62 protein-coding genes are annotated in these 42,085 nt (G+C 30.2%); 52 read left to right on the forward strand and 10 right to left on the reverse strand.

Features of this window, described 5'->3' with window-relative positions; genetic code table 11:
- Window positions 1-282 precede the first annotated feature (282 nt).
- Together DY123_RS06985 and DY123_RS06990 are read left to right on the forward strand one after the other, a co-directional pair.
- Complete coding sequence (locus tag DY123_RS06985; RefSeq protein ID WP_181401249.1) at window positions 283-894, forward strand: hypothetical protein; 612 nt, start codon at window positions 283-285, stop codon at window positions 892-894.
- A 64-nt stretch (window positions 895-958) separates the two neighbouring features.
- Window positions 959-1,411 carry a hypothetical protein gene (locus tag DY123_RS06990; protein ID WP_181401250.1) on the forward strand — a complete coding sequence of 151 codons (453 nt, stop codon included), beginning with the start codon at window positions 959-961 and terminating at the stop codon, window positions 1,409-1,411.
- 26 nt (window positions 1,412-1,437) lie between these two features.
- Here DY123_RS06990 and DY123_RS07700 read toward each other — a convergent pair whose 3' ends face one another.
- The 5 genes from DY123_RS07700 to DY123_RS07010 form a co-directional block, all read right to left on the reverse strand.
- Window positions 1,438-1,560, reverse strand: coding sequence for a hypothetical protein (locus DY123_RS07700; RefSeq protein ID WP_263854191.1), 123 nt, complete (start codon window positions 1,558-1,560; stop codon window positions 1,438-1,440).
- Between the two features lie 64 nt (window positions 1,561-1,624).
- Window positions 1,625-2,113: an Ltp family lipoprotein gene (locus DY123_RS06995; protein ID WP_140936471.1), complete on the reverse strand. Its 489-nt coding sequence runs from the start codon at window positions 2,111-2,113 to the stop codon at window positions 1,625-1,627.
- Window positions 2,103-2,453: a transporter gene (locus DY123_RS07000; RefSeq protein WP_140936472.1), complete on the reverse strand. Its 351-nt coding sequence runs from the start codon at window positions 2,451-2,453 to the stop codon at window positions 2,103-2,105. The genes DY123_RS06995 and DY123_RS07000 overlap by 11 nt, the downstream gene beginning before the upstream one ends.
- Before the next feature lie 93 nt (window positions 2,454-2,546).
- Window positions 2,547-2,954 (reverse strand): M78 family metallopeptidase domain-containing protein, encoded by a 408-nt coding sequence (locus tag DY123_RS07005; RefSeq protein ID WP_140936473.1) that lies wholly within the window; start codon window positions 2,952-2,954, stop codon window positions 2,547-2,549.
- A 3-nt stretch (window positions 2,955-2,957) separates the two neighbouring features.
- The gene (locus tag DY123_RS07010; protein WP_140936474.1) at window positions 2,958-3,284 is read right to left on the reverse strand and encodes a helix-turn-helix domain-containing protein; all 327 of its coding nucleotides are present in this window, start codon (window positions 3,282-3,284) and stop codon (window positions 2,958-2,960) included.
- 158 nt (window positions 3,285-3,442) lie between these two features.
- Between DY123_RS07010 and DY123_RS07015 the strand changes: the two genes are divergently transcribed.
- The 22 genes from DY123_RS07015 (at window position 3,443) to DY123_RS07110 (ending at window position 18,917) form a co-directional block, all read left to right on the forward strand.
- Window positions 3,443-3,700, forward strand: a complete 258-nt coding sequence (locus DY123_RS07015) for an XRE family transcriptional regulator (protein ID WP_140936475.1) — start codon at window positions 3,443-3,445, stop codon at window positions 3,698-3,700.
- Window positions 3,687-3,848, forward strand: a complete 162-nt coding sequence (locus DY123_RS07640; RefSeq protein ID WP_181401251.1) for a hypothetical protein — start codon at window positions 3,687-3,689, stop codon at window positions 3,846-3,848. The genes DY123_RS07015 and DY123_RS07640 overlap by 14 nt, the downstream gene beginning before the upstream one ends.
- A gap of 130 nt (window positions 3,849-3,978) precedes the next feature.
- Window positions 3,979-4,134: a hypothetical protein gene (locus tag DY123_RS07645; protein WP_181401252.1), complete on the forward strand. Its 156-nt coding sequence runs from the start codon at window positions 3,979-3,981 to the stop codon at window positions 4,132-4,134.
- A gap of 12 nt (window positions 4,135-4,146) precedes the next feature.
- The gene (locus tag DY123_RS07020; RefSeq protein WP_140936476.1) at window positions 4,147-4,632 is read left to right on the forward strand and encodes a siphovirus Gp157 family protein; all 486 of its coding nucleotides are present in this window, start codon (window positions 4,147-4,149) and stop codon (window positions 4,630-4,632) included.
- Window positions 4,632-6,005, forward strand: coding sequence for a DEAD/DEAH box helicase (locus DY123_RS07025; RefSeq protein ID WP_140936477.1), 1,374 nt, complete (start codon window positions 4,632-4,634; stop codon window positions 6,003-6,005). The genes DY123_RS07020 and DY123_RS07025 overlap by 1 nt, the downstream gene beginning before the upstream one ends.
- Window positions 6,002-6,736 carry an AAA family ATPase gene (locus tag DY123_RS07030; RefSeq protein WP_140936478.1) on the forward strand — a complete coding sequence of 245 codons (735 nt, stop codon included), beginning with the start codon at window positions 6,002-6,004 and terminating at the stop codon, window positions 6,734-6,736. Before DY123_RS07025 ends, DY123_RS07030 begins: the two co-directional genes overlap by 4 nt.
- A 25-nt stretch (window positions 6,737-6,761) precedes the next feature.
- Entirely contained in the window at window positions 6,762-7,292 is a 531-nt protein-coding gene (locus DY123_RS07035) for a hypothetical protein (RefSeq protein ID WP_140936479.1), read from the forward strand.
- Window positions 7,293-7,308: 16 nt separating this feature from the next.
- Window positions 7,309-7,866, forward strand: coding sequence for an HNH endonuclease (locus DY123_RS07040; protein ID WP_140936480.1), 558 nt, complete (start codon window positions 7,309-7,311; stop codon window positions 7,864-7,866).
- A 114-nt stretch (window positions 7,867-7,980) separates the two neighbouring features.
- A complete protein-coding gene (locus DY123_RS07045; RefSeq protein ID WP_140936481.1) occupies window positions 7,981-8,772 on the forward strand; it encodes a bifunctional DNA primase/polymerase in 792 nt (263 codons plus the stop codon).
- 2 nt (window positions 8,773-8,774) lie between these two features.
- Entirely contained in the window at window positions 8,775-10,184 is a 1,410-nt protein-coding gene (locus DY123_RS07050) for a virulence-associated E family protein (RefSeq protein ID WP_140936482.1), read from the forward strand.
- A gap of 294 nt (window positions 10,185-10,478) precedes the next feature.
- Window positions 10,479-10,853: a hypothetical protein gene (locus DY123_RS07055; RefSeq protein ID WP_140936483.1), complete on the forward strand. Its 375-nt coding sequence runs from the start codon at window positions 10,479-10,481 to the stop codon at window positions 10,851-10,853.
- A gap of 24 nt (window positions 10,854-10,877) precedes the next feature.
- Window positions 10,878-11,204, forward strand: a complete 327-nt coding sequence (locus tag DY123_RS07060; RefSeq protein WP_140936484.1) for a VRR-NUC domain-containing protein — start codon at window positions 10,878-10,880, stop codon at window positions 11,202-11,204.
- A 1-nt stretch (window position 11,205) separates the two neighbouring features.
- Window positions 11,206-11,697, forward strand: coding sequence for a hypothetical protein (locus DY123_RS07065; protein WP_140936485.1), 492 nt, complete (start codon window positions 11,206-11,208; stop codon window positions 11,695-11,697).
- The gene (locus DY123_RS07070; RefSeq protein ID WP_140936486.1) at window positions 11,698-11,904 is read left to right on the forward strand and encodes a hypothetical protein; all 207 of its coding nucleotides are present in this window, start codon (window positions 11,698-11,700) and stop codon (window positions 11,902-11,904) included.
- The gene (locus DY123_RS07075) at window positions 11,894-12,454 is read left to right on the forward strand and encodes a hypothetical protein (protein ID WP_140936487.1); all 561 of its coding nucleotides are present in this window, start codon (window positions 11,894-11,896) and stop codon (window positions 12,452-12,454) included. The genes DY123_RS07070 and DY123_RS07075 overlap by 11 nt, the downstream gene beginning before the upstream one ends.
- A gap of 13 nt (window positions 12,455-12,467) precedes the next feature.
- A complete protein-coding gene (locus tag DY123_RS07080; protein WP_140936488.1) occupies window positions 12,468-12,902 on the forward strand; it encodes a DUF722 domain-containing protein in 435 nt (144 codons plus the stop codon).
- Between the two features lie 226 nt (window positions 12,903-13,128).
- Window positions 13,129-13,386, forward strand: coding sequence for a hypothetical protein (locus tag DY123_RS07085; protein ID WP_140936489.1), 258 nt, complete (start codon window positions 13,129-13,131; stop codon window positions 13,384-13,386).
- A 540-nt stretch (window positions 13,387-13,926) separates the two neighbouring features.
- The gene (locus DY123_RS07090; protein ID WP_140936490.1) at window positions 13,927-14,751 is read left to right on the forward strand and encodes a CAP domain-containing protein; all 825 of its coding nucleotides are present in this window, start codon (window positions 13,927-13,929) and stop codon (window positions 14,749-14,751) included.
- A gap of 94 nt (window positions 14,752-14,845) precedes the next feature.
- Window positions 14,846-15,256 (forward strand): terminase small subunit, encoded by a 411-nt coding sequence (locus DY123_RS07095; RefSeq protein ID WP_140936491.1) that lies wholly within the window; start codon window positions 14,846-14,848, stop codon window positions 15,254-15,256.
- The gene (locus DY123_RS07100; RefSeq protein WP_140936492.1) at window positions 15,249-16,493 is read left to right on the forward strand and encodes a PBSX family phage terminase large subunit; all 1,245 of its coding nucleotides are present in this window, start codon (window positions 15,249-15,251) and stop codon (window positions 16,491-16,493) included. The genes DY123_RS07095 and DY123_RS07100 overlap by 8 nt, the downstream gene beginning before the upstream one ends.
- On the forward strand, window positions 16,484-17,920 hold the full coding sequence (locus DY123_RS07105; RefSeq protein ID WP_140936493.1) for a phage portal protein: 1,437 nt from the start codon (window positions 16,484-16,486) through the stop codon (window positions 17,918-17,920). Before DY123_RS07100 ends, DY123_RS07105 begins: the two co-directional genes overlap by 10 nt.
- Window positions 17,913-18,917: a minor capsid protein gene (locus DY123_RS07110; RefSeq protein ID WP_140936494.1), complete on the forward strand. Its 1,005-nt coding sequence runs from the start codon at window positions 17,913-17,915 to the stop codon at window positions 18,915-18,917. The genes DY123_RS07105 and DY123_RS07110 overlap by 8 nt, the downstream gene beginning before the upstream one ends.
- Before the next feature lie 27 nt (window positions 18,918-18,944).
- Here the strand turns inward: DY123_RS07110 and DY123_RS07115 are convergent, their stop codons facing one another.
- Together DY123_RS07115 and DY123_RS07120 are read right to left on the reverse strand one after the other, a co-directional pair.
- On the reverse strand, window positions 18,945-19,253 hold the full coding sequence (locus tag DY123_RS07115; RefSeq protein ID WP_140936495.1) for a helix-turn-helix domain-containing protein: 309 nt from the start codon (window positions 19,251-19,253) through the stop codon (window positions 18,945-18,947).
- A 42-nt stretch (window positions 19,254-19,295) separates the two neighbouring features.
- Window positions 19,296-19,640 carry a type II toxin-antitoxin system RelE/ParE family toxin gene (locus DY123_RS07120; protein ID WP_140936496.1) on the reverse strand — a complete coding sequence of 115 codons (345 nt, stop codon included), beginning with the start codon at window positions 19,638-19,640 and terminating at the stop codon, window positions 19,296-19,298.
- A gap of 136 nt (window positions 19,641-19,776) precedes the next feature.
- Between DY123_RS07120 and DY123_RS07125 the strand changes: the two genes are divergently transcribed.
- From DY123_RS07125 to DY123_RS07240, 24 genes are all read left to right on the forward strand, one after another.
- The gene (locus DY123_RS07125) at window positions 19,777-20,319 is read left to right on the forward strand and encodes a phage scaffolding protein (protein WP_140936497.1); all 543 of its coding nucleotides are present in this window, start codon (window positions 19,777-19,779) and stop codon (window positions 20,317-20,319) included.
- Between the two features lie 18 nt (window positions 20,320-20,337).
- The gene (locus DY123_RS07130; protein ID WP_140936498.1) at window positions 20,338-21,252 is read left to right on the forward strand and encodes a capsid protein; all 915 of its coding nucleotides are present in this window, start codon (window positions 20,338-20,340) and stop codon (window positions 21,250-21,252) included.
- An 8-nt stretch (window positions 21,253-21,260) separates the two neighbouring features.
- Window positions 21,261-21,656 (forward strand): hypothetical protein, encoded by a 396-nt coding sequence (locus tag DY123_RS07135; RefSeq protein ID WP_140936499.1) that lies wholly within the window; start codon window positions 21,261-21,263, stop codon window positions 21,654-21,656.
- Window positions 21,649-22,005, forward strand: coding sequence for a hypothetical protein (locus DY123_RS07140; protein WP_225427241.1), 357 nt, complete (start codon window positions 21,649-21,651; stop codon window positions 22,003-22,005). The genes DY123_RS07135 and DY123_RS07140 overlap by 8 nt, the downstream gene beginning before the upstream one ends.
- Before the next feature lie 2 nt (window positions 22,006-22,007).
- The gene (locus tag DY123_RS07145; RefSeq protein ID WP_140936501.1) at window positions 22,008-22,421 is read left to right on the forward strand and encodes an HK97 gp10 family phage protein; all 414 of its coding nucleotides are present in this window, start codon (window positions 22,008-22,010) and stop codon (window positions 22,419-22,421) included.
- 2 nt (window positions 22,422-22,423) lie between these two features.
- A complete protein-coding gene (locus DY123_RS07150) occupies window positions 22,424-22,813 on the forward strand; it encodes a phage tail terminator family protein (RefSeq protein WP_140936502.1) in 390 nt (129 codons plus the stop codon).
- A 2-nt stretch (window positions 22,814-22,815) separates the two neighbouring features.
- Entirely contained in the window at window positions 22,816-23,025 is a 210-nt protein-coding gene (locus DY123_RS07155; RefSeq protein ID WP_140936503.1) for a hypothetical protein, read from the forward strand.
- Entirely contained in the window at window positions 23,025-24,386 is a 1,362-nt protein-coding gene (locus DY123_RS07160) for a phage tail sheath C-terminal domain-containing protein (RefSeq protein ID WP_140936504.1), read from the forward strand. Before DY123_RS07155 ends, DY123_RS07160 begins: the two co-directional genes overlap by 1 nt.
- Window positions 24,387-24,398: 12 nt before the next feature.
- Window positions 24,399-24,881, forward strand: coding sequence for a phage tail tube protein (locus tag DY123_RS07165; RefSeq protein WP_140936505.1), 483 nt, complete (start codon window positions 24,399-24,401; stop codon window positions 24,879-24,881).
- Between the two features lie 22 nt (window positions 24,882-24,903).
- Complete coding sequence (locus DY123_RS07170; protein ID WP_140936506.1) at window positions 24,904-25,374, forward strand: phage tail assembly chaperone; 471 nt, start codon at window positions 24,904-24,906, stop codon at window positions 25,372-25,374.
- 237 nt (window positions 25,375-25,611) lie between these two features.
- Complete coding sequence (locus DY123_RS07175; protein ID WP_140936507.1) at window positions 25,612-28,389, forward strand: tape measure protein; 2,778 nt, start codon at window positions 25,612-25,614, stop codon at window positions 28,387-28,389.
- Window positions 28,389-29,081 (forward strand): hypothetical protein, encoded by a 693-nt coding sequence (locus tag DY123_RS07180; RefSeq protein ID WP_140936508.1) that lies wholly within the window; start codon window positions 28,389-28,391, stop codon window positions 29,079-29,081. The genes DY123_RS07175 and DY123_RS07180 overlap by 1 nt, the downstream gene beginning before the upstream one ends.
- Window positions 29,078-30,046 carry an XkdQ/YqbQ family protein gene (locus DY123_RS07185; RefSeq protein ID WP_140936509.1) on the forward strand — a complete coding sequence of 323 codons (969 nt, stop codon included), beginning with the start codon at window positions 29,078-29,080 and terminating at the stop codon, window positions 30,044-30,046. Before DY123_RS07180 ends, DY123_RS07185 begins: the two co-directional genes overlap by 4 nt.
- Window positions 30,047-30,433: a DUF2577 domain-containing protein gene (locus DY123_RS07190; protein ID WP_140936510.1), complete on the forward strand. Its 387-nt coding sequence runs from the start codon at window positions 30,047-30,049 to the stop codon at window positions 30,431-30,433.
- Between the two features lie 11 nt (window positions 30,434-30,444).
- The gene (locus DY123_RS07195; protein WP_225427243.1) at window positions 30,445-30,861 is read left to right on the forward strand and encodes a DUF2634 domain-containing protein; all 417 of its coding nucleotides are present in this window, start codon (window positions 30,445-30,447) and stop codon (window positions 30,859-30,861) included.
- Complete coding sequence (locus DY123_RS07200; RefSeq protein WP_225427245.1) at window positions 30,833-31,996, forward strand: baseplate J/gp47 family protein; 1,164 nt, start codon at window positions 30,833-30,835, stop codon at window positions 31,994-31,996. Before DY123_RS07195 ends, DY123_RS07200 begins: the two co-directional genes overlap by 29 nt.
- On the forward strand, window positions 31,989-32,525 hold the full coding sequence (locus tag DY123_RS07205) for a putative phage tail protein (RefSeq protein WP_225427246.1): 537 nt from the start codon (window positions 31,989-31,991) through the stop codon (window positions 32,523-32,525). Before DY123_RS07200 ends, DY123_RS07205 begins: the two co-directional genes overlap by 8 nt.
- Window positions 32,526-33,686, forward strand: coding sequence for a fibronectin type III domain-containing protein (locus DY123_RS07210; protein WP_140936512.1), 1,161 nt, complete (start codon window positions 32,526-32,528; stop codon window positions 33,684-33,686). It begins immediately after the preceding gene.
- Window positions 33,664-34,338, forward strand: coding sequence for a hypothetical protein (locus DY123_RS07215; RefSeq protein ID WP_140936513.1), 675 nt, complete (start codon window positions 33,664-33,666; stop codon window positions 34,336-34,338). The genes DY123_RS07210 and DY123_RS07215 overlap by 23 nt, the downstream gene beginning before the upstream one ends.
- A gap of 12 nt (window positions 34,339-34,350) precedes the next feature.
- Window positions 34,351-34,770, forward strand: coding sequence for a hypothetical protein (locus DY123_RS07220; protein ID WP_140936514.1), 420 nt, complete (start codon window positions 34,351-34,353; stop codon window positions 34,768-34,770).
- Window positions 34,763-34,942, forward strand: a complete 180-nt coding sequence (locus tag DY123_RS07225; protein ID WP_140936515.1) for a hypothetical protein — start codon at window positions 34,763-34,765, stop codon at window positions 34,940-34,942. Before DY123_RS07220 ends, DY123_RS07225 begins: the two co-directional genes overlap by 8 nt.
- A gap of 37 nt (window positions 34,943-34,979) precedes the next feature.
- Complete coding sequence (locus DY123_RS07230; RefSeq protein WP_181401253.1) at window positions 34,980-35,354, forward strand: phage holin family protein; 375 nt, start codon at window positions 34,980-34,982, stop codon at window positions 35,352-35,354.
- A gap of 20 nt (window positions 35,355-35,374) precedes the next feature.
- Window positions 35,375-35,872 (forward strand): phage holin, LLH family, encoded by a 498-nt coding sequence (locus tag DY123_RS07235; RefSeq protein ID WP_140936517.1) that lies wholly within the window; start codon window positions 35,375-35,377, stop codon window positions 35,870-35,872.
- Window positions 35,872-36,651: a GH25 family lysozyme gene (locus DY123_RS07240; protein WP_140936518.1), complete on the forward strand. Its 780-nt coding sequence runs from the start codon at window positions 35,872-35,874 to the stop codon at window positions 36,649-36,651. The genes DY123_RS07235 and DY123_RS07240 overlap by 1 nt, the downstream gene beginning before the upstream one ends.
- 28 nt (window positions 36,652-36,679) lie before the next feature.
- Here DY123_RS07240 and DY123_RS07245 read toward each other — a convergent pair whose 3' ends face one another.
- Window positions 36,680-37,276: a hypothetical protein gene (locus tag DY123_RS07245; RefSeq protein ID WP_140936519.1), complete on the reverse strand. Its 597-nt coding sequence runs from the start codon at window positions 37,274-37,276 to the stop codon at window positions 36,680-36,682.
- 94 nt (window positions 37,277-37,370) lie between these two features.
- Between DY123_RS07245 and DY123_RS07250 the strand changes: the two genes are divergently transcribed.
- Window positions 37,371-37,907: a hypothetical protein gene (locus tag DY123_RS07250; protein ID WP_140936520.1), complete on the forward strand. Its 537-nt coding sequence runs from the start codon at window positions 37,371-37,373 to the stop codon at window positions 37,905-37,907.
- A 37-nt stretch (window positions 37,908-37,944) separates the two neighbouring features.
- On the opposite strand, the gene DY123_RS07255 is transcribed toward DY123_RS07250, so the two are convergent.
- Both DY123_RS07255 and DY123_RS07260 read right to left on the reverse strand, forming a co-directional pair.
- A complete protein-coding gene (locus DY123_RS07255) occupies window positions 37,945-39,201 on the reverse strand; it encodes an AbiH family protein (protein WP_140936521.1) in 1,257 nt (418 codons plus the stop codon).
- A 32-nt stretch (window positions 39,202-39,233) separates the two neighbouring features.
- Window positions 39,234-40,142, reverse strand: coding sequence for a MarR family transcriptional regulator (locus DY123_RS07260; protein ID WP_140936522.1), 909 nt, complete (start codon window positions 40,140-40,142; stop codon window positions 39,234-39,236).
- Window positions 40,143-40,476: 334 nt separating this feature from the next.
- Here DY123_RS07260 and DY123_RS07265 point away from each other — a divergent pair, with 334 nt between their 5' ends.
- The 3 genes from DY123_RS07265 to DY123_RS07275 are packed head-to-tail and all read left to right on the forward strand — an operon-like array spanning window position 40,477 to window position 41,911.
- Entirely contained in the window at window positions 40,477-41,295 is an 819-nt protein-coding gene (locus tag DY123_RS07265) for a ParA family protein (protein ID WP_140936523.1), read from the forward strand.
- 2 nt (window positions 41,296-41,297) lie between these two features.
- Window positions 41,298-41,657, forward strand: a complete 360-nt coding sequence (locus tag DY123_RS07270; RefSeq protein ID WP_140936524.1) for a hypothetical protein — start codon at window positions 41,298-41,300, stop codon at window positions 41,655-41,657.
- A 56-nt stretch (window positions 41,658-41,713) separates the two neighbouring features.
- Entirely contained in the window at window positions 41,714-41,911 is a 198-nt protein-coding gene (locus DY123_RS07275) for a hypothetical protein (protein ID WP_140936525.1), read from the forward strand.
- The last annotated feature ends 174 nt before the right edge of the window (window positions 41,912-42,085 follow it).

The following is a 42,085-nucleotide window of genomic DNA, read 5'->3' on the forward strand; positions in this document are numbered from 1 at the left end:
ATGATGATGATGCTATGAGAATTATGGCTAATTCATATTTGGAAAGACAAAATTTAAAATCTAAGAAAGATTTTAATAGAGTAGAAAAAATAGCTATGCTTTCTTTAAAGTCTAAAAATAAATAATATGTATACAATACACAGTATACTGTATACGAAAAAAGGAGCCATTAGGCTCCTTTTTATATTGCCATAAATTATTTCCAGTATTATTATTAAATATGTATAAAATTATAGGAGGAGATTTATTATTTTACATAAGAAGTCATTGTTAGGATTAACATTGTCATTTATATTTGCATTGACCCTATTTGTTGGATTAAATAATAGTTCAGCACATGCTAAGTATATGGGTCATTATCAAATGCCAACAGAATTAAGAGGTACTTGGTACTTTAAGGAAGGTGGAATGTTTTGGCAAAAAGCAAAGATTACCAAAAATAGATATTACCAACATAAAGGTACTACTGGTCCTGATGTAGAAAATATTGTTGGTAAAACTAAAGAACCTGGAAATAATGGCGAGCCAATATATGTACAAAAATTTAATACTCATGGTGACAAGTTTATAGATGGACCTGCTTATACTTTAACTAAAGGTGATAGTAAAAGATTTTCTTTTTACTGGCTTTCCAGAAAAAGAACCCATGGTAAAAGAATTTTAAGAAGTGCTATGATTTCATTTAATGGTGGTGAGCAATCTGATTTTCCAGTTAATCCAAATAACGTATATGCCAAAGTTAATCCTAAACGTTTTTTCGAGACAATTAATGAACAAGGATTTGCTTTAACAAGGAATAAGGTTTTGCCTAAAAATTTAAAACCACATAAAACACATAATTATAATTATGTATACAAACATCCAAATAAATATAAAGACATAGAAATATCTTAAAAATTAAGAAGGTGTATTAATTATCTTAAATAAGAAATATAGTTTGTTGTTTTTACTATCATTAATGTTCACATTAATATTGTTTGTAGGATTAAATAATAATTCAGTACATGCTCAATATAAGGGACATCATGAAACACCTACTGAGTTAAGAGGAAATTGGTATCAATGGGATTCATATAATCATAAATTTGATAAACTGACATTTAATAAATATTCAGTATATGAAAATGGTAAATTAATATACGGTAATCATAATCACAAAGCAAATAACCATTTATATATGTATATAGATAAATTAAAAAAAGGTTACGGCGGAGTTAACTATGGCTTTAATGACAAAGTAACCATGGGAGATCCTACAGGTTACTGGTTATCTCATAAAAAAGTTAATGGCAAGCGTGTTTTAGAATCATACACCAATACTGGTGGATTTATGGTATATACTAGACAAAAAGTTCACCACAACTATTCATTTACAGATAATAATAATACTTATCAAAAAATAGGACGTTAATAAAAAGGAGCCACCAGGCTCCTTTTTTATTCATCGATATATTTAGATATAATTTTAGCACCATCATCAGCTAATTTATTCATTTTATCGTATATCTTTTTAATCTTAGATAAATCAGTTTCACTTAGTCCTAGCTCTTCTAATTCCATAAAAACAACCACCTTTTCTGCGTATGAGATTAATTACGTAAAAGGGTGGTTATTATTTTTATTATTAATTTAAATGATCAACAGCATATTGAGCTTGAGAGTCCGTGAATTTTTCACCATAACTAGAAGTTAATTGCTGTTTGATAGAATCTTTAGACATTTTCATATCATTTTGATAAGTCTTTGCCTTTTCTAAAGCATTTTTATTCCAGTTGGCTTTTAAATTTTTCATAGCATAAGCAGCAGGCTTTGCTCCAAATTTTTCACCATAACTAGATGTAAGTTGATCATAAATTTTATCTTTAGACATAGACATTGTATTAGCATATGTTTCAGCTTTATCTAAAGCATTTTTATATTCAGTAGGGACATTATCTTGTTTTGAATCAGAACTACTTTGTTCAACTTTTTGTGAATTTGATTTACTACTTACGGAAGATGAATCTTTTCCTTGGTTAAATCCAAGTAATCCGAAGATTAAGAAAACAACAAACACAATAATAATCCAGATCCACCATACTTTGTACCATGGTTTTACATTCTTATTTTGCATCGTTTGCTCCTTTAGCTGGTTTTTGTAGAAATTCAAATACAACTGCAATAATTAATAAAACAATTGATGGGAAAGCAAAAATCATCGATAATCCTGATAATAAGCTTCCGATAATTCCTAAAACAGCACCAACAACAGAAATATTTAATTGTTTTGCATAATAGAATGATAAAATATTCAATACTACACCAATCCATGTAAAAATATAGAAGAATGTAGCACTGCTTGAATCACCATTACTACTTACAGCTTGTGCAATCACAACAAACCAAGAAATAAATAACATCACACAATTAATAATATTAAAAATAGCAGTCCAAGTGTTCATTTTAGACTTCATAAAAAATAAAACCTCCAAAAAATATGTATTTAACAACCCTAATATTTTACCATAGCTTTTATTAATTATGAAATTAGTTTTTGTTAATTGAAATTATACATATTTTATAGCAATATTTTTAGTTTCCTTTTGCAATGAATTAGGAATGGATAATTGTTTCATTAAAGGTGATATATTATTAATTGAGTAATTACAATGTTTGAAGTATATAGGTAGAAGAATATTTAAAGCCATAACATTAGCATTTTTTTCAAATGATAGAGTGTAATTGCAACTATCAGATCTATATAAATTTAAATCGTCATTATTTATAATATGTGAAATTTCATGAGCTATCTGAAAAGGTAGCTCATTTTTATTATGCCAATTTAAATTTAATATTATTAATCTTTTTTTATTAAACACTAAGCAAGGAGTATTAATGGATGCATGAACAGTTTCAACACCAATACCATTATCAAATGCATAGTTTAATAAATCCTTTAAAATATCATCAAACATAAATTACTTCCTTAATAATCTTTTTAAAAGTTCCTTATCTTCATCAGTTAGTTCTTTGCCTTGGAAGGTCATGTAATCACCATCATCAATCATTTGTGCGATGTCTTTTTGTGATTCGTGTTCCTCTTTACCATCTGTAATATATCCAATACTTACATGGAATAAATCAGATAATTGTTGTAAGGCTCCCATTCTTGGAGTCTTTACACCGTTTTCCCAGTTTGAAATAGTTTGTCTTGAAACATCAAGCTTTTCTCCTAATTGTGGTTGAGACCAACCCATCTTTTTTCTTAGTGTGTTTATTTGATGTCCAATTATGTTTTCAGTCATTATGATTTCTTCTTCCTTAATATGTATATTGTTTATGTATTAAAGTATATCATTAAGTTTACATTTTTCAACAAAAAGTTGAAAAAGTTTACTAAAAGTTGTTGACGTAAACCTAAAGTTGTCATATACTTAATTGTGTTGAAAGGAGGAAAAAAAGAATGAATAAAAAAATCAGGATTTCACTTAAAGCGGCTAGAGTTAATGCAAACATGACTCAATTACAAGCTGCTGCTTCACTATCTGATTATACTGGTGTTTATATAACAAAGGATAGAATAAGGTATTTTGAACAATCTCCCAATGAGGTACCAGATATTTTTGGAAAAGCCTTATCTAAAATTTATGGTATTCCAGTTGATAATATTTTTTTTGGCTCCTTGTCAACTAAAAGTTGTCGCAAAAATGTTAGACTATAAAATTTTTAAGGAGGTGATTCATATCTTATTATCTGATTTTATATCAATGATTATGATTTTAACCATGTTTACTTTGGTATTGCATGAATTGAAACATAAGACTTTAAAAGATTTTTGTAAATCATTGTACGATGATTTATTCAATTAGGAGCTTAAATATGAAACTTATACAAATATTGTTTAACCATTTTCATAAAGGCAATGCAAATTTAATTGCTAACAATATTTACCATTTCAATTGTGAGAATGGTCATTTAATTCAAAAGGAGAAATAAACGATGGATGAAAATTTAGGACAAGTTAAATTGCCAATGGATATTGATATTGATTCTGATTTTTTCGAAGAGTTACGAAATCATCCAGAAATTATCAATGATAAAGAATACTTAAAAGGCCTTTTAAAGAAAAGCTTAAGTTTCGATATAACTATGTAGGAGGAATTTTAAATGACTAAATTATACGAATTAGAAGATCAATACCAACAAATCGCATCAATGATTGATGGTGATGATCCACAACTATTAAAAGATACCTTGGACAGTATCGATTTTGAACAAGATTTTAATAAAAAAATTGGTAACTACGGGAAGGTAGTTACCAATGTAAAATCTGATATTAATCAGATTGACGATGAAATTAAGCGTTTAAATAACCACAAAAAAACGCTTAAGAATAATCTCAATTACTTACAGGATAGCATGTTTAATGCTATGAAGCTAGTTGATATTAAAAAAGTTAAGACTGCTACTAACACTATTTCACTAAGAAATTCTAAAAGATTAGAAGTAAAGGATGACTCTTTAATTGACCAAGAATTTAAGGATAGTGTTCCAGATAAAGTGAATAAAACTAGAATTCGTGAAGCCATTAAAAATGGCCAAACAGTTCCAGGAGCTGAGTTGGTTGCACATCAAACTTTGAGTGTTCGCTAATGTTTGAACTACGTGATTATCAGAATGAAACTATTCAGAATATCCAAAAGTCATTAGTCAAGGGTAATAGGTCAATTATGGTACAGCAACCACCTAGAACGGGTAAAACTGTAATTATGGCCGAGATTGCTCGAAGAGCTACTGCAAAGGGTAGACGGGTTTTATTCATTGTTCATCGAGCTGAAATTGTTCAACAAGTGAAAGCGACTTTTGAGCAACAAGCAGTAAACATGAATTTATGTAAGGTCGGTATGGTGCAAACCATTACCAGAAGATTAGATCAACTAAAATATCCTGATTTGATATTGATTGATGAAGCTCATCATGTGTTAGCTAAGTCATATTTAAATGTTATCAATCATTTTCCTAAAGCTATTAAATTAATGTTTACTGCTACACCATACCGATTAAGTGGTAAAGGATTTACCGAAGTAGCAGATGCTTTAATTCCTGGTAAACAGGTTAAATGGTTAATTGAGCATAAAAGGCTCAGTCCAGTTGATTATTATGCACCAAAATTTATTAATTTAGATACTTTAAAGACTGCTAAAGGTGAATATACAAATAGGTCTATTGATGATGCCATGAAGCCAAAAATATATGGTGATGCCGTTAAAAATTATCAAAAATTAGCAAATGGTACTAATGCGATTGCCTATTGTCATAATGTTCAAGCTGCTAAAAATTTATCAAATGAATTTAATAGAACAGGTATTAAAGCAGTAGAAGTAGACGGATCAACAGATAAATTAGAACGTAATAAAATCATTAAGCAATTTAAAAATGGTGAAATTAGTGTTCTAACCAATGTTGAATTATTTACAGAAGGTCTTGATTTACCAGGTGTTGATACTGTAATTCAATTAAGACCAACACAGTCTTTAAGTTTATTTCTACAATTTTCAATGCGTTCTATGAATTACAGACCAGATAAACGTGCCATCATTATTGATCATGTTGGTAATATTGAAAAATTTGGTTTACCTACGCAAGACCGTGATTGGTCATTAAAAGGCAAAAGCCATAATAAAAAGAAAATAGCTTCCATTACAGTTTGTCAGGTTTGCTTTGGAGCATTTTATAACAAAAATAATATTTGCCCTTATTGTAATTCAATTATAGAAACTGAAACTAAAGATAAGCCAGAATTGGAAGTTGTAGATTCAGAACTTAAAAAAATTACTGAACGTAAAAAGAAACGTGTAACACGAATTCAAAAAATTATGAAAAATAACCTCTATAAAGAGGTGGCTGGTAAGACTATTGCTGAATTGTATAGCATGAAACAGTTAAAAGCATTTGCTGAGTTACATGGTTATAAAAAAGGCTGGTCTTATATTCAAGCCAAAAAGAAAGGATTAATTAAAAAATGAGCATTTTACCAAAGAATGAACGTAAACCTACTGTTGATACTCCACATAATTTCTTTATATACGGGGCAACAATGAGTGGTAAAAGTTATTTAGCTGAACGTTTTCCTAATCCATTATTCATTAATACAGATGGAAACAGTTTAGCTAATCCTGCTCCGTCTATTCAATTACGTAATGTTAAAGATGAAAATGGTAATTTAAAACAATCGGTTTTAGAAGATTTAGATGAAGTTATGTTTGAATTACAAACCCAAAACAAAAATAAACAATTTGGTTATGAAACTATTGTTTTAGATGTGATTGATGATATTTGTCAGTTAATTGAACAAGCAATATGTACAGAAGCAGGTGTTAAATCACTTTCTGACATTGGCTATGGAAAAGGTTATGCAACATTTAATACAGTTCTTCAAGATTTAGTCATGAACCTTAAATCATTACCATTAAATATTGTTTATATTTCAAGAGTTAATTATGAAACCCATGAAGGTGTAGATACTACTAAAGAAGTTCCTTCATTAAAAACCAAGTATTACAACGTGGTTAATGGTAACTGCGACTTAGTTATTCATACACAAAAAGTGGGAACTAACTATATTCGTACCATTAAAGACAAACGTAAAAAATACTATGAAGATAAAATTAATGATCCAAAGATTTTAAGAATTTTAAAAGCAATACCAGGTGCAATCAGCAAACGTCCAATTGAGAAGAAAACAGATTCTAAATAATTTAATTTAAAAGGAGAAATGAATTATGAGTTTAGCAGATTTAGTAAATAACAATTTAAAAGGTTTTGATCCAAAAAAAGATAATATTAACGGCGGTGGGAATGGTTTACCAGCTGGTGATTACAAAGTAACTATTAGTGAAGCAGGACATCATGTGTATGATAGTGGTTTTGATTGTCTGAGATTTAAATTCGAAGTCGTTGAAGGTGAACATACCGGTGAAAGTGAATTAATGAATGTTAGTTTTGCTGAAACTAGTTCGAAGGGTAATCCCATTCCAGACTTTGTTCTAGAAAGAAATATGAAAACTGTATTGACTCTAGGTAGTTTAATGAAAGCTGATTTAACCCCTGACATGTTCCTACTAGGTAATGAAACTGATATTCATCGAGCAATTGATGAAAAAATTCATGGTCATATTGGGGTACTAGTTAATATGAATATTACGGAACGTCCTAATAAGAAAGATCCTAGCAATCCATATAAGCAATACGAATTTTCAGAAACTGAACAACCAGAACAAATTGATGTGGACGATGATAGTCTACCATTTTAATTAAAGGAGAAAATTAATGATAATTATTAGACCTATTATCGGTTATGAAAATATATATGAAGCTCATTCAGATGGAACAATTTGGTCTTGTGAAGGAAAGGTTACTTATAGGAATTTAAATGGTAAAAAAATTAAAAGAGTTTGGAAACAAAGAAAGCTTAAAGTAAAAGTTGGAAAAAGGCAAAGAAGTTCAAATAAAGATCTTAGGGTAGAACTTTGGAAAAATGGTAATCATTCTACAAAATTGGTTTCTAGGTTGATAGCAGAATCATTTATATCTAACCCAATTGATTTACCATGTGTTAACCACATTGATGGAAATAGTTTAAACAATGTTCCAGATAATCTTGAGTGGTGTACTTATAAATATAATCAAAATCATGCTTATAATAATGGCCTTAATAATGAACCAATTTCAGTTAGTTTGATAAATGACAGAAATGAGGAATTCAATTTTATAAGTCTTGCCAAAGCCAGTTTGTTTTTAAATCACAATGAAAATTATTTAAGTAATTTTATAATTAAGCATCCTAATAAGAATAAAGTGGGTAATTATAAAATCATAAAACACTAATTAAAACAGGACAGTAGCCATTTAACTACTCAAATGGGGTGAGAAGCCCATAAAATCATATAACAAATATGTTATGTGTTATATGATATATGTTTTTAAAAGAGATGATAATAAATGAAAAACTTAGTTAAGTATGCAGTCGCTTATGCTAAAGCAGGCTTTTCAGTCCTTCCTATGATGAATAAACAACCTTTAATTAAGTTTGCTGATCAACCACCATTAAATCATGAACAAATTGAACAATTATGGAAAACATATCCATTCGCCAGTATCGCATTAAGAACAACTAACTTTTTTGTAGTTGACATTGATGAACATGAAGGTGGCGATGATGGTTTTAAATCTATTCAAGAATTTAAGGATAAGCATCCAGATTTATTAAAGCACACTTTAGCACAAAAAACGGCAGGTGGAGGACAACAACTTTTCTATTTAAAACGAGATGACACCACAATTCATCAGAATATTGGCTGGCTCCCAGGAGTAGATATTAAAGCTCATAAAAATAATTATGTAGTGGTTGCTCCAAGCGAACGTAATGGAAAAAGCTATGAGTGGTTAAATCATGATCCAATCGTTACCGCCCCTAAACAATTAGTTCAATTAATTAATCAAAATAATAACCATTCGAATGACAACATTAATTTTAATCAGTTTAGTGGTTTAAAAACTAAGACTACATTATTGTTTGAAACCATTTCTAATGGTTTAGGTGATAATGGTGGACGTAATGACCAGCTTACTAGATTAGTAGGTGGATTATTATTTAGAAATGTTGAACCAGAAGATGCTTATAACTTAGCTTGTATAGCTAACAGCAACACAAATGATCCATTACCAGATAAAGAATTGAACACAACCTTCTCAAGCGTGCAAAAGAAGGAAATAAGACGAAGAGGGGGCTGATTATGACTAAAAAAAAGATGCCAGATGATTTAAAAGAAGAATCTGAAAGTTTAAAAATAGTTTCTATTAATAATAAATCTGATGGTATTAATTTTGAAACTAATGAAGATGGCAATGTCAAAGCTAACTCAACTAAAAATGTTAAATTAATTCTTTTACATGATGAAAAGCTAAAAGGCACTTTTGCATGGAATGATTTCACACAAACTGTAACCATTGCTAAAGATATTGATGATTTGTTAATTAAAAAAGGTAAGTTCAAGGATTTATATAAAGACATGGTTAGCGGATATATCGAAGATAAGTATCATGTTCTTTTTAAAAGAGATATTTTCATGAGCGGATTAAAACAAGCAGCCGTTAAAAAAATATTTAATCCAGTAATTGATCGCATTAATGAAGTTAAATGGGATGGAACTAAACGAGTTGATAATTTTTTTATTGATTATTTAGGAGCTGCTGATAATCATTATGTCAAAGAAGTGACCAAAAAATGGTTAGTTGGTGCAGTTGCCCGTGCTTTAAATCCAGGAATTAAGTTTGAATTAATGCCAGTGTTAATTGGTAAACAAGGCTTAGGTAAATCTACGCTTTGCAGTGCTTTATGTCCAGAGTACTTTTTAGATAACTTACCTTCATTAAGTGGAACTAATAAAGATAATTTAATGTTGATTAAGGACAACTGGATCGTAGAAGTAGCTGAATTAAGTGCTATGAGTAAAACTGCTATTGAAGGGACTAAAGCATTTATTTCAACTAGAACTGATAAATATAAAGCCCCCTATGGTACATCAATCGAAGATCATGATCGCCGATGTGTATTTATTGGAACGACTAATGAATCTGAGTTTTTAAAAGATAAAACTGGTAATCGTAGGTTTCTACCCATTCAATGTGGAATTAATAAACCTGCTAAAGATGTTTTTAATATTAATAAGGATTATATTTTACAGATTTTAGCAGAATCTCGAGAACTTTATAAAAATGGCGAAACTATTTATTTAGATAATCAAACAATGTCTGAATTAGAAGATGTACAAAAAGAAAATGTGGTTGAAGATCCATTAGAGCAAGCAATGACTGAATATATTGAAATGCCTGTTCCTAAAGATTGGGATAAATATACTATTTTTCAAAAACATAATTATTACGGTAGATACAAAGATAATGATGAGTTGAAAGATAGACAAACTAATACTTTAAATGAAGATGATTTAACAAGTATCAATAAAATCACGACTAAAGAAATTCTACAAGTGGTTTTAGATGTACATGGTCATGAAGTGATGAGTGCAAGTCGTGGAAGTTATGGTAAGAAGATTAGTTTGATTATGAATAGTTTGAGTAATTTTAAAAAATCAGAAAATATGAGTGTAAATGGTAAAAGAACACGTGGATATCATAGAATTTAGCAACACAACAACACAGAAATAACACATGAATTTATATATACATGTGTGGCCTTGAAATATTGAAATATCAACACTAGGACCTATATACAACACAACAACACATGTTAAATAAATAATATAACTATATATTTATTTATGTGTAATATATAACCCTTATATAAAAGTGTGCTTAAAACACATGTGTTGTTGTGTTAATTGCTTAAAATGTTGTTAAAACAATAATTGTAAACAACACGTGAAAACAAACAACACATGACATACATGTGTAAATTAATTAGAAATGGAGAAATAATTATGGGATTACAAGCAATGATTAATGTTGATGAACCAAATGAAAAGATTTTAGACGGCAGCTTTGGATATGCAGGTTTTAAATGGTTAAGAGATGATTTGGCTTTAAATGTTGGATATGAATATAAGCTAGATGATCCAAATGATCCATGGGGCAAAATAAAATTGTGCTGGCCTGATGAAGCATATGATCCAGTGCTTAATAAATTCTTTTTGGCACCAGATACAGATTTTTCATTAAGTCCAAATGAGTGTAAAACATTATACGGAAAATTTAGCAATGCTGATATTAAAAATAATAATCAAAAGCGGTATGAAATATTCATGAATTGGTTAAAACAGTCAATTGATAATAGTTCAACATTGGATGTGGGATAAATAAAACTAATTTAGGAGGTATTTATGACTAATCCAGTAACTCCTGAACATCAAATTCAAAATGAAATTCGAGTAGCAGTATCTAAACATGGATGTACTTGTTTTAGAGCTAATGTTGGTAAAGTATTTATCAATGGTCGCTATTTTGATACAGGTTTACCTAAGGGGTATCCAGACTTATTTGGATTTAGACATTCAGATGGAAAAATATTTTTTATTGAAGTTAAAAATGAAATTGGTCGATTAAGACCGGAACAAAAAACTTTTAGAAAATTCGCTAAAAATTATCCAGTGCTTTATGGAGTTGCCAGAAGTGCGGATGATGCAGTGAAGATTGTGAGTGGTGATTAATATGATGTTAAGTGAATTAAACGATAGATTGAGAAAATTGGAAACTTTTGATAATGGATTTTTTAAAGTGCAATTTGATGATTCAGCTGATTCATATATGCTATTGGATAATGAAGATGAATTAATTGCCATTATTACGGATCATACAATTAGTTTTAAAGGACATAATAATACTTTATCAACAAAACAAATGAATTTAATTAATGGATTTATGCAAACAAAGCCAGAAAATAGATTGCCATCTAAACAATATATTGTGCCAATTGCTTCTCAAACTGGTTTGACAGTTTGTTATACAAAAAATAAAAATGAATACACTTTAATTAATATAAATATTAAATATGATAAGCCAGAAATGTATTTATTTAAGGAACATGAATTGAATGGATTATATGAATGGCTTTATGAAAATAAGGGTTATCACTACGCTAAGATAGCTGATCAGGCAACTATGAAATTTGCAGATTTTCTTAAAGAGAATGGTGATAATTAAATGCTAACTGAACAAGCAATTAACTATATTGAAATTGAAAAATTAAAATTTATTATCACCAAATTATGTGATAAACGTTTGGTATTACAGACTTTAACTGGTCATACCAATAATTCATTATTAAATGATATTTTGAGATTAAATGAAATCATAGGTGAGATTAATGAAGAAATTAACTACAGACAGGAGAAATTTAATGCAATCTAAAATATTGAACTTGGTTAGGTCTTTAGAGCATGATTATGAATCATTAACTAAGGTTCCGGAAGAAGAACCACGTTTACAAGAAATTAGAAAAACGCTTGATTATGCTGAAATTATGGAATTAGATGCTAAAGACTACCAATATAATCCATTGCTTTTAGTCCATGTATGTAAATTATTAAAGTGTAATAAATCATATGTAACTATTGGCAAAGAGTTAAATGTTTCAGATACAGTAATTGGTAGATTGATTAAAAAATATGGGTTAATTGAGAACTATTTTGAAGCCTATTATGCTGGTCATATTTTAAAAGCTGATAATTTAAAACAGTTACATGCTGATTTATATAAAAGTCCATATTTTCCAGACATTAAGGCTTATCCATATGTAGCAGATGCTTATAGAAATCAGTTTAAAATTAAAGGGGTCAGCTTTGCCAATATTCGACATGTTAAGAATTTAAATCTACGTATAGCTGAACAACTTACCAATGCAGCTAAAAGAAATAAAATTATTAAACATAATAAAAGATATAAACAACTATTCGCTTAAAGGTGGTTAATTAATGCAAAGACACGTTAAAAATTTAGTTGAAAAAATGTTATTTGATTATCCTAAGATTGATGGTTATATTAACAAAAGGCGTAATGAAATTAAGAACCCATTTGTTGAAGATCGTGATGAAAACGTTGGTGGTGGTAAATCTAATAAAATTACCAAAGCCATTGAAAATTATGTAATTACAGTTGATGAAGATAAGACTTTGCAATCATTAAAACAACAAAAGGAATCCATTAATGAAGCCTTAACTGTACTTAATCCGGATATTTCGATGGTATTTAAACGGTATTATTTCAACAATGAAGCTAGATATAAGACCCTACAAGGATTAGCAACCGAATATCATGTAAGCAAATCTCTACTATATAAAGAACGAGATATGTTCTTCAAAGATATTCTTAAAAGCATGGATCTATATTATTTATGTAAAAGAATTTAAATCGTGGAAAAAACGTGGAAACACGACCCTACTTTATGGGTTATTATAGTATCATTGAGTTAAACAAATAATTCAATACGGTAAAAACTAAATATCCTCCAAAAGAAACGCTACCTATTATATAGGGGCGTTTTTGTTTACATTAAATTAGTTTATCGTTACTTTAACTTAATAAATTTAGAAACAAAAAGAAACAACTCAATATCTTTAGTTTAGGGGGCTTTGTATGGAAGATGCAATAAATTTAATTGGTAATAAGATTGATCTTGATAAGTTTGCCTATCTATTTGAAAAGATAACTAGTAGTGGTTTAGAAGCTGCAGGAAGTGGTTATCGTGATAAGGCAATAAGAAAAATTAATTTACTAATTAAAATGGAAAATATGTTTAGTCATAATTACAATGCAGAAGCATATGAAGCTTATATGGGATTTAGAATTAATGCTTTGAATAGCTGGATAGAAGATATATCATATATGTTATAATTAAGAAAAAAACATTGAGGTATATGAATGAATATTTTTTCGTTATATGAAATTGCAACCACATTGGCTACAATATTTTTAATTTGTATTTTGACTTATAATGTTCTGATGCATAAAATTAGTTTCAAACAAGCAGTATTTATTTTTATTATTTTATTAATTTCAGAAGTTTTAATTAAACTTGTGTTAAAAATGTTCTTTAATTAACTTTGTGAAACTACTTCACAAGCCTGCAATTCACAAAGATGTTTGTGAAAGTCGGATTTGACAAATGAGAATGAGCTTTGCGTGTTGATTTAATAAGGTTTTGTAAGGCAGCTTCGGATAATCTACATTATGTTAAGTAGACGGAGAAAACATGCTATAAACGTTATTATGTCAATTCTTACAGCAACTATCAAGCATAAAAATAAGCCTTGTGATTAACTTAAATCGCAGGGCTTTTATAAATTGTAATCAAAATGTAATATTTTCTATTATATAACAATTAAAGTATAATAATTATATAATATATTTATAAAATAATTAGGAGTGTTTATATTGTTTAAAAGAAAATATTTTTTTATTACTTTTTTTAGTGTTTTATTATTAATTACTACTTTTAGTATAAATTCCTCAGCTAATACTAAGGAATACATTGGTAAAAAAAATAACACCAAAGTTTATCATTTTAGCAAGAATCGTAAAAAATTGCTTAATATAAGTTATATGAAAAATGCAAAAAATATTAAGTTAAATAAACATTTAAAATTTCATCATAATATATATGCTTATAGTAAAAGACATAAAGCATTTTTTAAATTATCTGACTTAAAAGTTTATAAATCACATAAAAAAATTGAAAAAAAGCCAGATATAATTAAAGACGGATTTAATTATACAAGTGGTAAAATAGTGGATTGGAATACATACCATGATATTGTTATAAAAAAAGCATTTGCTATGCTTAATAATTTACGTATACAAAAAGGTCTTAATCCATTAAAATATAATAATATTTTGGATAAAATAGCCAATATACGTGCTATACAAGAAGCAAAAAGATTGGGTAAGACAGATGATATTACTCACTATAACAAAAACGGAGTAGCATATTCAGATATTTTAGCTAAAAAGTATTTGCCGGATTCATATGGATTAGGAGAGAATTTAGCAACTAGTGATTATCCAGTTGGTGCAACAGAAGATGCTGAAGACTTAACTAATGAATTTATCGGCGAAGGTCCTGAAAATAATAATGGTAAGGAACATGGCCATTATGAAAATATGGTGGATAAAGATTATTCGTCTGTTGGAATTGGATTCTCAGTGTATACTAAGAAAAGTGGATTTAAATGTGAAGTATTATCTCAAGATTTTCAATAGAGATATGAAAGAAATTATTTTGTATAGAACTAAAGAGCACTCTATAGAGTGCTTTTTTTAATACATAAAATTAATTAAGAAAGGAAGTGATAATTTGAAAAGAAATATTCGTGAAGAACGATTCATTTTAGAATATATTAAAAATCATAATGGCGAACAAGCAGCTATTAATGCTGGTTATTCTGCTAAATCTGCACGTAGTCAAGCATCTAAATTATTATCTAAACAACATATTAAAGAAGCCATTGAGGAACGTATGCAAGAAATTAAAGATGCATCTATTGTTTCTGAACAAGAAGTTATGAGTTACTTATCTTCTATTCTGCGTGGTAAGGAAAAGGAAACTTTATTATCAACCAAAGGTGAAAAAGTAACTGTTCCAGTATCGGCTAAGGATCGTTTAAAATCTGCTGAATTAATTGGTAAATATTACGCAATGTGGACTGACAAAAAAGATATTCAAGCTACTATTGAGCCTCAAATTGTAGATGATGTAGATGGTTAAAATATCTAGTTTAATTGCTCCTAATTTTAAGAAACTGCATTTAGATATTAAACAACATAATCATAGTAATTATTGGTTAAAAGGAGGACGAGGAAGCACTAAGTCCTCCTTTATTAGTATCGAAATAATATTAGGAATTATGAAAGATAAAGAAGCTAATGCGGTTGTATTGCGTAAGGTTGCTAACACATTGCGTGAGTCGGTTTTTGACCAATACCTTTGGGCAATTGATCAGTTAGGTGTTAATGATTTTTGGCAAGATAGTGTTAGCCCACTAACCCTTACTTATTTACCAACTGGTCAACAAATTCGTTTCAAGGGTGCTGATAAACCTGAAAAAGTAAAATCACAGAAATTTAGACGTGGTTACACTAAGTTTAAGCACTATGAAGAAGTTGCTGAATTTAAAGGACATGAAGAAATACGTTCTATTAACCAGTCGCTTAATCGTGGTGGTGATGATATTGTTACTTTTTATTCATATAATCCGCCGGCTAGTGTTAATAACTGGGTTAATCAAGTTTCACAACGTGAAGCGTTACGTGATGACACTTTAGTGGATTCATCTACTTATCTAACTGTTCCAAAGCAATGGTTAGGTAAAGAATTTTTAGCTGATGCTGAACAATTGAAGAAAGATAATCCTAAAGCATATGATCATGAATATTTAGGTGAAGTTACTGGTACAGGAGCAGAAGTCTTTACTAATGTTACTTTACGAGAAATTACTGATGAAGAAATTTCACACTTTGATACTATTTATCGTGGTCTTGATTTTGGGTTTGCTCATGATCCATTAGCATATGTAGAACTTTACTATAATTCAAAATATCGAACTTTATACTTATATAAAGAAATTTATCAAGTGGGATTATCTAATAAAGATGCAGTCGATTTAATTAAGGAAGCTAACCCTTATAATGATTTAATTACTTGTGATAGAGAGCCACGTACAGTGAATGAATTTGAAGATTTAGGGCTTAACTTAGCACCAGCTATTAAGGGTGCTGATAGTCGTAATCAAGGATTTAAATGGTTACAAGATTTACGCTCAATTGTGATTGACCCCGAACGTTGTCCGAACGGAGCAAGAGAATTTAGTAGTTATGAATTAGAAAAAGACTCCACTGGTAACTTTAAAGCCATTTATCCAGATGGAAATGATCATGATATTGATTCAACTCGTTATGCTGTTGAGTCAATTAGTAGGAAAGGAGGCATAATCGCATGGGAATAAACTTAGATGTTATGAAAAATATTTATGAAAATAGTAGAAGTACAATATTAGATAATGCTCAAGAATATGAAAAATCAGTTAGTTATTATAAAAATAAAAATGATATTACTAGTAAAAATGATAATAATGTTTTTACTGCTATGAAAAAAGACGATGATAATACCGGTAAAGATGTGCTTAGACGTGCTGATAATCGTGTATCTTCTAATTTTCATCAGTTATTAGTTGACCAGGAAGCAGGTTATTTAGCTACCACTGATCCAGAAATTGATGTGGGTGATGATAGCTTAAATAAAGTCGTTAAATTAACATTAGGTGATGATTTTTCATTAACCTTAAATCAACTAATTGTGGATGCTAGTAATGCTGGTGAAGGTTGGTTACACTTTTGGAACGATGGTAATAATGATTTTAAGTTTGCCGTTGTGCCACCTAGTGAAATACATCCAATCTATGCAGATACTTTAGCTAAAGAATTAGTAGCCGTTGAGCGAACTTATCGTAAGTTAAATACTGATACAGGAAATTATGATACTATTATTGAGTATTGGGACGATACTACTTGTACGAGCTTTAAGAAAACTAGCGATAGTTTTAATTACTATAATGCTTTTGATGATATTGATGTATCAACTGGTAATGTAGTAGGTAATACTCCCGTTTTTGATCATGGTTGTGGCATTGTTCCATTTATTAAATTTAGTAAGAATATTATGGAAACTCCAGAACTTAACAAATATAAAGGTAGTATTGATATCTACGATAAAGTTTATAATGGCTTTGCTAATGATTTAGAAGATATCCAACAAACAATCTTAATTTTAAAAGGTTATGGTGGGACTTCATTAAATGAGTTTATTGATAATCTGAAAAAATACAAAGCTATTAAGGTTAAAGATGATGGTAATGGTCATAATGGTGTTGATCAATTACAGATTGAAATACCTACTGAAGCACGTAATATCATGTTAGAAACGACTCGAGATAAAATATTCATGGATGGACAAGGTATTGATCCTAATAAATTTATGGATAATGCCGCTCTTAGCGGTAAAGCAATTAAAGGTTTATATAGCCATTTAGAATTGAAAGCTTCAACTACTGAAAAATACTTTCGACCAGCTTTAGCAATGTTGATTCGTATGATTCTAAAAGTTAATAATGTTTCGGATTACATGACCAGAAATATTTCGCAAAAGTGGTCAAGAACTAAGGTCGAAAATGACTTAGAAACAGCTCAAGAAATTAATTACTTAAAGGATAATACTTCTAAGCGTAATATTGCTAAAAATAATCCATTAGTTGATGATGTTGATCAAGAATTAGAATACCAAAAAGACGATATTATTAATTCAGATGGTTATGGTAATCAGCAAAATATTAATAATGCTACTAATCCGCCTAAAAAGGAAGATATAGATGAATAGTCGTGAATATTGGCAACGAAGATTTATTCAAGACAAAGCATTAGGCATTAAATCTTCTCAAGAATATGAATTAGAATTAAATAAACGCCTAGACCAGCTTCTTAATGTCTATGATAAGGATATTAAACAATGGTATAGGCGTTTTTCTAATGATTTGGATATTCCACTAGATAAAACTATTAAAATATTAGATGGTATTGAGCTTAAGCACTTTGATATGACTTTAAAAGAATTTAAGCGTAAAGCCATTGAAGGTGGTTATGAAAAGCAATTAAATTCTGAATATTTTAAGTCTCAAATTGCTCAATTAAAACAATTAGAAAGCCAGTTAAAAGCTCGTGCTACTGATTTATTTAGTGTTGAGCAATTAGCAATGCAAGGCGAGTTAATAAATCAATACGATAATACTTATTTACATGAAACTTACAATATTCAAGATTTTCGTGGTCAATTTATTGCTAATTTTAGTAAGTTAAGTCATGAAGAAATAAAACAAGTAATTGCTAAACCATGGGCAAAAGATGGTAAAGATTTTTCTGATCGCATTTGGGGTAATTATGTTGAAGAGCTTCCTAGTCAACTTATGGACTCGATGCTTAGAAGCACACTTACAGGATTATCTTATTCAAAAGTTGAACATGAGTTCAGAGAGCGTTTCTCAGATGTAAAAAGTAAACATATTCATAAATTAGTAGTTTCTGAAATGGGACATATTCAAGAAACTGCTAGTGCTGATGTTTATAAAGACCAAGATGTTGAAAAGTATGAATATGTTGCTACTTTTGAAAGGTCTACGTGTGATGATTGCGCAAAATTAGATCATCAAGTTTTTTATGTAAAGGATAGACAGCCAGGCACTAACTACCCACTTATCCATCCGTATTGCAGATGTACGACTATTCCATATTTATATAGTAGTAATGATATGCGTTGGTCTAGCAATGGCGTCATTAAAGATATGACGTTTGATAAATGGAAAAATATTACAAAAAAATAAAGACACACTACACAAAATAGTATGTCTTTATTTTTTGGGAACAAATTGAATTTCTAGTTTTTGATTAGTAGACTCAGCAATTTGATTTAATAACTCTGTAGATGTATTCATAGAACCATTTTCAATACGAGCTATTGTAGATTGTGGTTTACCGACTTTATCGGCTAACTTTCTTTGACTCATTCCAAGATTCGTTCTTAAATTTCTAACAAGAACTGCTATGTCAAATTGCTCATTATAGTTTCTCAATTCACTAGCAAACTTTTTATCTTTTTTACTTCTTTCTTCAATATAATTATTCAACAGATTCCTTTTAGCAAAGTTTTCAGCATTCATCCAGAGAACATCCTTTTCTTATTTCACAAATTATTTAATATTTTATCTATATTTTTTTATATAAAAACTCCTCCTATTTTTTGCTTTAGTAATTTCTTTACGAGGGGTTTTCTGCGATTTTTTAGTAAAGCCATGAGTAATAATACATGTATTCCCCTCAATTTTAAAATAAATAGATCTTTGAATATTGGAAGAACGTTTCGAGCGAATTTCATATAAATTTTTCTCTAGTTTCTTTATCCATTCTTGTCTTTTAGCTATTTCCACCCCATATTTCTCAACATTTTGAATGGTAGATACTAGTTTAGCTGCATCTTTACTAGGGAGATTGTCTAAAAAGCTCTTAAATTCGCTCCAATTATAAAAATTAAAAATAATATCTTCCATATGAATTATGATAGCTTATTTGCTATCATAATTCAAACAATAAACTCGACCTGAGCAAGTCGTTAAAAGGTTCTTTTTTTATACCCTAATTCGAGTTCGCAACTCGTAAAAGCAGCGAGAAAGGTTTGTGCAAGCTATGAAAAGAGAAGATTTAAAAGAACTAGGTCTAGATTCTGAAAAGATTGATTCAATCATGAAATTACATGGTCAATCAATTAATGATATTAAAGATAAGTATTCTAATTATGATGAGTTAAAAGCTCAAAATGATGATTTGACTAAACAAGTTGCTAAAAATGATAAAGATTTAAAAACTTTACGTAGTCAAGCAAAGGATAATGAAGAATTATCTGACAAAATTAAATCTTTAGAAGCTGATAATAAAACTTTTAAAGAAAATTCCGAAAAACAAATTAATCAAATGAAATTAGATAATGCAGTCGACGGTGTTTTATCTAATAACAATGTTCGTAATAGTAAAGCCGTTAAAGGATTACTAGATATGGACAGCGTGAAATTTGATGATGATGGTAAGCTAACCGGTTTAGATGACCAAATTGCAGGGCTTAAAAAGTCCGACTCATATTTATTTGATATGGGTAAAAAACAAAATTACACCCCAGATGATGGAAAACATGAACCATCAGGAGCAGAAATTTTAAAAGATGCTTGGGGTTAAAAAAGGATGGAAAAATAAATGTTAAACTATGCAGAAGATTACAAAACCGCTTATGATGAAAAATTCAGACCGTTATTAACAAGTGCAGACTTATGGGCATCACCTTCAAATAGTATTTTTCGATTTGATGGTACTTCTCACATTAAAGTTCCTGAAATTAGTGTTGATAGTGGTCGTACTGATCGTAAACGTAATGATTTATCAATGGGAAAATTAGCTGATTACTCCAATGATTGGACAGACTATAAATTACGTTTTGATCGTGAATGGAAAGCATCAGTTGACCCTAGAGATGTTGATGATACTAAGCAATTAACTACTATTGGTAATATTACTGGTGAATATAACCGTTCACAAAAAGTACCTGAACAAGATTGCTATATGTACAGTGAATTATTTAAACAAAAGGCAGCCGCTGATGCTGATGGTGTTCATGCTGAAACTTTAGATGAAAACAATGTATTAGCAGCATTTGACGGTATGATGGAACGTATGGATAACTTTTCTGTTACTGGCGAACGCCAATTATATGTAACTCCTAAAATCAATAAGATTTTAGAACGTGCTAATGTACAAAACCGTTTAGCATCAGTTAGTGGTAATGGTAATATTGACCGTTCAGTATATTCTTTAGATGATGTAACAATTAAGGTTGTTCCACCTTCAAGAATGAAAACTGATTTTGACTTTAGCGTTGGAGTTAAACAAAAAGACGGTGCTAAACAAATTCAAATGTTCTTAATTGTAAATGGTGTACAAATTGCTCCTGATAAGTACCAATATGCAGGTTTACAAGCACCATCCGCTTTAACAAATGGTAACTATCTATACTATGAATCAGAATTTGCTGATGTATTTTTACTTAAGAACAAAATGCCTGGTTATGAAGTATATATTGAAGGAGACAATACATCAAAACCAGCTGGTAAGTAGGTGTTTAAATGCTAGAGTTTAATCGTAAATCAATAATTAAAAATAATATTTTATTATTTATGAGTGATGAAGATAGAAACGATTCTAACGCTTTAAAAATCATTGATTTTACTATTAATAAAGTAGCTCAAGATGTGGCAAGTTTTTGTAATCTTAAAATCAATGAGATTCCTGAAGAATTAGATGGCACTCTTACCAGTTTAACTAATCAATATCTTGATACTCATAAATCACTACCTTCTCAGCAATCAGATTATGATGAATTGCAATCTTTAACCGAAGGAGACGTCAGCTGGACATTTAAAAGCCCAGGTCAAGCTTATCAAGAGCTACAATCAGTTAATACAATTACTGATGATTATGTTGATATTTTGGTTAATTTTAGGAAGTTAAATTTTGACTAATCGTAAAAATATTATTGCTTTAATATGGAAAGACAGAGCCACAATTCATGGTTCAGAAAAAACTAAGGATAATCGTGGTTTTGTTGTAAATAAAGATAAAATCATTTTAGATAATGAACCATGCAAAGTAGTTAAAAAATCATTAGCTAGTGGTAATCAGACTTTCTATGATGAAGTTAAATATAATGCTTTATTACTCATTAGAAATAATTTAGACATTCCTAAAGGGGTAGAAATTGTTATTACTGATATAAATGGTAATAAAACAACATATCAACGTGCTAGTGGTGGTTATACCAATTATTCTACACATCAAGAAATAGCAATGATTTATGATGAGAAGGCATAAACATGAGTGAATTTGGTGATATTGATGATAAGCAATTCAAAGAATTTGTTAAACGAGTAGGTAGTGAAGTTAAAACTAAGGGAATGTTAAAAAAGGCTAGTAATCGGATGAATATTGTTGCTAATTTTGCTTATCGTAATACTGTTAAACTTACTCCAGTTAAAACAGGTACGCTAAGGAGAGCATGGTCTAGATCAGATGTTCAATATACTGGTAATAGCATTGTAGTTAAAATTAGTAATAATGCTAAATATGCTAGTTTTGTTGAAAATGGTCATCGTAAACGTAATGGCAAAGGCTGGGTTGAAGGTCAATTCATGTCAAAACAAGCTCTACAATTAACTGAAGAACAAAAAATGAACAAGACTATGCAAAAAGAATTAGACGGATATCTTAGTAAATTGCTAGGTGGTTAATAATGTTTATAAAACTAATTTTAGATGAGTTATATCGAGTCTTTGGTGCAAATATAACTATATATCGAGAAAACGTGAAAGAAGGTTTTGAAGAACCTTCTTTTTTTGTGCCATCACCCACCTTAATGAGTAAATCAGAGTTAGGAAATAAATATAAAACTAACTATAGTTATCAAATTATTTATTTTCCACATGCTGATCATATTAATGATGATATTGAAGATGCTAGTATGCTTTTTAATTATGGCTTTTTAAATTTAGGTAATTATACTGTTCATAATAAAAATATGACTCAATCGGATAATGCTTTAGTTTTCACTTTTGATTTATATGGTTTGGTAATTCCTAAAGAAGATGATATCAAGATGGAAAGCTTACAAGATAGGAGTTAATTATGGAAGAAGAAAATAATGAAACACCATATGCTGCAAGCTCAGATAATTCTGCAAATGTAGCAAGATATGGCAAAGACTACTTAATCGAAAGTGGTCTTTTTAATTTTGTACAAAGAAATATTTTAAAAATTGTTTTAGATGATTCAACTAAATATTCAATTGATGAAGCTAAACGATTGATTGAAAAATTTGAAAGGGATGAAAAATAATGGCCGGTGGAATTTTTACTTTGCATAATAAGGTAAGACCTGGTGCCTATATTAACACCAAATCAGCTAAACCTATTGCTAAAGATGATAGTCGAGGTATTGTTCTTTTAATGAATGGTGTTCAATATGGCTGGGGCAATAATGGAGTAGTGGAATTAACTTCTGATGCTGATTTTCAATCATTATTAGGAGTTAAAAATAATGATCCATCACTTTTAACTGTTACCGAAGCATTAAAAGGTGCCACTCAAGTATTATTAGTAAATGCTAACGATGGTAATCATGCAAAATATAGTGATGACTCTTTACCATGGACAATCACTGCAAATTATGCAGGAACTAAGGGTAATGATATTACCATTGATTTAATTCAAGACGCCATCGATAATACTAAAATCATTGTTAAAACATTGTTTGGTTTTGATGTTGTTGATACTCAAACCATTAGCATGAATGAACCTAATTATATTCAAAATAATGACTATGTAAGTTTTGAATTAGATAATTCAAAAGCTGATAAATTAAGAGGCTTTGTTGGTCAAAACACTGTTAAATTAACAGGTGGAACTACTAATCCAGTAACTGATTTATCCAAACAAATGAATTTACTAAGTGATGCTATGCAAAAACATCATTTTACAGTAGCAACTACTGCTGGCTTTGATGAAAATAGCAATATTCACGCTTTACTTGTTGAAATGGTCAAAGATTTACGTGATAAACAAGGCTTAAAAGTTACCGCAGTAGTTCCATATAATACTACTAAATATGATTATGAAGCCGTTTCTGTAGTTGAAAATGGTGTTATTTTACAAGACGGCACTATTATTACTCCTACAGTAGCAGCTGCTTACTTTGCTGGTAAATCTAGTAATGTACCTTTGAACGAATCATTAACTTATGCTGATTATGATAATGCTAAACAATCTTATCCAGCTTTAGGTAATGAAGAAATTATTCGTTCACTTAAAAATGGTCATATTGTATTTACTGATCGTCAACAAGGTGGCGTGGTTATTGAACAAGATATTAATTCATTGGTTAACTTTACTGATGAAAAATCTTATCAATTCCACAAAAATCGTGAATTAAGAGCATTAGACGAAATCGCAAATAATACAAAAATGGTATTTGAACGTGATTATATTGGCAAGTCTACTAATAATGCAAGTGGTAGAAATGTATTTAAAGGTGATCGTGTAGAATATTTTAAACAATTAATTGGTAACAATATTATTGGTGATTATGGTGATTTAGAAATTGAAAAAGGTGAAGAAGATGACCAAGTGGTCATTAATTATTCAATTACACCTGTTGATTCTATGGAAAAACTATATAACACCATTACTGTTACTAGATAGGAGGATTAATAAATGGCTGATAATGATTTAATGTCAAGATTTTTAAGCGGAGATAGTGCTATTTCTTCCAAAAATACCAAAGTTGTAATGCGAAGAAATGGACAAATCAGACCATTAATTGCTTGTACAAAGTTCAAGGCAAAGTCTGAAAAGAAAAAAGAAGATGTTAAGACTTTAGGGAACTTTGTTACTCGTAAAAAATATGTAGGTTGGTCTGGAAGCGGAACAATCGGTGGGTATGTAATTGATTCTGAATTGATTAAAAATGAAATTGATTCATTGCATACTGGTAAAGAAACCAGATTTTCAATTATTTCAACAATTTATGGTAATGATGCTCAGGGCGAACAAGTAATCCAACTATCAGAAGTTTCATTGGATGATGTTCCCTTTGCTGATTTAGAGTCTGATGATGGACTAGTTGAATATGAAACTGATTACAGCTTTGAAGATGTAGAGTTACTACAATCAATGACTGGTAATCAAGCACAATAAAAATTTTAGGAGATTTTAAATTATGGATATGAATGACGTAAAAAATGAACAACAGGAACAAAATAAACCTACTGCTGCTACTAATGAAACAACAATTAATGATTTCTTAGCTCAAAATGTTGCAAAGAAAGATAATGTTAAAGTAAAAATGGATCGTTTTAAATCACCATTTGTAGTTAAACCATTAACTGCCACTGAAATGACTGATTTACAAAAACAATGTTCCACTAAAAAGCGTGATAGAAAAACAGGACAAATCATTACTACTATGGATCAAGATTTATTCCAAGATAAAATGATTATTAAAAGTATTGTAACTCCTGATTTAAACAATGAAGAGTTACAACGTTCATATGGAACTATTGCAGATGCAGCAGGTACTTTACACGCTATGCTATATGGTGGTGAATATACTACTTTAGTACAAAAGGTAAATGAAGAATCTGGTTTTGATGCATCTATGGATGATGAAGTTGAAGATGTAAAAAACTAATTGAGGGCGATAATAATAATGATTTTAAATATTACTACTATGCTTTAAACAATTATTATTACACGCCTCAACAATGGGCAGATTTAACTTTTTATGAAAAAGTTATCATAATCGCTTGTATAGATAAGCGAAGCAAAGACGAAGAAAAAGAACGCAAAAAAGCGGAAAGACAAGCTAAAAAATAACTTAGCTTGTCTTTTTTATACATAAAATAATTAATTCATTAATTGAAAGGGGGTGAGAAAAATAGCAACTTTAGAAAGTTTTATAAAAATTGGTGATGGATTTTCAAACCCTTTAAATAAGTTTAATGAAGCACTGGGTAAAGGCATGAGTTCATTAGGAAGAATGAAAAGTTCACTACATTTTAATGGTGATATGAAACCACCAACTGAACAATTTAATGGTTTTAATAGTTCACTAGAAAAATCAAATTCATTATTAAAATCAATGGTTGGAGCTAATTTAATCAGTGGCGGTATAACTAGAGGAATCGGCATGATTACCAATGAAGCTGGATCTATGATTAACGAACTGAATGAAAGTAGTAAAGCCTGGCAAACGTTTGACGGTAATATGAAAATGTTTGGTGCTAGTCAATCTGAGATAGCTTCCGCTAAAAAGGATATGCAACAATACGCACAAGCCACAATTTATAGTTCTAGTGATATGGCTTCCACTTACTCTCAACTAAGAGCTACCGGAGTTAAGAATACCGGCCAATTAGTTAAAGGTTTCGGTGGACTAGCAGCTTCTGCTCAAGACCCTGTTCAAGCAATGAAAACATTATCGCAACAAGGAACGCAGATGGCAGCCAAGCCAACTATTCAATGGCAAGATTTAAAGCTAATGATGGAACAAGCTCCCGCTGGTATATCAGCGGTTGCTAAAACTATGCATATGTCTGCTACTCAAATGCTTCAAGATGTACAAAAGGGGAAAATCAAAACACAAGACTTCTTTAATGCTGTAGCTAAAACTGGTACAGATAAGCAATTTACACATATGGCAACTAACTATAAAACAGTTGGTCAAGCCATGGATGGATTACGTGAAACTTTAGCTAACCAACTACAGCCTGCTTTTGACAAAGTTGGAAAAGTTGGAATTAAGGCAATTAGTAGTCTGATTGATAAGGTTGGAGATTTAAACTTTAATAAAGCTGCAGACAATATTGTACCTGTACTGCAAGGGACTATTAATACGATTGTTGATGGCTTTAATTATGCAAAAGGAGCAGTTAGTGATTTCTTTGAAGGATTTCAAAATACTGGAGCAGTTAAAACTATTAGTAGCACTATTAATACAGTTAAAAATGATTTATCTAGTTTAAATAAATCAATGAGTAGTAATAAATCAGATCCATTTGCTGCCTTTAAATCACTGGGAAAAATATCTGGTGGTGCTATCGGCGGATTAGCTAAAACCGTGGGAGCCTTAGCTGATGATATTAGTAAATTAAATCCTGGCATTATTAAATCCCTAGCATTGGCTTTCATTGCTTTAAAGTTTGGTATGAAAGGACTAGTTTTTACTGCCATTATTGGATTCTTAAATGTAATGAATAGAACTAATCCACAAACAGCAAGAATTATAGCTGGTGGAATATTAGTTTTAGCAGGAGCTTTAGCAGCTTTAAAAACTGCATTAGAAGTTAAACAAGCCTGGAGTTCTTTTAAAGGAATGTTAACAGGCTTTAAAACTCCCAAAGTTCCAAAGACACCAACTCCACCACAAACACCAACTCCGCCAGCTGGAGGTGCAGGACAATGGATTAAATTTGGTTTAGCCATGATTTTAGTTGGAGTGGCAGTGATTGCGGTTGCCACTGGTTTCTACATTATGGCTCAAGCCTCAATTCAATTAGCTAACGCTGGTTGGGGAGCAATTGCTGTAATGGTTGGAATGATTGCAACTGTAGCAATACTAGGTGTAATTGTGGCTACTGTTGGTACTGCTATGATTGCCGGAGCAGTAGGATTTGTAATTTTAGGAGTTGCTTTGCTATTAATAGCTGGTACCGTATGGATCGTATCAGCTGGAATGACCATGTTAGCAGGTGCTTTACCAACTATTGCTCAATATGGACTAATGGCTAGTGTAGGAATTTTAGCATTAGGTGCAGCTATATTAGTGTTTAGTGCTTTAGCTGCTGCTTCAATAATTGGTTTAACAATTTTTAGTGCTGGATTAATTATTTTAGCTGTTGGAATGACCATCGCTGGAGCAGCTGCAGTTATTTTAGCAGCTGGGATTGCATTAGTAGCTGGTGCTTTAATGTTACTAGGTATGGCACTAACAATGGTTGGATCTGGGTTATCTGCAGTTGCAGGAGGTGCTAGAAACTTAGCATCAACTTTTACTTCCATTGTTGGTGGAATGATTACCAGTATCGGTTCAAAAGTAAGAAGTATACCTGGAATTATTAGTAATGGAATTAGTTCAGCAGTTAGTGCTGCAAAAGGCTTTGTTGGTGGATTTATATCAGTTGGTGCTGATTTAATGTCTGGATTAGCTCATGGGATTGCTAGTGGGATTGGTGCCGCTGTTAATGCCGCCAAAAATGCTGCTGGTTCTGTTGTTGGTAAAGTTAAAGGACTATTTCATATCGGATCGCCTTCAAAATTATTCTATAAATATGGTGGTTGGTTGAATGCTGGTTTAGCAAACGGTATTAATGCTAACGCTAGGAAACCAATAGTCGCATCTGGACAAATGAGTAACAACGTAATAGATGCAACTCAATCCATTCAAAATGGAATAGATTTACAACCTGATTCACCATCTAAAAGTACTGATCTAAATAATTCTATTGGTGTTGGGACTGATAATAGTTCAAGCGTTAATAATCGTACTCAAAGCAGTAGTAATAATAAATACGACCATTCTATTAATATTGCCCCTGGTGCTATTCAAGTAAATAGTACTGGCAATGCTAAATACGATGCTGAATCATTGGTTAGTAAAATAGAAGGTTATTTAAAAACAAAAAGTAGAGGAGCATTGAACAATTAATGATCGTAAATGTTTACATCACAAACCACCGTAATAATACGGTGGCTCTTCCTGTTGCACCTAGTGAAGTTAAAGTAACTTTTGAAAACGATAGTTCTACATCCAAGGTTATTGGATTAGGAGAAATTAATCGTTTAGGAGATAGAAAGTTAAAATCTATTAAAATATCTTCATTTTTGCCAATAGATAGTTCAAAGGTTTCATATACAACGGTTAGGAAAAAACATAAATGGAAAAAAGCTAGTAGTTACATCACATTTTTAAAGAATATTCAAGCCAGTAAAAAGCCATGTCGCTTAGTAATTACTGGCTTTAAATTTTCTATGAAAGCAACACTTAATTTCACCTATGGAATGGAAAATGGAATTAACAATGAATACACTTATGAACTAGATTTTACTGAATATCGCAAAATTAAAGCTGATAAAGTTGGAAAAAAACATGGTAAGCAAAGTAATAAAATTGCTAAGCATGGCAAAAAAAGAAATAAACCACAAAATAAAATCAATCGTGGATCAAAAGTTTTAGTTAATGGAATGGCATATTTAACTAACAATGCTACTCATGGAGTAATGATTAGAAAAAGAGAATGCAAAATCACATTAGTATCTAACAAATCTAAACATCCTTACTATGTAGTTACTACTGGCGGCGTAGCTATGGGTTGGGTATCTAAAGGAGCTTTCTTATGATAACTAAATTCATAGTTAAACCACGTTCTGGTGGTAAAGCATATAACTTAAAAAAGTTAGTTACTTCAGTTAAATATACAAACGATATGAATTATTCAGCTGGAGAATTAACCTTTGATATTTTAGAAGTAGCAGATGGATTCGCTATTCATAATGGTGATGTAGTGATGTTTGAATGGAGTAACCATAAAATTTTCAAAGGGTATGTATTCAAATATGATTTTAAAAAAGATAATAGTTATTCAGTTACTGCGTATGATGGATTAAGATACTTTAAATCTAGTGATAGTATGGTTTTTCCTAACAATACATTAGGGCAACGATTTAATACAATTTGTGGATATTTGGGATTATCACATAAAGTGGTATCAATGCCTGGACATAAATTAAAAGCTGAACTTGATGACAATAAAAGTTACTTCAATATGCTTAAAAGTGGTATTGATGCTACTAGAAAAGCAGGAGCTGGTCATTACTTCTTACGAGATAATTACGGAACGGTGGAACTAAGAAAATATCCATATTATCAGCTAAAAATGATGATTGGTGATAAGTCTTTAGTTACTGATTACACTTTATCCCGCAGCATTGATCAAGCTGCTAATGTAGTTAAGGTAGTTAAATCTGCTACTAAAAAGGGGCAAAAGAAAGTAACTACTGAAACAGCAAGTGGCAATACCGTCAAAAAGTGGGGTAAGTTAATTAAAGTTGAACAAAATTCGTCTAAAATGAATGCTGCTCAAATGAAACAACATGCTAAAGATATTTTAAAGTCAGTTAATAAACAAACCAATAGTTTGAAATTAACAGCTATCGGCAATGTTTATTTACAAGCTGGAAATTCCGTTATAGTTAAAATTAAAGATTTAAGTAAAGCTGGAATTGGTACTAAAAAATATTTAATTAGTAAATCAACTCATAATTTTGGTGATGATTATACCGTAGATTTGGAGATGAAAGTTTAAATGGCTGGCGAATGGTTAATTAATCAAATGAATAAACGTGGTGGTCATATAAATGATTATGCTGATATAACATACGGTACAGTCATTAGTCCGAAGCCTTTAAAAGTACAATTATCCGAAAAAATAATTTTAACTGAACCGTTTTTAATTTTAGGTCGCAATGTAGTAGATCATAAAGAAAAAGTAAAAATTAAGAATATAGATTCAACCATGATTATTGATGGTGTTAGTAAAAAAGTAACCATTAAAAATTTAGAAGATAAAATCACGATTGAACAAGCATTGAAAGCTGATGATAAGGTGGCCATGTTCCGCCTTGATGGTGGCCAACAATTTTATATTTTTGAGAAGTTAAGTGATGAGGCTTTGCAAGATGAAAATAGTTAGGTGGTGTAGTAATGGATGAAGATGAAAGCCAAGATGCAATGGATGCCTTAGGGAGTGATTATGAAGAAGTAACCCTAACTAGTCGCACCTATCAAGTTAAAAATGGCCGTGTAATCAATATGATTGATGACTATGAAGCAATGGTGCAGGCGGTTGATAAAATCATGCAGACGGAGCGTTTTGTTTATCCGATATATGATGAGAATTATGGTCATGATCTGACCGATTTAATCGCTAAAGACTTTGACTATATTCAAGTCGAGGCTGAACGCATGTTTGAAGAAGCTCTAAAAGCGGATGACCGTGTAACTGATGTTACGGTGGATGATATTGTACCCAGCGGGAAAGATAGTCTTTTGATTACTGCCATCGTAGATACTATTTTTAACAAGTCCATCAATGTTGAGAAAGGAGTGGATACCAATTAGTCCACAAGACTTAATTACTGATTTAGAAACTAAAGATTTTGATTATTATGTAAATTCAATGTTAGACAATGTTTCTGATGATGTAGATAAAAGACAAGGATCTATTATTTATGATGCGATTGCTCCTGCCGCTATGGAAATGGCCAATCGTAGTACAGATTTAATTAATTATATTAAGCAGTCCCACGTAGCCACGGCCACGGGGGACTTTTTAGACTGGCACGCACAAGACAAAGGGACAAGTCGAGAATTGGCCACTAATGCTAAGGTAACTGCTCATATTGTCGATGATAATAAAAACATTGTTACTAATATTGATATTAATGATAGATTCGCCAGCATAGGTGCTGATACAATTTTCTATTATGTAATTGGCAAAAAAGATAACGGCGATTATCTTTTACAGGCTGAGATACCGGGAACAACACCCAATGGCTATACTGGCCAGCTTCTACCAGTTACGCCTAACGATAGTATTAACTGGGCTGAAATTGTAGAAATTTATGCCCCTGCTAAAGATGATGAAACTGATGATAGTTTAAGAGAACGATTGTTAAGTCCTAATAACTATATTAATTATGGTGGGAATATAACCGACTATCACACCATGTTAGACAATATTAAAGATGTGGGAGCTGTACAGATTTATTCTGCCTGGCAAGGTGGAGGAACTGTTAAACTGGTTATTTTGGACAATAACTTAAATCCAGCTACTGATACGCTTTTGAATGAAGTTAAAGTAACCGTAGACCCACCGAATGAAAGTGGCTTAGGTTATGGACTAGCACCGATTGGCCACCAGGTAACCGTGGTTACGCCAGAAATTTTTGATGTAACAGTTCAAGTACATGTAACTTCTGATGGAAAAATTGGCCTGGATATTTTGCATCAGAATATTAAATCAGCAGTACAAAACTACTTTAATAATTTGAGAAAGTCCTGGTCAAAAGATACTAATTTTCAATACTCGCTAACTATTTATAGATCGCAAATTATGGCTGCCATTTTGCAATTAGAGCATGTGGTTAATGCTGAGATGCCTAAGTTAAATGGAGAAGATAGTGATGTTGATTTAACGTTTACTAATGAAATTTCACAATTACCTAATTTGAAGGATGTGATTATTGATGATTAGTGATTTACAACCCGACTTCTATAAGGATGTTTATGAGTTTGAACAACTGGCCAAAGTTGAAGATAAATCATTTAATAATTTTGATAATTATTTATCACGCCAACTAATTAATTTATTTGTTTCTAAAGCTGATGCAGACGGTATCAGTACCTTAGAAAGCCAATATGGTATTCCTACCGATTCATCTAAGCCTTTAGATGATAGACGTTACCAAGTTTTAATTAGATTATTGCCGCCGCAACCAATCACTTTTAAATATTTTAAGAAAATTCTTAATACTATGAACTTAGATGTAACTCAAAGCGTGGATCACATTAAATCTATCTATAAAGCGGTAGTAGATTCGGATAAAGTTACGATTGCTGATATTAACCGGCTAGAAGATGTGATGAACCGCTATGTACCGGCTAATCTACTAAAAGAGATTTATAAATATCGTTATTCTAAAAGTACCTTTAACTCATATATTGGCGTGGCCAACACCACGACCATATACACACATAGTGATTATAAGAAAGGGGATGTGTAAATGGTTTTAGTATTTAAGGACACCGTTTTGACCAACAAAGGTTTTGATGTATCTAATCGAGCCGCACTAGGTCAAACACCATTTTCAATTTTTAAAGCGGTATCTACTGATACAGACTTGACCAATTACAAAATTGAGGATTTAAAAAATCTCACTAGCTTACCTAATGAGATTGATAGTGGAACTATTTTAGATTATGATTCGCCACAAAATTCTATTAGTGTGATTAACCTTGATTTTAACAATTCACAATTTAAACAAGGTTACACCATTCGGGCGATTGGTTTATATGGTAAGACTGCAAACGGGGATGTATTCCTGCATTCATTAACCGTTAGTGATACCTCGGTTGTAGTTCCCGAAATTAGTGGAAATATTTTTGATGGTGTTAAACATTCCATTTCTATTTTTAGTGGAAACAATAAAAATATGAATGTGAATATCCAACAAACTAGTAATGCCACTGTTAAATATGTAAATGATTCCATTTCTAACATTAGCGATACTATCAAAAATGATATTCAACCAAAGCTAGACGCAAAAGCAGATAAAATCTATTTAGATGAGAAGGTGGACGATATTAGTGAAGAAAATCAGAAAGGCTTTGAGGGATTAGGTAACTTAATCCAACCATTATTAAATATTGATGAAATAAAAAAAGATATTGATAACCGTTTTAAAGGCTACCAAGATGACTTAGATAAAAAGCAAAATGATGTTAGCTTAATCAGTCAAAATAATAAGCTATATTACAACGGTACGCCGGTGTTGATTGCTAATGCTCCTAATCAACCAAAGCTAGATGTAAACATTGATCGTGATACTGGTAATTTAACATATCAAATTACTCCACCTAGTGTTGATGGTGGAGCAAGCATTAGTAACTATCTAATATCGTATAGGTTAATTACTGATGATAACTGGCAAACTAAGCAGATTGATGGTAACACATTATACGGACAGATTGCTGGACTACAAAGAGGTCAAACTTATCAATTTAAAGTTATAGCTACAAATTATGCCGGTAAATCAATCGAAAGTGAAACTAAACAAATCTTAACAGCTATCGCTCCAAGAGGTGTCAAAATAAATATAACAAATGCGGTAGGTGCATTTAGCTATGAAATAAGTGTAGAAGATGATGGGGGGGCTAAACAGTAATTATTATCAAATTCTATATAAAAAGGCAAATGAAGATGTTTGGTATTCAGTCGATCATTTGAATGAAAATGGAAGTTTACCTCAGATAGATGTTTCTGCAACATATCAATTTAAAGCTAAGGCCGGAAACGCAGCAGGCATAAGTGAAGAAAGCTCAATTATTACATCTCATTTATATGCAAGCGGTTTTAATTTATTCAACCAAAAAACTGGATTTTTAGGAACCGATGCAGATACACCAAATGTAAGCTCATCTGTAGGAATTGTTACACATAATAAACCAGTAATTAATTTACCAAAAGACTTAAATGGAGAATTCGGTATAAAAATATATATCAGTGCAGTGTATTGGTACAAAGCTAATCAATGGTTCACTAGTGGAAATGATGATAAAAGAGGCAGTGATATATTGTCTATTATAAACACTCCATTAACAGTAACCAAAGAACAGTTAAGAAATAACTCAATGGTAGAATTATCAAACCAATTTAATACTGGAGAAAAAAGTACTGCTAAAAGTTTGAAAGTCCAAGTTATAAATGGAACCATAAAGTTCTATAACGTTTATGGAAATGATACTGATATGAATTACTGTGTTTGGAGCAGTAGGAATGGTACATTCGCTGTTTTAGAAAAAATAGAAATATTGTAAGGAGGTTAAACAATGATAAGATATGCAAAATTACCAGATGGGCTAATAAACACAAGTGTAGAACAATTAAATCCAATAGAATTGGAAGATAAAACAATTTTCTATGGTCTAAAATTTACGCCTGTTAAAGAAATAGAAAATCCTAATTATAATCAAGGGCAAAAAAATAGTACTGGATCAGAAATTAATAAAACTATTATGGTTAAAGATGATTCTAAAAATGTTTACTATGATGAAATTACACAGAAAATTATGGATAAAGAATCACAAGATAAAGTTATCCAAGATGTGCAAGATGGCAAATATACTAAAAATATGGACTTCTCAAACGTAGTTGTTGAACTAGCTAAACAAAAGCAATTTAATGCTAATCTAATTGTTCAAATTGCACAATTAAAAAATCAGCAAACAGGAGGCAACACAAATGTTTAAACAATATATTATAGATAATTACCAATGCTTTAATGATAGTGGCTTACAAGAATGCTTAAATGCCGGATTTATTTCTAAAGATGACTACAATGATATTTATAAATTAAAGCATCCAGAAACTAAAGAAACCCCCGCAGAAAACGGGGGTGGAACAGGGACACCAACTAATTAATAGTTGATGTCCTATTTTTATGCACATTATTCACGGAATGTTGATGTACCTTTTTGATGATAATGGGCTTCATATCGTGCGTTGGTACTTAATCATGGTCATGTTAGATACACTCTTAGGAACCGTTAGAAGTGCCATGAAGTCGCACCTTAGATCCCGCACCTATTTAAAGGGTATTTATATCAAATTATTAAGTATAACGGGAATCATTGTAGCCAATGCCCTAGATGATATGTTGGTAAATTACATGAAGATAAACGTTGGTTTTGATGTTTCTGATATGTTCGCAGTTGCCCTAGTGGGTTATGAAGCGTTAAGCATACTAGAAAATATGCACCAAATGGGCATCTTTACCGGAAAGCTACAAGATATACTAGACAAGTTCTTTGATGATTCTAAACCAGAAAAATAAATTTTAAGGAGAGTTTTATTATGCAAGATATGTTAGTAGATGCAGTTGCAATTATTGGTGTTACAGGATTTTTAGTTATTTTAGGATTTTTAGCAAGACTGACCAGCCGCTACTTAAAAGCTAAAGCGGAATCTACCGAAAACTTAAAACAAAAGCATGAGTTAGAAATGGCCAGCGAAGGCTTAAATTATTTAGCTAATGCTGCCGAATCATGCGTAACTTATTTAGATAAGTTCCCGGCTGGTAGTCAAGAAAAGAAAGCCAAAGCACTAGGTCATTTAACAGAGGTGGCCAATAATCATGGCTTAACTGTAACTAGTGCCGCTATGGATGGAATGATTGAACAAGCAGTAATTAATTTACGAGTAAAGCAAGGTCTACCCTTGCCAGATAACACTCAACAAGGTACTCAAAACCAAACAGAAAATAATAATGCTGCTTTTATGAATCCAGATAATAATGATCCATCAGAAAATGGTAAACAACAAAGACCACAAGTTAAAGGAGATGTTAAATAATGGTTAAAATCAGAGCTGATTTAGCAGTATATCAAGGGAGTTCAGCAGGATATATTAAAGAGCTTAAACGTAATCATGGGGTTACTTTTACTAGCGTTCAATTATCCTATGGTGCTAATCCCTATTATGATAACCGTAATTCTAAAGCTCAAATTTTAAACTCCTTTGATGTACTAGGAGAAGTAGGAGCTTATCATTTCTATCTAGGTAGTCCAGTTTCTGAGGCTAAACACTTCTTAGCACGAGTGAAAGAACATGGATTGGATCATAATACCGAGTTAATGTTAGATGTGGAAGGCAGCTTAAGCGGTAATATTGTAGCTCAAATTAATACTTTCTTAGATGCTTTATATAATGCCGGTTTTCATAACTTAGCGGTATATTATAACGAAAGTTTAGGTTCAACTATTAATCATAAGAATCTACACCACAAACCTAAAATTTGGGTTGCTAGTTATAGTCATAAACCTAATTGTTACTTTGATATGTGGCAATATACACAATCTGCTCAAACGTCCACTGGTGGTTTAGATTTAAGTTGGGACTACTCAAAATCAGTAGCACCAGATACTTACTTAAAACACGGTAGCCGCTTTAAAGTGATTGCTGATGGTGGTTTAGCAGTTAGCAAAGATATTGCACTAAAGCACCACCGCAAAGTCTATTTTGGTAAAAATACCGTTGTTTATGGCAAGGTAGAACCTTATGGAAAATCAACAAGGGTTAGAACCAATTTAGGTTATATTAGTGGTAACACTAAGTGGGTTAAATTAATTTAATAGACAAACCAAAAGAGGCCATTCCTATTTACTTAGGAGTGGCCTCTTTTGGTTTTTTTATACATTTACAGATGTATTTATCTATACTTTTTATAATTGCTTTTGTAACTAAAATGTTTAATAGAATTATAAAAAATACATAAAGTACAACATATATATAAGGATGGTCTATAGAAAAAACTTTTAAAAGATAATCATATTTTGAAAATATGTAAGCAAATATAAGCAAAGGAATCATTATATTAAACCTAAGTTCTAAGTAACTGAAATTTTTGTCTATAATATTATCCACTACCGAGTCATTGCTATTATATTTTACAGATGCTTTAACATATGTTTTAGCTGAATTATAAGCAAAGTATATAAATGAAAATATAGTAAAAATAAGCAATGAAGGACTTGATATTTTATCCGAAATATAACTGGAAAAAAATATCACAATTATTGGTGGTAATATATAAAACACTGCACTATTTAAATAGTGCAAATGCAATTTATTTAAAAGATTTGTAGAATTAGGAGCTTCTTTGTTATTTATATTATTGCGTTTTTCTACTTCTTCCTCGTTCATAAATTTTATTGGGGTAAAAATATAATTCTTAATTTTTGAAAAAATACTGTTCAATGGATTTTCCTTCTTTGTTTAAATTATTAAAAATTTGTTTTTAATAATGTTTCGATGATAAAATATAACTAATTATTAAATAAGGAATGATACGATGAATTTTGTAACTTTAGACTACTTTTTTAGAGACGATGATTATAAGCAAGATTTTAAAAATGTAATATTAAATACACCATTAGACATTATTAATCCAGTGAAAGAAAATGATCATTTTTATGAATCTATAGATGATGGTGAGCCACAAGCTGTTTTAACAACTGATATTCACTTCATTTTTAAACCTTATGATGATTACAGCAAAAAAGTATTTAAACATTTTTATAATAAAATCAATAAAGCATACGATAATGCTAAGGAAGATGATTTTGTCATGATGCCTATCGTTATCGATTTTCAACATGATAAAGGATTATTCAATAAAAATGATTCTGGAGTTTTCATAAATAAATTATGTGATGCTCTAGAACATAGTAACTTCAAAGTTAGTAAAGATCTTAAAAAGATTATGGAATGTGGAGGATTTAATTCTAATATTTTAGATGCAAATAGCTCCAACAATGCTCTTCCATTTACCAGAACAGGCTTTAATGTATCTATAAAAATTTTAGGTGCTGATCCATTCATAGTTTAAAATAATTTATTAATGCTGCTTTTTTAAGCAGCATTTTTTATATTATTCCATTTTCATTATCCAAAAATCTTAAATTAACAAGTTGTATTCTTCTCTCTAATAAAAGTTTATGTAACAAATTTTTGCCATGATTTTTGTTATCTAAGGTTTCTCCATATTCATTTATTAGTTTAAATACTTTAATTTTTTGTGAATTTCTTCTTGAAAAGTCTATATTTTCGAATTTATCTTTATATTTAGCATCATCTGAAGTGATCTCCATTAATTCTTGCTTTTGACATGCGTATTCTGCATAAACAAAAGTTAACTTCACATTACTCTCGTAAATATGATAGTAATCAAATATTGATTGAAAATAAGAATAGTCAGCTTCGCCTAATGAATGTCCAAAAAATAAAATATTTTTAATATGAATGTCTAGTATCTTATCAGATTTTCTTCCACTGAAATCTAATAATCTACTAGTTTTAGTAAACTTATCTATTTTAACTTTATCCTCATAATTTATATTAACATTGTTCTCATAATTTGAATCTATACCTAATATAATTGGACTATATTTATTGTTATATCTTGAAGAGTTCCTAAAACTACCATGAATATTAACAAAATTTTTTAAACGATTGACTTTATTAAAATCTTTATCTAATAAAGTAGAATAATTGAAATCTAAAACATTACTGAAATAATTTCCGCATAACTTATTAAGCATTTCTATATTTTTATTAAAATAATTATTTTTTGAAACATTATTATAAATATATTTTGAAAAATCTTTTTCAAATTTTTTTAACTCATCTAACAAGAAATATGATATTTCTTGTTTTTTATAATTAAATAATTTTATAGCTAAAAAAATAAACAATTGTTCGTTATTAATCGTTACATTTAAATTTTTTTTATCTAGTAATTCTTGATACAAATCTATATTTAGATATAAATCTTTTTTGTTGAATTTTTCGGTCAAAAAATTTTTTATTGTTTTTTCAATATCATACCATTTTGCATCTTTTTTTGATTTCCAGATCAATATAAAAAGCCAAAAGTTAGAATCGTTGATTATATTTTCTGATTTATATTTATATTCTATATCTTTAATCTTTGACTCAAAATTAGCATATAGATGTTTTTTATTTAATATATCATTATAATAATCTTTAACATTATTTATTCTTTTTATAATTCCAATCTGTCCTTGTAAATGATTTACATAATTAACAAATTTAGACTTTAACCCATTATGTATATCAGCACCATTTCCTAATATTATTAGTCTTTCTGTTTCTTCATTCATATTTTTATCTCCTTTAATATATATTAAAGTTATTATCTATCAAGTTTTATTAATGGAATGTTGAAATTCTTAGTATTCCTATACATTTTGCAATGGCGTTCAATACTCATATAATCACCTACTGCATCTGTAAAGAACTCATGTAGTGATTTAGTGATATAACCAGCTACATTTTTAATGGACTTAGTGCATCTGGTTTTAATAATTAATGACTTCATAAATTCAGTTAATTCGGGCATTAAGTTAATGTTATTTTCAAATCTAAGAGCATCTTTTGCCTCTGGTTTACCATTTTTTACTAATTTAGCTATAACTGTTTTTTTTGCCTTAAAAATCAATTTTGCATAGTTATAAAGAACTCCTGTATTTTCTGAATACTTAACTAAAATGTTAATTAAATCATGGCCAAAACATGCTTTTTGTTTTAATGAATCTACTAGATTTTGCATTCTATCGAAACCAGAAACGTGAATAGTTTTACTTTCTTCATGGCCAACCTCAGTTTTGGACATGTCAATTTGCTCATTTTTTGATGATTTACATGTTACATTTGTTTCACTTGTATATGATTGTTTAAAGTTAGTTTGACTCTGGTTGCAATTTGCGTTTTCCGTAGTTGCATTTTGCTCTTTAAGGTCTGAGTTAAGATTGTAATATTTAGGCAAAAAGTAAATATTAGCAGCATTCTTTTGGCGTTCTACAATTAACCAACCTTTATTTTCAATATTAGTTAATGCTCTAGTAATAGTGTCTTTAGAAACGTTAATAGTTGCTGCTAACGATTCACGTAAGCATTTAACAAAAACCATGTCATTTTTAACCCAACCATTTTTATAACTTAAATTTCCATAATCATATAGATGATTTAAAATTGAAACTTCCGTTGGTTTAAATCCTGCTTTTTCAAATGCGTTAAAATTTTTTGTAAATTGTGTATTCATTGTGTTTATCTCCTCTTTGATATTCACAATGTACATGCTATAATATATGTATAAGTTGAAAACATATCAGTGCCTTTTGTGCATTGTAAATATTTTTATTTAGAAGTTGTCCATGCCAGTGGATAACTTCTTTTTTATTTATGTAATTACAATAACCCTTATATCAATGATTGTAAATAGAAAATTGTTAGAATATAGAACTATAGTTCTATAGAATTATATAACTATAGATATATAGAACTATAGAACTTATTATATCAATTGTTGACAATGTTTCTATAGAATTATAGAATTATAGAAGAATAGAACTATAGAAAAAATAGGAGAAAAAATTATGGCAATAACAATTACAACTGGTAACTTTAAGGGTGGAGTTGGGAAAACAACTAATGCCACTATGCTTGCTTATACTTTGTCTAAAAAAGGTAAAAAAGTTTTATTAGTCGATTTAGATCCTCAAGCTAATGCAACTGCTTTAATGTTTACCACTATGCAAAAAGTTTATGGTATTGAACCAGATTTTGAAGAAACATTAGAAACCGCATTAACAAGTGGGAGTTTATCTGATGCATTGATTAATGTGCATGATAATTTAGACTTGCTTCCTTCATATGAAGATTTACAAGGATATGAAAGATTTTTAAGTGATACTTTTGATGATGATTATTCACAAGATCATTATTTCAATAAGTTATTATCTAAGATAAAAGATAATTATGATTATGTTATTTTGGACGTTCCACCACAGTTGAATAGATTTACTGATTCAGCTTTAGTAGCTAGTGATTATGTAATAATTATTTTGCAAACACAAGAACGTTCATTAACTGGTGCTGAAACTTATGCTCGTCATTTACTACAAATTCGAGATGACTATGATTTAGGATTAGATTTATTAGGTGTTTTACCTGTTTTACAACAAAATGGTAATACCACAGATGTTGAAGTTATTGATGATGCAATAAAGAGTTTTGGTAAAGACAATATGTTCCAAACACAAATAAAACAAATGGCTAGATTAAAAAGATTTGATAGAACTGGAATTACATCTCAGCATAATAGTCAATACGATAGAAAAGTACATCATGTATACAAAGAATTGTGCAAAGAAATGGAAAACAGAATAGAAAAATTTAAAAAAGGAAATGATTAATTATGGCTGGATTAGATAGTTTAAAAGGAAAAGAATTTAAACATAGCAAGCCAGATACTTCTAAACCAGAAACTATAAAACCTAAGAAATCTGAAACTCCACATAGAACTATGCCAGATGATCAGATATTGGTTCATTATAAAGGTAGACTGACTAGTAAATACACTCCTAAATCTGTTCAAATGCAAGCAGATTCTCATATGGCTTTAAAGCAAATAAGTATATCTGAAAATAAACCAATGCGTGAGGTAGTTAATGAAGTTATTGAAAACTATATTAAAGACATGCCAGACACCCAGAAAAAGCTTATATTGCCACAGATTAGAGCAATACAAAATACAATGCCAGAAGATAATCTATAGTTCTATAGAAATATAAAACTATAGATATATAGAAATATAAAACAGGAGAAATCGTAATGAGATATGTAAAAATAGATGATGAAGTAAATGCTGTTTTAGAAGGTATTTTGTTATCAGGTATTGCAGATAATGAGAATGATGCTATGAGAATTATGGCTAATTCATATTTGGAAAGACAAAATTTAAAATCTAAGAAAGATTTTAATAGAGTAGAAAAAATAGCTATGCTTTCTTTAAAGTCTAAAAATAAATAATATGTATACAATACACAGTATACTGTATACGAAAAAAGGAGCCATTAGGCTCCTTTTTATATTGCCATAAATTATTTCCAGTATTATTATTAAATATGTATAAAATTATAGGAGGAGATTTATTATTTTACAGAAGAAGTCATTGTTAGGATTAACATTGTCATTTATATTTGC

This window comes from Apilactobacillus micheneri (genome assembly GCF_006493595.1).
In the GTDB taxonomy this organism is placed as follows: domain Bacteria; phylum Bacillota; class Bacilli; order Lactobacillales; family Lactobacillaceae; genus Apilactobacillus; species Apilactobacillus micheneri.

Coding starts and splice junctions, on each gene's coding strand:
- DY123_RS07205 (WP_225427246.1), top strand. CDS start 31,989: ATGATTAGTGATTTACAACCCGACTTCTATAAGGATGTTTATGAGTTT.
- DY123_RS07000 (WP_140936472.1), bottom strand. CDS start 2,453: ATGAAGTCTAAAATGAACACTTGGACTGCTATTTTTAATATTATTAAT.
- DY123_RS07185 (WP_140936509.1), top strand. CDS start 29,078: ATGATAACTAAATTCATAGTTAAACCACGTTCTGGTGGTAAAGCATAT.
- DY123_RS07170 (WP_140936506.1), top strand. CDS start 24,904: ATGGATATGAATGACGTAAAAAATGAACAACAGGAACAAAATAAACCT.
- DY123_RS07250 (WP_140936520.1), top strand. CDS start 37,371: ATGAATTTTGTAACTTTAGACTACTTTTTTAGAGACGATGATTATAAG.
- DY123_RS07020 (WP_140936476.1), top strand. CDS start 4,147: ATGACTAAATTATACGAATTAGAAGATCAATACCAACAAATCGCATCA.
- DY123_RS07055 (WP_140936483.1), top strand. CDS start 10,479: ATGGGATTACAAGCAATGATTAATGTTGATGAACCAAATGAAAAGATT.
- DY123_RS07220 (WP_140936514.1), top strand. CDS start 34,351: ATGATAAGATATGCAAAATTACCAGATGGGCTAATAAACACAAGTGTA.
- DY123_RS07100 (WP_140936492.1), top strand. CDS start 15,249: ATGGTTAAAATATCTAGTTTAATTGCTCCTAATTTTAAGAAACTGCAT.
- DY123_RS07040 (WP_140936480.1), top strand. CDS start 7,309: ATGATAATTATTAGACCTATTATCGGTTATGAAAATATATATGAAGCT.
- DY123_RS07105 (WP_140936493.1), top strand. CDS start 16,484: ATGGGAATAAACTTAGATGTTATGAAAAATATTTATGAAAATAGTAGA.
- DY123_RS06990 (WP_181401250.1), top strand. CDS start 959: ATGTTCACATTAATATTGTTTGTAGGATTAAATAATAATTCAGTACAT.
- DY123_RS07210 (WP_140936512.1), top strand. CDS start 32,526: ATGGTTTTAGTATTTAAGGACACCGTTTTGACCAACAAAGGTTTTGAT.
- DY123_RS07270 (WP_140936524.1), top strand. CDS start 41,298: ATGGCTGGATTAGATAGTTTAAAAGGAAAAGAATTTAAACATAGCAAG.
- DY123_RS07215 (WP_140936513.1), top strand. CDS start 33,664: ATGATGGGGGGGCTAAACAGTAATTATTATCAAATTCTATATAAAAAG.
- DY123_RS07230 (WP_181401253.1), top strand. CDS start 34,980: ATGTTGATGTACCTTTTTGATGATAATGGGCTTCATATCGTGCGTTGG.
- DY123_RS07080 (WP_140936488.1), top strand. CDS start 12,468: ATGCAAAGACACGTTAAAAATTTAGTTGAAAAAATGTTATTTGATTAT.
- DY123_RS07145 (WP_140936501.1), top strand. CDS start 22,008: ATGAGTGAATTTGGTGATATTGATGATAAGCAATTCAAAGAATTTGTT.
- DY123_RS07025 (WP_140936477.1), top strand. CDS start 4,632: ATGTTTGAACTACGTGATTATCAGAATGAAACTATTCAGAATATCCAA.
- DY123_RS07065 (WP_140936485.1), top strand. CDS start 11,206: ATGATGTTAAGTGAATTAAACGATAGATTGAGAAAATTGGAAACTTTT.
- DY123_RS07640 (WP_181401251.1), top strand. CDS start 3,687: ATGTTAGACTATAAAATTTTTAAGGAGGTGATTCATATCTTATTATCT.
- DY123_RS07645 (WP_181401252.1), top strand. CDS start 3,979: ATGGATGAAAATTTAGGACAAGTTAAATTGCCAATGGATATTGATATT.
- DY123_RS07110 (WP_140936494.1), top strand. CDS start 17,913: ATGAATAGTCGTGAATATTGGCAACGAAGATTTATTCAAGACAAAGCA.
- DY123_RS07255 (WP_140936521.1), bottom strand. CDS start 39,201: ATGAATGAAGAAACAGAAAGACTAATAATATTAGGAAATGGTGCTGAT.
- DY123_RS07190 (WP_140936510.1), top strand. CDS start 30,047: ATGGCTGGCGAATGGTTAATTAATCAAATGAATAAACGTGGTGGTCAT.
- DY123_RS07075 (WP_140936487.1), top strand. CDS start 11,894: ATGCAATCTAAAATATTGAACTTGGTTAGGTCTTTAGAGCATGATTAT.
- DY123_RS07240 (WP_140936518.1), top strand. CDS start 35,872: ATGGTTAAAATCAGAGCTGATTTAGCAGTATATCAAGGGAGTTCAGCA.
- DY123_RS07225 (WP_140936515.1), top strand. CDS start 34,763: ATGTTTAAACAATATATTATAGATAATTACCAATGCTTTAATGATAGT.
- DY123_RS07260 (WP_140936522.1), bottom strand. CDS start 40,142: ATGAATACACAATTTACAAAAAATTTTAACGCATTTGAAAAAGCAGGA.
- DY123_RS07200 (WP_225427245.1), top strand. CDS start 30,833: ATGTTGAGAAAGGAGTGGATACCAATTAGTCCACAAGACTTAATTACT.
- DY123_RS07115 (WP_140936495.1), bottom strand. CDS start 19,253: ATGAATGCTGAAAACTTTGCTAAAAGGAATCTGTTGAATAATTATATT.
- DY123_RS07150 (WP_140936502.1), top strand. CDS start 22,424: ATGTTTATAAAACTAATTTTAGATGAGTTATATCGAGTCTTTGGTGCA.
- DY123_RS07070 (WP_140936486.1), top strand. CDS start 11,698: ATGCTAACTGAACAAGCAATTAACTATATTGAAATTGAAAAATTAAAA.
- DY123_RS07265 (WP_140936523.1), top strand. CDS start 40,477: ATGGCAATAACAATTACAACTGGTAACTTTAAGGGTGGAGTTGGGAAA.
- DY123_RS07275 (WP_140936525.1), top strand. CDS start 41,714: ATGAGATATGTAAAAATAGATGATGAAGTAAATGCTGTTTTAGAAGGT.
- DY123_RS07135 (WP_140936499.1), top strand. CDS start 21,261: ATGCTAGAGTTTAATCGTAAATCAATAATTAAAAATAATATTTTATTA.
- DY123_RS07005 (WP_140936473.1), bottom strand. CDS start 2,954: ATGTTTGATGATATTTTAAAGGATTTATTAAACTATGCATTTGATAAT.
- DY123_RS07130 (WP_140936498.1), top strand. CDS start 20,338: ATGTTAAACTATGCAGAAGATTACAAAACCGCTTATGATGAAAAATTC.
- DY123_RS07235 (WP_140936517.1), top strand. CDS start 35,375: ATGCAAGATATGTTAGTAGATGCAGTTGCAATTATTGGTGTTACAGGA.
- DY123_RS07085 (WP_140936489.1), top strand. CDS start 13,129: ATGGAAGATGCAATAAATTTAATTGGTAATAAGATTGATCTTGATAAG.
- DY123_RS07180 (WP_140936508.1), top strand. CDS start 28,389: ATGATCGTAAATGTTTACATCACAAACCACCGTAATAATACGGTGGCT.
- DY123_RS07125 (WP_140936497.1), top strand. CDS start 19,777: ATGAAAAGAGAAGATTTAAAAGAACTAGGTCTAGATTCTGAAAAGATT.
- DY123_RS07120 (WP_140936496.1), bottom strand. CDS start 19,640: ATGGAAGATATTATTTTTAATTTTTATAATTGGAGCGAATTTAAGAGC.
- DY123_RS07195 (WP_225427243.1), top strand. CDS start 30,445: ATGGATGAAGATGAAAGCCAAGATGCAATGGATGCCTTAGGGAGTGAT.
- DY123_RS07045 (WP_140936481.1), top strand. CDS start 7,981: ATGAAAAACTTAGTTAAGTATGCAGTCGCTTATGCTAAAGCAGGCTTT.
- DY123_RS07060 (WP_140936484.1), top strand. CDS start 10,878: ATGACTAATCCAGTAACTCCTGAACATCAAATTCAAAATGAAATTCGA.
- DY123_RS07165 (WP_140936505.1), top strand. CDS start 24,399: ATGGCTGATAATGATTTAATGTCAAGATTTTTAAGCGGAGATAGTGCT.
- DY123_RS07010 (WP_140936474.1), bottom strand. CDS start 3,284: ATGACTGAAAACATAATTGGACATCAAATAAACACACTAAGAAAAAAG.
- DY123_RS07700 (WP_263854191.1), bottom strand. CDS start 1,560: ATGGAATTAGAAGAGCTAGGACTAAGTGAAACTGATTTATCTAAGATT.
- DY123_RS07155 (WP_140936503.1), top strand. CDS start 22,816: ATGGAAGAAGAAAATAATGAAACACCATATGCTGCAAGCTCAGATAAT.
- DY123_RS07015 (WP_140936475.1), top strand. CDS start 3,443: ATGAATAAAAAAATCAGGATTTCACTTAAAGCGGCTAGAGTTAATGCA.
- DY123_RS07035 (WP_140936479.1), top strand. CDS start 6,762: ATGAGTTTAGCAGATTTAGTAAATAACAATTTAAAAGGTTTTGATCCA.
- DY123_RS07160 (WP_140936504.1), top strand. CDS start 23,025: ATGGCCGGTGGAATTTTTACTTTGCATAATAAGGTAAGACCTGGTGCC.
- DY123_RS07030 (WP_140936478.1), top strand. CDS start 6,002: ATGAGCATTTTACCAAAGAATGAACGTAAACCTACTGTTGATACTCCA.
- DY123_RS07050 (WP_140936482.1), top strand. CDS start 8,775: ATGACTAAAAAAAAGATGCCAGATGATTTAAAAGAAGAATCTGAAAGT.
- DY123_RS06995 (WP_140936471.1), bottom strand. CDS start 2,113: ATGCAAAATAAGAATGTAAAACCATGGTACAAAGTATGGTGGATCTGG.